We start from the raw sequence: 44,169 nt of genomic DNA on the forward strand, positions 1-44,169 counted from the left end.
TAGCTACCAAATACTTGCCAAACTACCTGGGCTGGCGACGGGCTTTTGAACAACACTGCCAACTCACGCCGGAAACCCTACTCAATGCTGCTCTGGGGAATTTTCAATATTTAACGATGACATAGCCTTCCTAAATACAGGCATAGCGCAAATTAACAAGAGCTGCCACTAAATTCCATGTCAGCGAGTAATTCTTGTGCTTGCCCCGATAAACATCCTTAACAATTCTGAAAATTTTGCATCGGCGGTTGATATGCTCAATGAAAACACGTTGTTTTGATAGTGCCTTATTATGGGCTTTGTCTTCTGCCGAAAGAGACAGGCCTTTTTTCTTTTTGACAGGCAGAGTCGAGCTCTGATGATGTTTGTGAATCCCTTGGTATCCCGAATCCGCCAACAGCAGGACATCAGGATGCAACAATAAGCGACTGTTAGCGGCGGTGAAAGAACGCGGAAAGCTGGCGGACACAGACGACGGAAGCAGGCCGAATATTCTGGACAATAAAAAAGGGGCCATAACGAGCCCCTTTGTTGTTGACCAGATGAACGTTAAAATGGCTGTCCGTTCTCACGCCAGATGTTTGTGTCGACCAAATCATCGAACGGGTCGATACCGCGTTCTTCACGCATTAGTTCCATGATCGGTAACTGGTAATGCAGCAAAATACGATCCCGTAAGTCGTCAAGCAACTCGACGACCGCCAAAGCCTGTTCAGGCGTCCAGTCGCTATTCATCAGAAAATCCAGCCCTTGTGTTAAGCCGGAAGGCTGATGGTAGGTTTTCATATTGAACTCCTGCCGGTCGCCTTGCGTTTTTTAGCGCGCTGCTCAGCGCGTTCCCGGGCTTCCTTGAGACGATAGGAGTCGCCCTTGATGTGGATAATCTCGGCGTTATGAACCAGGCGATCAATGAGGGCAACGACACAAGCGGCATTGGGGAATACTTCAGACCATTCCGCGAATGACTTGTTGGTGGTTACCAACGTGCTTTTCTGCTCGTGCCGACGGTTGATCAGCTCGAACAGCAGGTCGGCGTGGCGGTTCGAGTAGGACAGGTAGCCAACTTCATCAATGACCAGTAAGGCCGGTGCCGCATAGTAACGCAAGCGTCGACGCAGCGCCGAATCGCTGTCGAGCGCAGCAAGATCGCCCAGCAGCTGACCGGCGGTGATGAACAGCACTGTATGCCCGTGCAGGACTGCTTGATGGGCGATATTCTGGGCGATGGTGGATTTCCCCGGACCGCTGCCGCCGACCAGGATGGCGTTGGCAGCCGTGTTCAGGAACTCCAGGGTTAACAATTCGCTGATGGCGGTCCGGTCGCAGTGCGCCGGCCAGTTCCAGTCGAAGTCGGCTACGGGCTTGAAGCGGCCGATATGGGCGCTGCCCAGGCGTCGTTCCAGGCTGCGTCTTGCCCGTTCGGTTTCTTCCCAGGTGAGCAGCGGCTCGACCCAGGCGTTCTCGGCCAGTTCATGCCAGTGTGCGAGCAGACCGTAAAGGTGCAAGCCTTTCGCCCGTTGCTGTAAGTGTTCAATCGGGGTCATGGCTCACCTCCGTGATCTGGTCGTAGCTATCCAGGTTGTGTGCCTGAACCGGCGTGTCGCGGTCTTGCACATGACTGGGCAAGGTCATCTCCACCGGCGGCGGCAGCTCACGCGCCTCGCGCCTGCGCTCCAGGGCCAGACGTACCGCATTCGGATGGGGCACACCCCGTTGTAAAGCTTCCTTGATGCCGACTTGCAGTTCAGTCGCACCATAACGATCCAGCAGATCTAACAGGGCGACGGTAATCCGGCCCAGCGGTTCGCCACGGTCAGCGGCCTGTATCAGCAGCTCCCGACTTTGTGGTGCGGCTTGCGCCAGGCGGTCGGTGCCGCGATGTTGGCTGGCTTGGTGTTTGTGTTCGAGCAGGGCTTCGATATGGGCCGGAATCTCAATTTGCTGCCCTTTATCAAAGCTGCGCGGATGGGTAGCCAGGACCTCCTGACCATTGAGGATGCGCACTTCCTGTAAACTGGACGCCACGGTCAGGGTGCGCTGTACATAGTCATGGGGTACCGAGTAGTCGTTGAGATCGAATCGGGCATAGGGTGTCTTACCAATCTTCACCGCCACCTGCTCGTCGGTCGGATAGGGATTGTCCGGTAAAGCCAACAGATGCTTGGTTTCCAAAGCGAAGGCTTCGCGGACAGTCAGCGTCGTATCTTCAGGGCAGCGCCGGTCGGCGGCAGGCCCGACCATCCAGGCGTCGGCCTGGGCATTGAGGTCATCCAGATCAGTAAACGAGCGGCCGGCAAAAAAGTTGTCGCGGATGTAGCGGATAGCCCGCTCCACGCGTCCCTTTTCATTGCCACGGGCAACGGCGATGGGTCGCGGTTCGTAACGGTGATGTCCGGCAAAGCCCAGTAGCACCGGATTAAAGCGGATCGCCTGGCCCTGCCGCTCCAGGACGGCGCTTTTCAGATTATCATAGAGCAAGGTTCTCGGAACGCCATCCCAGGCGGCAAAGGCCCCGACGTGACCGCGCAGGAAGTTTTCCAGGTGGGCACCGAGAAAAAATCGGAGAAAGATCATCCGTGACCAGGACAGTACCATCACAAAACCCATCAGCGCACGTCGGGCGCGGCCGATCTGAAGATGCCCGAAATGGCCCCAATCAACTTGGGCTTGCTCACCTGGCAGGGTGCGCAGACGCAAGTAGGCTTCGGCTTTTGGCCGGGGTCGATGTAAGGCAATAAGATGACGAAAATGGTCAGGGCTGCCTGAGTAACCGCGACTTGTCACCATCGCGTACAGTCGACTGGCGGTGAGCGTGGGAAATTTCTCCAGGGTTTCCCGGATAAACGGCAAATAGGAGTCGATAGCCGAAGCACGACGAGGTGCGCCGAGCTGCGGCAGACCGGCTTGGGTTAAAACACGGGTGACGGTACCATGATGCACACCCAGTTGGGCGGCAATGGTGCCGGTACGCCACTTTTCGACATGATAATAACGCAGAATCTGCGCTTCGAGCTCAGGGAGAATGGTCATGTTGAGTTCCTCTTCGGTCAAGTTGAGCGATATTGGGAACCCGATGCCTGTGCAGGAAGTTTCTACGGACGAATGCTGAGCAGATGGCGCCGCAAAAATGACAATGCACTTCACTCTTGCGGGTGGGTAGCGGCTTGGAATCTTGCTGATCGTGGTCCGGCACCGAGTTCGCTGCCAGTAGATCATCTTGGGCGGGTGTTGTGGAACCCTGATGCGTCACTTTATTTCTGCGCTGCCGGTAACGGCGAGCGCGTGCGGCATGCTTGAAGCGTACTTTTGAGCTCTGTTGATAGCGCCGACCTGATGCCCGCAACGCTTCACAGCGGGCTGCTTTCGAGCAGTTGTCAGAACAATAAATCTGACCGCGATCGCAACGCCTGCAGATGATAACTTGATTCCTGCAGCGTTGGCAGAGGTAAAGCCGGCCCGTAGCCTTCATGGTTGGCTCCTGTCACGCCAACAAAATATCGACAGGGATTTAAGTTCGTGGAATACTCTCCCTGCACCCGTGCACAACACGAGTCGGGGCATGGCATCGGTTGGAACCTGGTAGTTTTGGGCCGGTGTCGTGCCTGTTCATATTGGCGGTGCCTTTTTACCGCATCTTGACGGTTTTTGTCATCTCGCCCAAGACAACCTCAATCAATACCTTCTCGCGCCAGTCCTTGGCGACAGACTCTACAAAAGCAAAAAACACGTTTCCTACAGTAAAGCTATATTCGAATTATTTTGGGGAAATATTCTTGGGTGGGTAAATTCGGTTTTGCAGCCATGTATAGGCGGTTTTTGAGCACCATCTACACCACTACCCATTCCACCGCTATCCGATTTAATTCGGGCTGCGGCTACCTGTGGGTAATGAGAAGTTACGAGCCACATTTCTAACCACCTGATTAACCAATGATTATAAAAGTCAAGTTGATTTAAGCGCGATTGACCTGGAGTCTTATGCGGTCAAGCTTGCCTTTGTTTTTCGCACAGAGTATATTTTATAGCAATTTAAATACCAGTCTATTTATCTCAAAAAGGTGTTCTGAGATGGCGGAACCGATACCGTTACAATTATTCAAGTTTTTCTGCTTAGCAGTCTTTTTAAGCTCAACCGTCCCACTCTCGACAGCCGCTTCGTTTACTGACAATTTTGACGAAAATAGCCTGCCTATCATCAATGAAACAGGCAAAATGGAGGATAGTTTTGATCCACATTGGTGGCTGAACTCCGGCGCCTATATCTACCAAACTGACGGGGTCGCGGCCACTATACAAGGAAAACTCGCAGAGACGGATCGCTTCCGATTACTGTATGCAATCTCTAATCCTGTTGATACCGACAACGGATATCGCCCGCAAAACCTAATTCGTTTCGTAACACGAGCTAAATTCAAGAGCTTCACTCAACAGGTGTTTTTCAATATTGAACAGATCAATACATCAAAAAGCCCGAACAGGAACCAATCTAACGGAGTCTTGTTTTTTAATCGCTATCAGGATGGTAACAACCTTTATTATGCAGGAATCCGAGTCGACGGCCATGCAGTAATTAAAAAGAAACTCCATAACCAATACTACACATTGAAATCCGTCTCGGTCTACCCGGGACATTATAATCGTGACACGCTCCCAAATCTTCTCCCCATCAAACGTTGGATTGGAATTAGAACGGTAATAGCAAATAACGCCAACGGTAATGTTGATATTACGATGTACATCAACGATAGCCAACTCGGTTCAGGCTGGACCAAGGTACTTCAGGTTGAAGACACCGGGTCCGACGCCAAATGCATTCTGAATGAGGGCTATGCCGGCATTCGTAGCGACTTTATGGATATTCGCTTCAATCACTATGAAGCAACCGAAGACAAGAACTAGCGATATGCCTAGAATCCGCTCAACGCCTTATTAAGCGATATCTTGTGTCCTGGCGGCCTACTTCACAACAGAGCAATATATACTGCTTTCGTTGATTAAGCCTACATAGGCCTGCCTGCCAAGGCCAGTTCTTGACTCATGTGTTTGTTATATCACTTAATCAGATCAGGTTTCTATCAATATGATACAGGCTGTGTTTTCGTGACTTCCTGCATTATGTGAAAGAATACACTTTTATAACCACTTGATTTAGAGGCGTACCAACAAAAGTGTCGGCAGATGGATAGAGCAGACTTCATTGAGAGGAACCGGTCTACTCGACCCTGTGCTTATGTGCCAATGCCGGTAACATGGGTGCAGAATGTCGTTCATAATGAGAATTGCTGTATATGCTGTATATAATCGGTGCATTAACATGATTGAACATGCGGAAACATTGGTAAAACAGATCAGTCACGGCGTCTATGTGATCGGCGTCGGTGTTGGCGAGCGTCAAAATGCCTTTACTGCAGCCTGGGTGATGCAGGTGTCTTTCGACCCTTTGATGCTGGCGATCAGCATCAATCCCAAGCATTATTCCTATCAATTGTTGCAGGAAAGCGGCGTTTGCACGGTTAATGTCTTGGCACAGGATCAGTATGCACTAGCGGAGCATTTTGGCCGATCAGCGAAAGACAAGATGGCAGGATTTCAATGGCAGACAGCCGAAAGCGGTGCGCCGGTTTTATCCGAAAGCCTTGCTTTCTTTGACTGTCAGATCAGTCATTATGCCGATGCCGGTGACCATAAAATCGCCATTTGCAAAGTCGTTGCTGCCGCAAAACTCAATCAGGGGCGGCCATTGTTGTATAGCCAGACCGGTGACATGGACGGCAGCGCCGAGTTATACGGATAAGCTAAACCAGCGGAAACATTTTATCGGGATTGAGTATGCCGTTCGGATCGAACTGGCGCTTAATATTTCTCATCAGCTCCAAAGAATTCGCATCCAGTTCCCGATCGACAAAATCTCTTTTTTCCAGGCCCACGCCATGCTCGCCGGACAATGTACCGTTTAGTGCCAACACCAAAGAAAAAATTTCGTCCAGACAAGCATGGGCTTTTTTGCCTTGTTCGGGCTGATCGGGATCGAGCAATAAATTCACATGAATATTGCCGTTGCCCGCGTGACCAAAGTTAATAATGGGTAGGTCGTATTTTTTTGACAGCTCACCCAGTCCGGCTATTAATACGGGCATTTCGGTAACCGGCACCACCACATCTTCATTGATTTTTTTCGGCGCCACCTTGCGCAGCGCTGGAGACAGGGCTTTTCGGGTTTGCCAGAGCGCTTTAACTTCGGCATCGGTCTGAGCCAGTCGGATGTCCAAAAGACCGTCGTTTTTGGCGGCAGCAGCCACTTTTTCAGCGGCCGTATCCAAACCTTCCCGTTGTCCATCGACTTCGATCATTAACATCGCGCCTGCATGTTCGGGCAGATCGGTTTCCGAATACTGCCGGATCATGTTGATCGCATTGCCGTCGATAAATTCCAGCGCACAGGGAATGACCGGCTGCGACATGATCGCGGAAACGGCTTTGGCCGCATCAAAAACAGAATTGTATATGGCCCTGAGCGTTTTGGTGGCTTCCGGCAACGGTGTCAGTTTTAACGTGGCTTGGGTAATAATCGCCAGCGTGCCTTCCGAGCCGAGTATCAGCCGGGTCAGGTCATAACCGACCACGCCTTTGCTGGTATGAACGCCGACGCGGATTTCTTTGCCCGCGCCGGTGACTGCACGCAAGCCCAGCGTGTTTTCCCTGGGCGTGCCGTATTTTACCGCCCTGGGGCCTGCGGAGTTATAGGCCAGATTGCCGCCAACGCTACAGAATGCCGCGCTGGTCGGGTCGGGCGGCCAGAAAAAGCCCCTCTTTTTGGCGATATCCTGTACCTGTTGGTTGGTCATGCCCGGTTCCACGATGATGTAGCGGTTATCGGGAGAAAACTCGACCAGCTTGTTCATGCGTTCCAGCGACACAATCAGTCCGCCTTTAAGCGGGACGGTGGCGCCGGTGGTTCCGGTGCCGCGTCCTCTGGCCGTCAACGCAATGTTGAATCGGTTGCAGGCGTTAACGACACCGACGACTTGTTCATGCGTGGTCGGAAAAACCACGGCTTGAGGCAGCACATGGCGACGGCTGTTGTCATAGCCGTAAGTCCAGCAGTCTTCAGGCGCAGTTAACAGGTCACCGGCGGCAAAAGTTTCAGCCAGCAAGGTTAAAAAATCGGCAGGTAAGGGGGCAATATTAGTCAATGTATTCAAAAATCGTGATAATTTGTTTTATATCGGGTTGATATCGGGTCGCTTCGATGGCCGCAGCGCCTTCGGTTCTATGCACCAGACCCATCAGGTAAACCGTGTTTTTTTCGGTAACAACTTTGACCCAGGAAGCATCGAACTCAGGTATTTGAGTGAGTGCGGTTTTTACTCTGCTGGTAATCAGCGAGTCGCTGGCGCGGAAGTTATAAGGACTGGGGTTGGCAATAATCAACTTGTTATGCACCAGTTTTACACCGGGAATGACACGAACGATGTCGATAATCCTGTCGCGAAATTCTTCTTTGGGTGTCTCGCCGGTGACCAGTACCGCGCCGTTATAGGCGGTAATATTAAAGTGACATTTTTCGCGCAAGTCGTAATAGGCATTCAGCTGGGTTCCGGCATGATCTTCAATAGCTTCATCGGCCAAAATGGCCTCGCGGCTACGGCGGTCATTTAATAATGACAAGCCGGTCATTTCCGCACCACCCGCCGCAATCGTCGAACAGCCGGAAATAAAAAAACTCTGCGCCAACAGTAATAATAAAAGCTTTTTCATGACCTACCCGCCAAATAATTGATGGTCGATTAAGTCGCATAAGCAATGGGTAACCATTGCGTGTACTTCCTGAATATGTATGCTGGAATTTGACGGTACGCGAATTTCTATGTCGGTTTCATGGAGTAGCGGGGCAATCATGCCGCCATTATTGCCGGTCAGCGCGATGACGGTGATGTCTTTATCATGTGCCGTGGTAATGGCTTTGGCGATATTGGCCGAATTGTTGCCGTCGGTGTAAGCGACCAATATGTCGCCGCTTTGCGCTAAGGCCCTGAGTTGTTTGGCGAAAATATCATCAAAATGATAGTCATTGGCTATGGCGGTGATGGTGGCGGTATCGGTGGTTAAGGCAATAGCGGGTAACGACGGTCGATCACGTTCGTATTGGTTAAGCATGGCCGAGGACAGCAACTGGGCGACGGCCGCCGAACGGCCATTGCCGCAAGTGATAATTTTCTTATCATTCAGCAAGGTGGCGACCAGCCGTTGTGAGGCAAACTCGATGAGATCAGAGAGGTTGGTCAGCGTATCCTGTTGGGTCTGAATACTGTTGCTGAAATGGTTGATTATGCGATTTTGTAAGCTCATGGCAAGGGATTATAAAGACTATCGTACCAGCCTGCGACACTTTTTAAGTTCAACAGTTTGAGGGTTTGGTGCGGTTAAAATGCATTTTGTATCCAGTCGATGTTGCCGTTGCCGGAAATAGCGATCACGTCGAATCGAATCGGGCGGTCGGTTTTTTGGGAGGTAAGGTATATATGCGTTGCCGCTATGATGCGGGATTGTTTGGCGCGGGTGATGCTTTCAGCGGCGCTGCCGTATTTATCGGTTTTGCGGAACCGGACCTCGACAATAACCAGCGACTGCTTGTCGGTCATGATTAAATCGAGTTCGCCCTGTTTACAGCGAAAATTCCGGCTGACCGGTTTAAGCCCTTTATTGATCAGGAAATTGTGGGCTTGTTCTTCGGCGCTTTCGCCGCGAATTAAATGCGCCGCTTTCGCCTTAAGCTTAGTAAACAGCATGATCAAGCTGTTTTTGCCCGGTATCCGCTGTCGGGGTGGTGTTTCCGTAATCATTAGTAAAACCGGTTATTTCGGGCTGTCCGTCGATGAACTTGACGCAGGTCAGTTCGCGCTGGATGCGCTGGTCGGTGGTCAGTGATAGATTCCCGGTAGCGCCTGGATAGGGATAGGTTTCCAGATTGTCCAGGCGGGTAGCCAAGCTGTAGGCATCAATGCCCATCGCAATCAGACGTAAATAAGCGAGGGGAAATTGCTTCCAGGTTTCTTGTAGCGCATCGATCCCAAGCTCTCCCTGATAGGCTTTATTGAATAACCAGGGAATGTCGCAGAATGTTATTTTATTAAGATCGGCATCCAGCGATGCGTTGATTTGTCCGGTGTAAACAGCAGGCATCGCATAAACGGGAAGGTCGCCAGACTGATAAAATTGGAGCTGGGGATTGATGGAGCGTGCCTCGGAGCTATAGGCGCTTAACAAGATAGCATCAGCATCCTGCCGTCTTCGCGGGCTGTATTTTATTTCAGGTATCAATGCACGAATTTTATGGTAACGCTGTTCGCTTTCATCCAGGTTAAGCAATTTTTGCACAGGTGTTGAAAAGTCTTTTTCTTTGGGGTTATAGGTCTGTGTTTCCAGAATCGTGCCGTCCTGATTTTTCCAGTCTTCGGTTAAATAATTGGCGATGCGTTTGCCTGGCGCGTTTTCAGGAACGAGCAGTAACACTTTTTGATGTCCATCCTCCCATGCCTTATCTGTGATTTGGTCGGTATCATCCAGCGGGCTGAGGCTAAACTGATAGAGTCGGTTCTTTTGCAGGCCTGGAATATGATTTAATGCCAGTACCGGTATAGTTAAGCTAACGCTATCGGCTAGGCTTTGGAGATGTTCTTTAGCCAGCGGGCCGATGATTAATTCGGCGCCTTCTGATACGGCTTGGTTGTATAGGGCTTGGGGTGTCGATTGTTCGCTGTCGTAAAAGGCAATAGTAGGTTTGGTGGTGTTGTCTGCATGGTTGTAAGCCGCCATAAACCCGGCGCGGATAGCTTTGCCTGCTTGGGAAAAAGTCCCTGATTCGGGTAATAACAGCGCAATGACTTTGGGTTGTGAGTGTGTATTTTCCGATACGTCCCGGGAGCTATTTAAAAAACGTAAGTCGGCAGGATGCGTTGGAAAGCTTGCGCGCCATTGGCTTATTTGACTATCAAAATCAGGCTGGTTTATAGTTTTTAAAATCTGGGTTAATGACATCCAACCTGCTAAAACATCTGTTTGGTTAGTCTGCAAGTCGATATCAGGCAGCAGGCGTAATGTTTCAAGAATAGCTGCCTGGTTTTTTTCGAGCTCATCGGCAGACGTTAACAGCCTATGCAGTTCGATTCTGGATTTGGCACTACCGAGCAGGTCGCCGGCCAACGAGTAGGCAAAGGCCTGCGATTGAAAATATTTGATCTGATTGTCCACGTTGAGCCGTTGCGGCTGAATCTGTGCCAGACTTTCAATGGCCTGTTCGGCTTCGCCGAAACTGAGCAGGATCTGGGCGTAAAGCAGACTCAGATGAGTACGTTGCTCGGTCGACAGCTCGTCAGGATTAATCGTATCGGCAGACTTTTTTGCCGTAGTGCCGTCGCCGACCTGGATTAGGGACTCGATGGCCTGTAAGTGTTGCTGATGTTGTTCCGAAAACGATGGGCTTGAAGGTTGCTGGTATAATTCAACCATCTGTTCCGGCCGGTCGTTTTTTATCAAGGGTCGTGTTGTCAGTGCCGGTTGTTCAGCGATGGCATTGCTTGCAGGCGTGGTTGAGCAACCGGAAAAAAACAAAGGCAGCAGGACGAATAATAATGGCGGCTTATATTTTGGTCGCATCTTTTTAGAGGATTTCAAGTGAGTGTATCGAATGTCAAGTGAATGCGGCAAATTATACGTTGTTGCTACGCCGATAGGTAATTTAGCAGATATTACCTTCAGGGCGGTTGAAATATTAAAACAGGTCGATTTGATTGCCGCAGAAGATACCCGGCATGTAAAAATGTTGCTGCAGCATTACGGCATCAGCAATAAACTGATTTCGTTGCATCAGCATAATGAAGATAAAGCCTCAATCGGGCTGCTGGAAAAGCTACGCGAGGGTTTATCTATTGCGCTGGTTTCCGATGCAGGAACGCCGCTGTTAAGCGATCCTGGTATGCCGTTGGTTAAACTGGTCAAAGAAGCGGGGGTTGATGTGGTGCCGGTGCCGGGCGCTTGTGCATTGATTGCAGCATTGTCTGCGGCGGGATTGCCGGTTACGCAGTTTGCGTTTGAAGGTTTTTCACCAAGAACTTCATCGGCCAGAAAATCCTTTTTTGGCGAACGATTATTGTGTCCGACTACCTGGGTATTTTATGAGTCCAGTCACCGGATTCTGGCCTCATTGCAGGATATGGCCGAGATATTGCCGTTGGATCGGCAGATCGTGATAGCTAGGGAACTGACCAAGTTACACGAAACTATCGTGAAAACCAGTTTGGCTGAGGCGCTTAAATTGGTTGAACAAGATGCCAACATGAGGCGAGGCGAGTTTGTGGTGATTGTCGATGGCGCTACCATCGATAAAAAGGAGCAAATTATTACGCCTGAGCAGGAAAAGATATTGAGAGTGTTGCTGGGTGAATGCTCTATTAAAACGGCAGTTGCACTGGCTGTTGAAATTACCGGAGTCAGAAAAAAGCTGTTGTATCAAGCTGCATTAGACATGGAAAAAGCGAAAGAGGCTTAGTATTCCCGTTAAGGTGAATTGGGATTTATTTCTGGTCTTATTATTGCTAATAAAAAAGCGATGGGCATATCATCATGATGTGGATGTATGATATACTTTTTCGCTGAAAGAGTCGGCTGAGCAGTCGCTGTTTTATCGCAAGATAAGATGGAGGAAAGTCCGGGCTCCAATGGGCAGGGTGCCAGGTAACGCCTGGGAGGCGTGAGCCTACGGAAAGTGCCGCAGAAAATATACCGCCTGTCACTTAGGTGATCGGTAAGGGTGAAAAGGTGCGGTAAGAGCGCACCGCGCAACTGGTAACAGGAGTGGCATGGTAAACCCCACCCGGAGCAAGATCAAATAGAGGGACAGACGCGTGGCCCGCGCGGTTCCTGGGTAGATTGCTTGAGCTGCAGGGTGACTTGCAACCTAGATGAATGACTGTTCTCGACAGAACCCGGCTTACAGGCCGACTCTTTCTTTCTTTTTTCGAGTATTTCTGCTCGGTATCCGGTAAAGCTTCTGCATTCATGCAGTCGTCGCTGTGTTCCCAAAAGCGTAAAAATTGTCGAGTTATTACATTGACGGCATTTTAGGTCTAGTTCTCATTTCTTATCAAAAAAAGCTGGAAATTTTCGGCGACTCCATACTTAAAGTATTTTCTCACTAAGACTACACACTTTGTTGATAAAAAATGGGAATTATTTTTCCATATTTTATGTGGTTATATCTTGTCCTGGTTGTTATGTAAGTCATTGTCGAAAAAGAAAGAATCTAAATGAAATCATCCTTGACTAGGGGTTATTAGAAAACTATAGTGGACATAAATGGGGAAAAGTGGAGAAAAAGGGTTTTTTAAGGCATCTGGGGTGAATCTTGTTTCGAGGCATTAGTTCAATCAATCTAGACGGCAAAGGACGTCTTGCGATTCCTACCCGTTATCGGGAGGAATTGCGGGATTGTTGCGAGTGTCAGATGGTCGTGACGGTCGCTGTCAATGAACGGTGTGTTGGGGAAAATGGCTGTCTATGGCTTTATCCGATTCCTGAGTGGGAAAAGCTTGAGCAAACGATCAGTAAATTACCCACGTTAAATAAAATGGCTGGGAAGTTAAGGCGGTTTGTTATCGGTAATGCATCTGAATGCGAGATGGATGGGCAGGGGCGTTTGTTGTTGCCGGAAAAGTTGAGAACATTTGCACATGTAGACAAGAAAGTTGTCTTGGTTGGTCAGCTTAATAAATTTGAACTCTGGAATGAAGAAGCCTGGGGATTAAAGGAAACTGAATGGCTGAATGGTGATGATAATGAAGGCTTGGAAGACTTAGGCTCATTATCCTTTTAACACGGGAGATTTGTTAGTGGAACATTTGCCCGTTATGTTTGCAGAAGCTTTGCAACAGTTGGCTATTAAAGAAGATGGTATTTATTTGGATTGTACGTTCGGTCGGGGCGGACATAGTCAGGGGATTTTAAATTTACTGGGTTCATCCGGTCGCTTACTGGCGTTTGATCGGGACTTGGATGCGATTAACTCGGATTATGCGCAAGCTATGCTTGAAGATAAGCGGTTTGAGTTAAAACATACGCATTTTTCTGAGCTGGAAAATATCATTACCAGTGAAGGTTTAGCAGGAAAAATCGACGGTATTTTGATGGACTTGGGTGTGTCATCGCCTCAATTGGACAATCCGGAAAGAGGCTTTAGCTTTTTGCGCGACGGACCATTGGATATGCGTATGGATGGCAATGCGGGTGTTACGGCTGAACAATGGCTGGCCAGCGTTGATGAAAAGGAACTGGTAAAAGTTTTATTTGAATATGGTGAAGAGCGGTTTGCACGGCGCATAGCTCATGCGATTATTGAAAAAAGAGTTGAAGCGCCAATTACAACAACCAGGGAGTTGGCAAAATTAATTGAAGATGTCATACCGATAAGAGAGAAACATAAGCACCCGGCAACCCGCAGTTTTCAAGCGATTCGTATTGAAATCAATAGCGAGTTGGATGAGTTAAAGGCTGTTTTGCAACAGTCCGCCCGGATTTTGAAGCCCGGTGGGCGCTTGGTGGTTATTTCTTTTCATTCATTGGAAGATCGCATTGTCAAGCGCTTTATCAGGACTGAGTCTGGTGCGAAATACAATCCGGGCAAGTTGCCGATTAAAGAAATCGATATAGCCAAGGGTATTTTGAAGAAAACAGCTAAAGCCTTGAAAGCAGGGCGGCAGGAAGTTATTCAAAATGCTAGGGCACGAAGCGCAATCATGCGAGTAGCCGAGAGAGTCTAAGTGGTAACAGGTCGCTATTTAGGGTTAGGCGGACTCATTTTGGTGTTGTTGGTATCTGCTCTGACAGTGATTTACAGCAAATATCAGTCGAGATTAATTTTTATTGATATCCAAAAGCAGGAAAGAGCACTCGATCAGTATGAGGTGGAATGGGGGCAACTGCAATTGGAGTTGACAACCTTGGCGGAACAGAATCGGGTAGAACAAGTGGCGCGTGAGCAATTAAAACTGGTTATGCCGTTACGGGAAAAAATTATTTATATAAAGCCGTAAATGATGCATTTTCAAGGCAAAAATAAGGCAAGAGAGTTGGAAAGCACTTTTTCAGGCCGGTCGCATCGGTTCCCTACCGATCACGACACTTCCACCATCCATGGCGGTCGAAGGAAAATAGTCGTCATTTTTATAATGGCTTGTATGGCGGTGCTGGTGGGTCGGGCTGTCGATTTACAGGTGCTGAATAAACAGTTCCTTAAAGATCAGGGCGATATCCGTCATGTCAGTGATGTGAAGGTGGACGCTTATCGAGGCATGATAAAAGATAGGAATGGTGCGCCGCTGGCAATCAGTACGCCGGTCGAGTCTATTTGGATGAATCCGCAACAGATTCAGCCGGGAAAAGAATACGAAATCAGGCAACTGGAAAAGTTGTTGAATTTGCCGAAGGGAAAAGCCGGCGACCTTATTAAGGCTGATGCACATAGGCAGTTTGCTTATATTGCTCGCCAAGTGAGTCCGGTGATTGCTGATCAGGTAAAGGCATTGAAGCTTGCTGGTATTTATTTTGAGCGGGAATTCAAGCGCTTTTATCCGGCAGGAGAGGTATCCGCGCATTTAGTTGGCTTTACCAATATTGACGATATTGGTCAGGCGGGGCTTGAATCGGGCTATGAAAAATCATTAAAAGGCATTCCTGGCAGCAAACGGGTTATCCGGGATGGACAGCGTCGAATTATTGAGGACGTAGAAAACATTAAAGAGCCGATTGCAGGCAGGAATCTGGAGTTAAGTATCGATCAGCGCATCCAATACCTAGCGTATCGGGAGTTGCAGTTGGCATTTAATCTTCACAAGGCAAAATCGGCGGCGTTAGTGGTATTGGATGCAAAGAGCGGGGAAATTCTGGCGGCGGTGAATCAGCCGTCATTTAACCCGAATACCAGAAAGAGTTTAAAGGAAAGCCGGTACAGGAATAGGTCGATAACCGATGTATTTGAGCCGGGATCAACGATCAAGCCATTTGTTGTCGCCGCCGCTTTGGACGGAGGGTATATCAAGCCGGATGACGTGTTTGAAACCCACGGAGTCTATCCGATCGGTAAGCATGTGGTTAGGGATGTACATGATTATGGGACACTGGATTTGACAGGAGTGCTGAAGAAATCCAGCAATGTTGCGGTAAGTCAGATTGCATTGAGCATGCCGCCGGAATATTTTTGGGGGGCATACCATAGGCTGGGTTTTGGTGTTGCGACCGGTTCAGGTTTTCCTGGGGAAGCCAGTGGAAGCTTGCTCGATTACCAACACAGGAGCGACTTTGAGACAGCGACTTTGTCATTTGGTTACGGCGTGAGTGTATCGGCATTGCAATTGGCAAGAGCCTATACGGCATTAGCGGATGACGGCATCTTGCATTCGGTTAGTTTGTTAAGACGGGATGAGGATATTGACGCGCAACGGGTGTTTTCAGTCAGGACGGCCAAGAGAGTCCGGGCCATGATGGAAACAGTGCTGATGAAAGACGGCACTGCTTACGAGGCCAGAGTCGATGGCTATAGCGCCGCAGGTAAAACTGGTACGGTAAAAAAATCCGGTGCGGGTGGGTATGTCGAGAAAAATTATTTTTCTGTTTTTGCAGGCATGGCACCGGCAAGGAATCCGCGATTGATTGTCGTCGTCATGGTTGACGAGCCTTCTGCGGGAAAATATTACGGTGGAATAGTTTCGGCTCCGGTATTTTCCAAGGTGATGGCGGGAGCCTTGAGAGTGTTGGAAGTTGCTCCGGACCAACAGGATAACATGCCCATCTTGCTGACACGGCAAGGGTCTTAACTTGTCGACTACAGGGGAGCTGAGACACGGTGTATTTCAGCTGAAGGATTTATTACACGGGCTCGCCTCGTTTCCGGATCAGGACGATATATCGATTACTGGATTGGTTTTGGATAGTCGGGCTGTGGCTGGTGGCGATGCATTTATTGCTTTAGCCGGTGCTAAACAGCATGGCTTGGCGCATGTTGGACAAGCTATCAATAATGGAGCCAGTGTGGTCATTTTTGATCCGGCCGGGGATGGTCGGCAGCTGGCAGATACATTGCGGTGCGGTGCCCCTAACCTAGTGTCGATGATCGCAGTGGAAAATCTGGGCTTGAAGTTGGGCGAATTGGCTGCGCATTTTTATGGCGATCCATCCCGGTTTATGACGGTTATCGGCATTACCGGCACTAATGGGAAAACGTCTTGCAGTCAGTTTTTGGGCCAGATGCTGGAGGACTGCGGAATTATAGGGACACTCGGTTGGGGCGAGTGGGGCAAGCTCAATAAGACCTTGAATACCACGCCCGATGCCCTGGCAATTCAGAAAATACTGGCCGACTTATTAAAGGACAAAAAACGCACGGTGGCGATGGAAGTTTCCTCGCATGGCCTGGAGCAAGGCCGGGTCAATGGTGTGGCGTTTAAAGGCGCGGTATTTACCAATATCAGCCGCGACCACCTGGATTATCACGGCACGATGGACGCTTATGTGCAGGCCAAGCTGGCGTTATTGAAGATGCCGGGATTGGCTTTCGCCGTGGTGAATCTGGATGATGAATACAGTGAGCAAATTATTGCTGCCTGCCCTAAATCAGTCCAGATGTGGCAGTTTAGTGTCAAAGGGAAAACAGCGCATTCAGGCGAGTGTGTAAGGTCTGAAAATATCTTGCATAAAGCGGACGGAATCGAGTTTGATGTGTGCTGGACAACTGAGATTCAGCGAGTAAAAGTCCCGCTGTTCGGCGATTTTAATGTAGAGAATGTCCTGGCTGTTTTGACCGTAATGCTGGCTATGGGGATTTCATTGCATGCGGCCATAAAAAAACTGGCCGATATAAAGCCGGTTGATGGACGTATGGAGCTTTTGGGGACAGAGAGTGATCCATTAATTTTTGTGGATTATGCGCATACGCCGGATGCATTGGACAAAGTCTTATCCAGTTTGCGTAAGCATTGCAAGCAGGATCTATGGGTGGTTTTCGGTTGTGGCGGCAATAGAGATACGGGTAAGCGCCCTCAAATGGGAAAAATTGCCGAATATTGGGCCGATCATGTGGTGATTACCGATGACAACCCGCGTTACGAAAACGGGTTGGATATAGTTAACGATATTTTGGCCGGCTGCCGATCGGTAAAGGTTGAAGTTATACAAAACAGAGAGCAGGCGATACAAAAAGTGGTAGCAAGTGCGGCTAAAAATGATTGCATTGTGATTGCGGGTAAAGGCCATGAGCAATATCAGGAAATCAACGGCGTACAACAGCCATTTAGCGATAGGCAGGCGGTAATGGAAGCATTGGACAGGCGCAAGGCTCAAGAATGAATATGACGCTAAGTGAAATTGCAGACTGTGTGCAGGGAAAATTGATCGGTGAAGATGTTGTTGTTTCATCGGTCAGTATAGACACCAGAGCGATAAAGCCGGGACAGCTTTATGTTGCGATTAAAGGCCATAACTTTGACGGCAATGAATTTGTAGATAAGGCAGAACAAGCCGGAGCTTCGGCAGCCATTGTTCATGAGGGCGTTAAATCAACCATACCGCGGATCGTGGTTGACGATACGCATCTGGCCTTGGCAGAACTGGCAGGCGCTTGGCGGAAAAAAACGACCTTGGCGGTCGGTCGCATTGGTTCCCTACCAATTGCGACACTTCTGACCTCCATGGATGGAGGAAATGCCGACGACTGCCGGGAGCAGTCGCGGTCACCATCCCTGGCGGTCGTCGGTATTACCGGCAGTAACGGCAAAACCACAGTCAAGGAAATGGTGGCGGCAATATTGAGTGTCAATGGCAGCACGCTGCTGACTCAAGGTAATTTGAATAATGACATCGGTGTGCCCTTAACGTTGTTACGCTTGAATGAACAACACCGATATGCAGTCATCGAGATGGGCGCAAACCATCCGGGCGAAATTGAATATACCAGCAAATATGTGCAGGCTGATGTTGCGATCATTACCAATGTGGGAGCCGCGCATATCGAAGGTTTTGGCAGTATCGACGGTGTCGCCAAAGCGAAAGGGGAAATAATCCAGACGCTTAAACAGGACGGCGTGGCAGTTCTTAATCACGATGATGCCTACTTTGACTACTGGGAATCGGTAGCAGGGACAAGAAAGATCATATCGTTTGGGCTAGATAGATCGGCGACGGTAACGGCGCATTCTGTTAAAACAGAAATTATTGATCATGAGTTTGCTACTGCCTTTGAATTAGTGACTACAGCAGGCGAGTTGACGGTAAAACTGAAGTTGGCAGGCCGGCACAACGTCGTCAACGCATTGGCAGCGACTGCGGCATGCCTGGCGCTCGACATCGATCTGCGACAGATTAAACAAGGACTGGAAAGCGTAAAGCCGGTCACGGGGCGATTGCAGCCGTTGGTAAGTCGTTTAGGCAATATCGTGATAGACGACACTTATAACGCCAATTCAGCCTCACTAAAAGCGGGACTGGATGTGTTGGCGAACTGTGCCGGTGAACATTGGTTGGTTTTAGGGGCTTTTGGTGAACTGGGGCCTGACAGTCCAAAAATACATGAAGAAATGGGGGCGCTAATTAAATTAAGTGGTGTCGTGCGTCTCCTCGCTATAGGTTCTGATGCCCGAAATACGGTAAAGGTTTTCGGCAAAGGGGCTGATTTTTTTGATAGCCAAAATGATTTGATTGACGTACTAAAGCATGAACTCAAAGGTGACGAAGCAATTTTGATCAAAGGATCAAGGACTCAGCGCATGGAGAATGTAGCAGCCGCACTGGTTGAAAACTTCCGCTCCGGCTCACGCTCGAACCCCAGGGATGTGGTGAATGCAGGCATAGCAGGAGCCTTATCTGCCCCACCTACATCCATGTAGGCAGAATTTCAGGATATAGAATGTTACTTTACTTTGCAGATTATTTAATGACCTTTGATGGCGGTTTCAGGGTATTTCATTACTTGACCTTCCGCGCCATTCTGGGGGCCTTAACCTCACTGGTCATTTCTTTTATTATCGGGCCGGTCATGATCAGGAAATTAAGCCGTAACAAGATCGGGCAAAGTATCCGTGAGCTAGGTCCTCAATCGCATTACGAGAAGGCGGGTACGCCGACCATGGGCGGAACCTTGATACTGGTTTCAATTGCATTCAGCACGCTGTTGTGGGCTGATCTGGGCAACCGCTATATATGGGTTATTTTATTGGTAACCCTGGGTTACGGCATCATCGGTTTTGTCGATGATTATAGAAAAGTCATCAAGGGCAACAGTGACGGTTTGTCGGCTAAGGCTAAATATTCCTGGCAATCGGTCATAGGTTTGATGGCGGCTATTTTTTTATACAAAAGTGCAATACTGCCGGCAGAAACACAGTTGATAGTCCCGTTCTTTAAAGACATCATGCTGAATATGGGTTGGATGTACATAGTGCTGACTTATTTTGTGATAGTTGGAACCAGCAATGCAGTCAATTTGACCGATGGGCTGGATGGATTGGCGATTATGCCGACCGTGATGGTAGCAACCGGTTTGGGGATTTTTGCCTATTTATCTGGAAATGTGACTTTTTCACAATATCTGGCGATACCCTATTTGCCCAATGCCGGGGAACTGATCGTATTTTGTGCTGCTTTGATCGGTGCCGGCTTGGGCTTTTTGTGGTTTAACGCTTATCCCGCGATGGTGTTCATGGGCGATGTCGGGGCGCTGGCGCTGGGCGCGGCTTTAGGCGTATTGGCGGTGCTGGTCAGGCAGGAAATCGTATTGATGATTATGGGCGGTGTATTTGTCATGGAAACGGTATCGGTGATGATCCAGGTAGCTTCTTTCAAAATGACCGGAAAGCGCGTTTTTCGTATGGCGCCGATACATCATCACTTTGAATTGAAAGGCTGGCCGGAACCTCGCGTTATCGTGCGCTTCTGGATTATTACCGTCATTTTGGTGTTAATTGGCTTGGCTACTTTGAAATTGAGATAAGAAATGGATAGCGCAGCGATTACAGCATTGTTAAAAAAGAATTTTGCGCTGGATCCGCAAACGGCCAAAGTATTGGTCGTGGGTCTAGGCAATACGGGAATTTCGGTTGCGCATTATCTGCAAAGCTTAAATTTCAAATTCGCCATTATCGATAGTCGCGTCAAGCCGCCGATGATGGAGGAATTTTTTCAGCAAATGCCCGATACGCCGGTGTTTACCGGAGGTTTTGATGAAGCCGCGTTTAAAGTAGCGACGCATCTGGTGGTCAGTCCCGGCGTGTCGCTGAATGAACAGGCGATTATTAAAGCCATTGCCAATGGCTCGAAAATAGTCAGCGATATTGACCTGTTTGCCTGTTCCGTCGATGCGCCCATCGTTGCCATCAGTGGTTCCAATGGCAAAAGTACGGTGACCACGATGTTGGGTGAAATGGCAAAAGCTGCGGGGATAGAAGTGGGCGTAGGCGGAAACCTGGGTACGCCGGCCTTGGATTTACTGAAGTTAAATGCGCAACTGTACGTACTGGAACTGTCGAGTTTTCAACTGGAACGAACTTCAGCCTTGAATGCGGTTGCCGCGACGGTACTCAATATCAGCGCCGATCATCTGGACAGGCATGTCGATTTAGCCGAATACGCACGAGAAAAACAACGGATATTTAGGGGCGATGGCGTGATGATCATTAATGCGGATGATCCTGTTGTTTATGCCATGCGGAATAAAGACAGAAAGACATTTACCTTCTCGATTAACAATAAAGCCGATTTCCACCTGGCATTTAAGGAGAACACAGAGTATTTAATGCACAATGAATCCTGTTTGATGCCGTTGGCTGAGTTGCCGCTTGAAGGCCGGCATAACGCGGCAAATGCTTTGGCGGCATTAGCCTTGGGTGTGGCTGTGGGCTTGGATGAACAGCTTATGTGCAATGCCTTGCGCAACTTCAAAGGGCTAAGCCACAGGATGCAGCGTGTCGCAGAAATACGTGGTGTTACCTGGGTTAATGATTCGAAGGCGACCAATATCGGCGCCTGCATTGCAGCTTTGCAGGGTTATGCGCGCAAGGTGATTTTGATTGCCGGTGGTGACGCAAAAGGTGCCGATATGAATGAATTGACGCCCGTAATTAAAGAAAAAGCAAAAAGCGTAGTGTTGATAGGTAAGGATGCAGCCCTGATAAAACAGGCCCTGAATGGTTGTGTGCCTGTTTATTCGGCAGACAATATGGCGCAAGCGGTACAGATTGCAGCGGATCTTGCGGATGCCGGTGACAGTGTTTTGCTGTCCCCTGCTTGCGCCAGTCTTGACCAATATAAAAATTATCAGGATAGGGGGGATAAATTCACCAAAGCGGTGTTGACGTTGGTTGACCGTGCGGTATCGCCTAAAGCGCCTACTATGGGTTTGCCATTCGTGGCGACGATATGAGCTATCAACAATGTCGGGAGCATCAATGAAAACTCGGGTCGGTCGATTTCATTTTGATCCGGTGTTGCTTTCGGTGAGCATCAGTTTATTACTGATCGGCTATGTGATGGTTGCATCCGCATCATTGCATCTGGGTATAAAAATGACCGGGAGTGGTTTGTATTATCCCGTCAGGCAGTTAATGCACATAGGTTTGGGGTTGATTTTTGGCGGCTTAGTGGCAGCAGTGCCAATGAAAGTCTGGGAACAGAATGGCCCCGGATTGTTTATCGCGGGATTGCTCTTACTGGTTATTGTGCTGATACCCGGTCTCGGCGTAAAGGTTAACGGCAGTGTGCGTTGGTTGTCGGTAGGTGGCGTAAGGATACAAGTATCCGAAGTAGTCAAGTTTTTTTCCGTCATCTATATGGCCGGTTATGTCACTCGATATCAGGAGTCGGTACAGAACGCGGCTTTTGGCTTGCTCAAACCGCTGGGACTGTTTTCGGTGGCCAGTCTGTTGCTGTTATTGGAACCGGATTTCGGTTCAGCTGTCATTATTATAATGATAGCTATGGGTGTCATGTTTTTAGCCGGGGCCAGACTTTCGCAATTTATAGTGCTGTTGGCGGGCATTGGCGTGCTGGCAATATTGCTGGTTTATTTTTCACCCTACCGTTTGATTCGGGTTACCAGTTTTATGGATCCTTGGGCTGACCCGTTGAACAGCGGATTTCAATTAGTCCAGGCGCTTATTTCGTTCGGGCGCGGAGAATGGTTGGGCGTAGGCTTGGGCAGCGGGATACAAAAATTATTTTATTTACCGGAAGCCCACACCGATTTTTTATTCTCAGTGATAGCAGAAGAATTGGGTTTAGTGGGCGTGGTCATTGTGATTGGTTTATTTTCGTTATTGGTCTGGCGCACTTTTGCAATAGGCGTAGCAGCCGAACAGGCAGGTCAACGGTTTTCCGCGTTTATTGCCTATGGATTGGGTATTTGGTTCGGCTTTCAGTCATTCGTCAATATGGGCGTTAATATGGGAATTTTGCCTACCAAAGGCCTGACCTTGCCGTTGATGAGTTATGGCGGAGGCAGCATGATGATCATGTGCTGTGCGCTTGGGCTGTTATTTCGGATACAAAGTGAAACTGCCGGGATAAATGCCGGTACAGCGTCTATGCGGCGTAGCGGAACGAGAAAACGATATGGGTAAAAGCTTCCGCTCCTGCTCACGCCCCTCGCCTATGTCCTATAGGCGACGCATCGTTATTATGGCTGGAGGAACCGGCGGGCATGTGTTTCCTGCGTTGGCAGTCGCTCAAGAGTTGATCGAAAAAGGTTGGCAGGTCAGTTGGCTAGGCACGCAGAAGGGCTTGGAAGGCCGAGTGATTCCTGAGCAGGGTATAGATATAGACTGGTTGTCGGTTGCCGGAGTGCGGGGTAAAGGCTGGCTGTCGAAAATAACGGCAGCATTGTTGCTGATAAAGGCTTGTAGTCAGGCATTGAAAATATTGCAAAAGCGCAAACCGGATGTGGTGTTGGGTATGGGCGGGTTTGTAGCAGGACCGGGCGGACTGATGGCAAAACTATTAGGTATACCTCTGATCATTCATGAGCAAAATCGGGTGCCCGGTACCACCAACAGATTGTTGGCACGCATGGCCAATCAGGTATTGGAAGCGTTTCCGGACAGTTTTGCTGAAAATGTTAATGCCAAATTTACCGGCAATCCGCTAAGAAAACAGTTTGTAATCCCCCTAGCTCCCCCTTTTTCAAAGGGGGAGGCTAATCCCCTCTTTGAAAAAGGCGACTGCATGGATGCAGGAGGTAGAGCAACGCCGGGAGCAGTTGCCGAGGGGCTAGGGGGGATTAATATATTAGTCGTTGGCGGTAGCCAGGGAGCCCAAGTATTGAACGAAATAGTGCCTGAAGCTTTGGCCGAGTTAAAGAATATCAAAGTCAGGCACCAAACCGGCGCGGTCATGCAGCAGCAGGTCGAGAGCCGGTATCAAGCCTTAGGCGTGAACGCGGAAGTCAATGCCTTTATAGAAGATATGGTGTCGGCCTATCAATGGGCGGATCTGGTGATTTGCAGATCCGGCGCAATGACCGTCAGTGAAGTGGCGGCAGCCGGAGTTCCTGCGATATTTATACCGTTGCCGACCGCGATTGACGATCATCAAACGGCCAATGCCCGGTATTTAACCGATGCCGGTGCAGGGCAGTTATTGAGGCAAAAAGATTTGAATGCAACAACGCTGGTAGAACAGATAACTAAGGTAATTAAGCAATTGGATGTGATGAGTAAAACTGCAAAAGAATACGCACGTCTGGATGCGACAAAAATCGTTGCCGGTATTTGCATGACCGAGGCGGGACTATGAATCGCCCAAGTAGTCAGATACCGACCCAGGCATTAGGCAATATCGACCGAATACATTTTGTCGGCATAGGCGGCACCGGTATGAGCGGCATTGCCGAGGTGTTGTCGAATCTCGGTTATCACGTCTCAGGTTCGGATATTAAAGAAAGCTCGGTGACGAAACGACTGGCTGACTTGGGCGTGACCGTCAACATCGGGCATAAACGGGAGAATATTGCACAGGTCGATGTGGTGGTCGCGTCCAGCGCAATAGATCGAAGTAATGAAGAAATTGATGAGGCTTATTTAAATAGGATACCGGTCATTCCGCGCGCGGAAATGCTGGCCGAGTTGATGCGTTTCAGATTTGGTATTGCCGTTGCCGGAACCCATGGAAAAACCACTACCACCAGTCTGACTGCAAGTATTCTGGCCGAAGGCGGGCTGGATCCAACTTTTGTCATTGGCGGGCGATTAAACAGCGCAGGCAGCAATGCTAAATTAGGTTTGGGTCATTATTTGGTCGCCGAAGCCGATGAAAGCGATGCTTCGTTTCTGTATTTGCAGCCGATGATGGCCATAGTCACCAATATTGATCAGGATCATATGGCGACCTATGAAGGCAGTTATCAGCGATTAAAAGATACTTTTATAAAGTTTTTACATCATCTTCCCTTTTATGGATTAGCGGTGATGTGTCTGGATGATGAAGGCGTAAGAGCGATTCTGCCGGAAATATCCAAACCGGTAATGACTTACGGCGTCCATGAAGATGCCGATGTACGTGCAATAAATATCAAACAGCAGGGCATGCATACGGCTTTTGAAGTCATGCGAAGAGGCGACTATCCGCCGTTGCATATTACTTTGAATATGCCAGGCTGGCATAACATGCTCAATGCACTGGCGGCGATTAGTGTCGCAACCAAACTGGCGGTAGATGATGAAGCAATCATCAGAAGCCTGGGTGCGTTTAAAGGCATAGGTAGGCGTTTCCAGATTAACGGCGACTTGCCGCTGGGTGAAGGCAAACTGACACTGGTAGATGATTATGGACATCATCCGCGTGAGATTGCGGCAACGCTTGAAGCCTTGCATCAGGCATGGCCGGATCGGCGTTCGGTTGTTGTTTTCCAGCCGCACCGATATACCCGCACCAGGGACTTATTCGAAGATTTCGTGCAAGTGTTGTCAACGGTTGACGTGCTGATTCTGATGGATGTTTATTCGGCAGGTGAGACAGCTATTCCCGGCGCGGACGGCAGAGCCTTAAGCCGGGCAATTCGGGTACGCGGACAAGTCGATCCGGTATTTGTCAAAAACCGGGAAGAATTGCCGAAAATATTGGCAGGCATCGTCTTAGCCGGGGATGTGGTATTGACCATGGGTGCAGGCAATGTCGGGCAGATTGCTGCACAGTTGCCGCAGTTGTTGGCAGAGGCGTTGCAGGCTAAGGTTTCTGATAAATGACCACTGAGAATCTAGGCCGCGTGCTTAAGCATGAAAAACTGGCGAAGTATACCAGTTGGCGCGTTGGCGGCCCTGCGGATCAGCTGTACATCCCGCATAACCTGCAGGATCTGATTGAATTTATCAAGGCCCTGCCGGAATCCGAACCGGTGTTCTGGATGGGGCTGGGTAGTAATTTATTGGTCAGGGATGGCGGCATACGTGGCACGGTGATTAATACCAAGGGACGATTAAAAGAGATGAGCTTGACCGACGATGGCCTGGTTTATGTCGAAGCGGGAGTTCCCTGCGCACATGTGGCGCGTTTTTGTGGGGAACGGGGCTTAATTGGCGCGGAGTTTCTGGCTGGCATACCCGGAACCATGGGCGGAGCCTTGAAGATGAACGCCGGAGCCTTTGGCGGGGAAACCTGGGACATTGTTAAGCGTGTGGAAATGCTGGCTATGTCGGGTAAGGTGACGGAAAGAAATCCGCAGGATTTTACGGTGAGTTACCGGTCGGTAAAGAGCTTAAATAACGAGTGGTTTCTGTCCTGTCTGTTAACGTTACAGCAAGGCGATACGGCCTCGAGTCAGCAGAAAATTAAGGGCTTATTGGAAAAACGAGCGGCAACGCAACCGACCAACCAGCCCAGTTGCGGTTCGGTATTTAAAAACCCGGAAGGCGATTATGCGGCAAGGTTGATAGAGCAAACCGGTTTAAAAGGTTATGCAATTGGCGGTGCATGTGTGTCGGAAAAGCATGCGAATTTTATTGTCAATACCGGCAATGCTACGGCAGCCGATATCGAAGCCCTGATTTATTATGTACAGGATAAAGTTAAACAACAGCAGGGGGTAGTCTTGCAGACCGAGGTTTGTATGGTAGGTGTAGCAATATGAAAGCATTGGCGATTAATAAACCGAAACAATTCGGTCGAGTCGCGGTAATGATGGGCGGTTCGGCGGCGGAAAGGGAGGTCTCGTTAAAAAGCGGGGCAGCCGTTTATGAAGCTTTAAAATGTCAAGGCGTAGATGCGCTTGCCCTTGATGTCACCGGTAGTCCGATTGAAGCGTTGGCAGGACTCAAGATTGACCGGGTATTTAACATTATCCACGGACGCGGCGGCGAAGACGGTGTGCTGCAAGGGGTTCTGGAAGTGCTGGGGATTCCCTATACCGGTAGTGGCGTGATGGCATCGGCATTGACTATGGATAAGCTCAGAACCAAGCTGTGCTGGCAGGGTTATGGTTTGGTCACGCCTCTGTGGTGTTTGTTGGAAGACGAAGCCGATCTGGATGGCTGCATTGAAAAGCTGGGTTTTCCGGTTATCGTCAAACCGGCGCAGGAAGGTTCCAGCATCGGCATGAGCAAGGCCGGTAATCGGGATGAATTGCAAAAAGCCTTGATCGTGGCGGAAAAATATCGTTGCGATGTTTATGCAGAAGCCTGGGTTACCGGCAAAGAGTATACCGTTGCGGTGCTGGATGGCGAGGCCTTGCCGGTTATTCGCCTGGAAACGCCTAATGCATTTTACGATTACGAAGCAAAATATCAGGCGACGACCACGCAATACCACTGTCCTTGCAGACTGAGTCAGGATCAGGAACAGGCGTTGAAGGAATTGGCGGTAACGGCCTGCAAGGTAGTCGGTGTTAAAGGCTGGGGAAGAGTGGATGTATTTATCGATGACTTGGGGCAGTATCAGTTGATAGAGGTTAATACCGTTCCCGGCATGACCGACCATAGCCTGGTGCCGATGGCGGCTAAACAGGCGGGTATCGATTTTAATGAATTGGTTTGGCGTATTCTGGAAACCAGTTGCGGGTAATGATGAATGACTGTTGCAAAAATCATGATTACCGTTTTACTGATTACGGGCCTAGTCTGGATGGCAGGTTTAGGGATTAAGAGCATACCGATTAAATATGTAAGAAGCGAAGGGGTTTTTCAATACCTCGGGAAGGACGAGATACAGGCGGCTTTACAACCCTTGGTGATGACCGGCTTTTTTGATGCCGATATGCAAGCCATACATCAGGCCGTTTCGGAATTAGTTTGGGTTGATAGCGTTACGGTTAAACGAGTCTGGCCTGATGCGATAGACATCAAGATACGTGAAAAGAAACCCTATGTACGATGGGGCCAACAAAGCCTGATTAGCATACGAGGCGAGATCATTACACCGAAGCATATAGATCAATTTAAGAATATGCCCATCTTGCAAGGGCCTGAGTTGCAACAGCTGAAGACGCTGGAAATTATGAAAGGCGTCAACACGGCATTAGCGGATCAGTCCATGAAAATGGCGGAGTTTACGATTAATGATCGCTGGGCATGGAAGATAAAATTAACAACAGGCCTGGAAATACTGTTGGGACGAAATGAACAATTAAAGAAATTACAGCGGTTTTTGAAAACGCTGGAAGTATTAGGACAAGAACAGGTTGAGCGAATGGCAATAGTTGATTTGAGGTATCCCAACGGATATGCGGTTTCATGGAAACCTGGAGCCGAAGAAGTTGACTGGTCGCATCGGTTCCCTACCGATCGCGACACTTCTGACCCCCGTGGATGACGGAAATGCCGCAAGACTGCCGGGAGCAGTCGCGGTCGCCATCCTTGGCGGTCGGAAGAAAATTGCCAATCCGCAACATGAAATAGATGGCTAATCTTAATAAAAGTGACACAGAGTAAACAAAATGGCGAAAAAAACAGAGCGTAATTTGATAGTCGGACTGGACATCGGTACTTCGAAGGTCGCGGCTATCGTTGGTGAACTTACCAGTGACGGCAATATAGAAATCATAGGCATTGGGTCAACGCCATCGCGCGGTCTGAAAAAAGGTGTGGTGGTCAATCTGGAATCGACCGTGCAATCCATTCAGCGCGCTATTGAAGAGGCTGAATTAATGGCCGGATGCCAGATCAAGTCGGTTTATGCAGGTATTGCCGGCAGTCATATCCGTAGCCTTAATTCTCACGGCATCGTGGCCATTAAAGACAAGGAAGTGACTCAGTATGATATAGACAGGGTGATTGATTCCGCTCGCGCTGTGGCAATTCCTGCGGATCAGAAAATCTTGCATATTTTGCCTCAGGAGTTTGTGATCGATCTTCAGGAAGGCATCAAGGAGCCTATCGGAATGTCGGGTATTCGTCTGGAAGCCAAGGTTCACATGGTTACCGGCAGTGTCAGCGCTTCGCAAAATATCGTCAAATGCATTCGGCGTTGCGGCCTGGAAGTCGATGATATCGTGCTGGAACAACTGGCATCCTGCAATTCGGTACTCACTGAAGATGAAAAAGAATTGGGCGTTTGCCTGATTGATATTGGCGGCGGTACCACGGATATTGCGATTTTTGTCGAGGGCGCCATCAAGCATACGGCGGTGATTCCGATAGCGGGCGATCAGGTGACCAATGATATAGCTGTCGCACTACGGACGCCGACGCTCAATGCTGAGGATATTAAGCGAAAATATGCCTGCGCCTTAACGCAGTTGGCGAATGTAGATGAGATTATTGAGGTACCCAGTATCGGCGATAGAGCGCCGCGCAAGATTTCAACGCAAAATCTGGCGGAGATTATTGAGCCCCGCTATGAAGAATTAATGCTGCTGGTTCAATCAGAATTAAGGCGCAGCGGCTATGAAGAATTAATTGCCGCCGGGGTAGTATTAACAGGCGGCAGTTCAAAAGTCATGGGATTAATCGATTTAGCAGAAGAAATTTTTCATATGCCGGTTCGTATGGGTGGGCCGCAAAATGTGACGGGTTTAACTGAGGTGGTAAAAAATCCGATTCACTCTACCGGGGTCGGATTGTTAATGTATGGTAAAGAACACCAGGGTGTCGGCGTCAGAATTGATTCTAATGGCCCCAGCGTGTTCTCAAGAATGAAGAGTTGGTTTCAAGGTAATTTTTAATAGTTTATTAACAGAATAAGGGGCAACGGTCATGGCAATGAAATATGAATTAATGGATATGAGTAACGAACATGCAGTCATCAAAGTTATTGGTGTCGGTGGCGGTGGCGGCAATGCGGTCAATCACATGGTGGGTAGTCTTGTGGAGGGGGTTGAGTTTATCTGTGCAAATACCGATGCGCAGGCATTAAGAAAGTTAAACATTGATACGATTATTCAATTAGGTGTCGAATTAACCAAAGGTCTGGGCGCAGGTACCAATCCTGAAGTTGGAAGAATGGCGGCAGACGAAAACAAGGATCGCATCAAGGAGGTTTTAGAGGGCGCTGACATGGTGTTCCTGACAGCAGGTATGGGCGGCGGTACCGGTACCGGAGCGCTTCCTGTTATTGCAGAAATTGCCAAAAGTATGGGTATTCTGACGGTTGCCGTGGTGACCAAACCGTTTGCATTTGAAGGTAAAAAGAAGCTGGCAACTGCGGAGCAAGGCATAGCAGAGCTTGAAAAATTCGTCGATTCATTGATCATCATTCCCAATCAAAAATTACTTCCGGTACTGGGTAACGATGTGTCGTTGGTCAATGCATTTAAAGCGGCTAACGATGTGTTGCTGGATGCGGTGCGGGGCATTACCGAACTTATTGTTCATCCAGGCATGATTAACGTTGATTTTGCCGATGTCAGAACCGTGATGTCCGGTATGGGGGCTGCGATTATGGGTACCGCTACAGCAGAGGGGGAGTACCGGGCTCGGGAGGCGGCTGAGAAAGCTATTGCCTGTCCATTACTGGAAGACATTAATTTACAAGGTGCCCGTGGCATTTTGGTTAATATTTCTGCGGCCGATATGGGCATTGCCGAATTCGATGAAGTGGGTAATATTGTTCATGAATTTGCTTCGGAAGATGCCGTTATCAAAATCGGCATGTCTATTAATCCTGACTTAGGCGATGAGATTAAAGTGACGGTAGTGGCTACAGGAATGGGTTTGCCGTCCAGGGCGGTCAAGCTTGCTCCAAAAGCGTCAGTAGGGTACGTTAATCAGAATGCGGCAGGCGAAGTCAGTTATGAAGGCCTGGATACACCCACAGTCATGCGTCAAAATAAATCAGAAAGCAGAGAGACACGTTTTGGGGCTCAGCCTAAAAAAGATATGGATTTAGACTATCTGGATATTCCGGCCTTTCTAAGACGTCAAGCAGATTAGTGCGTGCGAGTAACAATGGATTCAGTTTTCGGGTCTGATTGTGATAGAATTTGCGCCTTTTGCCCTCTTTACTTAGTGTTATTGATTTTATGATTAAACAGCGAACTTTAAAAAACACAATCAGGGCAACAGGTGTAGGGCTACACACGGGCGATAAAGTTTATTTGACTTTACGCCCGGCTGAAGTGAATACCGGGATCCGGTTTCGCAGAGTCGATTTGGATATCCCGGTGACCATTGAGGCAACGCCGGAAAATGTTGGTGAAACTATACTCTCAACAACCCTGGTTGCGGGTGATGTAAAAATTTCGACTATAGAACATTTGCTTTCGGCTTTTGCCGGATTAGGCATAGACAATGCCATTATCGATGTCAGTGCCGCAGAAGTTCCGATTATGGATGGCAGTGCCGGGCCTTTTGTATTTTTGCTCCAGTCTGCGGGGGTTGAAGAACAGGACAGTCCGAAACAGTATATCCGTATAAAGCGTAGCATAAGAGTTGAGGATGGCGATAAATGGGCGGCTTTTGAGCCGTTTGAAGGCTTCAAGGTTACGTTTACGATTGATTTTGAGCATCCTGCCTTTGAAGAGCATGTAAAAACCGCCACCATGGATTTTTCATCGACTACTTTTGTCAAGGAAGTGAGTCGAGCCAGAACTTTCGGCTTCATGAAAGATATTGAGATGTTGCGACAAAACAACCTGGCTTTGGGTGGCAGCCTCGATAATGCCATTGTGGTCGATGATGACAAGGTTATCAACGAAGATGGTCTACGCTATGCGGATGAATTTGTTAAGCATAAAATTCTTGATGCGATAGGCGATTTATATTTGTTGGGGCACAGCTTGATAGGCGAATTTACCGGTTATAAATCGGGGCACGGATTGAACAATAAATTACTTCGCGCTTTATTAAATGATAAGGATGCCTGGGAAATGGTTACCTTTGACGATGAAGAAACCGCCCCGATTTCTTTTATGCGTTCAGCGGAGACCCTTAGGCCAGAGGCATAAGACAGTCGACAGTGGTCAGCCTTTGCCTGGATACTAGGCTGGGGTTTGCTGTTTTGAAAGTTTTTCCAGCGTTGTACTTAATCTCAGCAACGCGAGCTTCAAGTGTTCATCCGAAATCGTGAGACTGTGGTTATGGATGAACGCTATTTTTTCCGCCGATGGAATGATCGGTGTCCGTCCGGGTAGATATGTTGTAGGCAGCGTCTCTACCCGGACTTTAATCTGCATAATCGAGACCGATTCCCGGGTTAGCGGGGCGATGGCGGCGAGAATTGCGCTGTTATAAAAGCGCAGTTGCGATGCCCAGGCCGCCGTATCGGTATAAACCAGCAGTTTCTTGCCGTTAATAACGCAGTGCAGCGCATGTTTGGCACACGCCGCCGGTAGAATGTCATGAATACGCCGTAGAACCTGTTTTTGCTGCTCAATCTGGCTATAAAAATGAGCCATAGTACGGTTTGGGAACGACAAGGCCGCTTTAAATGAAGTTGGTTTTTTTGCCATGAGTGCTTGATGAGAAGTCCTGTTACCTAATTATTGGGGTGTTGATTTCAGGGAATGTCATTTGTTTTTACCATGAAGAGCATGAAGTGCTTGAAGAATTTGCTGCATTTACTTCCTGCGTTTTATATAGATATGATTTTATAAAACAAAAATTTTTAGTCCTTGCTTTAATCAATACCTTTGCCAATTTAGTTTTTTTTAAAAAACATAATTTTTGTATTTATAAAAATCAATCAGTTATACTTTTAAGGTTAGTGAAAAAAGACCTGCTTTTCATTTTGGCGAAGGTATTGTTAATAGCTTTACAGTAAAGTAAAGTAAATTGGAAATCCTTATTCGACAAATTCTCTTTCCTTCATTATCTTCATGTCCTTCATGGTAATAAAAACAAGTTATAAGCTGGATAAGGGATCAACAATAGACATTGTTACGCATCAGCACCCATTATTGGTTTATCTACGATAGTGAGATATAGTTAGCTCTTGTAAGGAAATAAGTCACTTTAATTTAATAATTCGCCAGTATCATATTCACAAACATCCAGAAAGATAAAGCCGGGGAGATAAAGTGAGACAATACATTCAGGGTATCGTAGAAAATAATCATCAGGCAACACATTTGTTGCAAATTCTAAGACAGATTCAATCCCGTTTTCATTATATCCCGGAAGAGGCGATAGAACAGCTGTCCGGCTTGCTGAACATTCCCCGAACGCAAATTATCAGCGTCATTGAATTCTACAGTTTTTTCCATCTGACCCGAAGAGGGCGATATGAGCTGTTGATCAGCGATTCGATAACCGATCATATGCTGGGCAAGAAAACTCTGCTCGACTATCTGGAAAATAAATTGGCTGTTGCAGTCGGCGAGGTCAGGGCAGATGGCGTGGTCAGTCTGGATAATACTTCCTGTACCGGCATGTGCGATCAGGGACCTGCCGGCTTGGTTAACGGCTATGCATTGACTCATCTGGATCATTCTGTGTGCGATAAAATTACAGAGCTGATTAATGAACAAAAACCCCTGAGCGAATGGCCGAGCGAATTATTTCAGGTGGAGGATAATATCCATAACCCCGGTTTATTGCTGAAGCAGACGCTTGAGCAAGGCGCGGCACTCAGAGCGGTTTTAAAGCGAGGCATCAAGGAAACGCTGACCGAAATCGATAAATCAGGTTTGCGGGGTCGGGGCGGGGCCGGATTTAAAACGGCGATCAAGTGGCAGTTTTGTTCCGAAGAGCAGCAGGCTGAGCGTTATGTGATTTGCAATGCCGACGAAGGCGAACCCGGCACATTCAAGGACAGGGTGTTGCTAAATTCCTATGCAGATCAGGTTTTTGAAGGCATGACGGTGTGCGCCGCGATTATCGGAGCCAAACAGGGTTTTTTGTATTTGCGCGGCGAGTACTTGCATCTATACGATAAACTGCAAGGCATTCTGGATCAGCGTCGCCGAAACGGTTTGCTGGGCAGCAATATTCTGGGCGCAGGATGGAATTTCGATATTGAAATCTGTCTGGGTGCAGGCGCTTATATTTGTGGCGAAGAATCCGCGCTGATCGAGTCGCTGGAAGGCAAGGCGGGTATTCCGCGCAATCGTCCACCTTACCCGGTCACCCAGGGTTATCTGGGCAAGCCTACCGTAGTCAATAATGTAGAAACGTTTCTGGCGGCGGCCAGCATTGCGGTCAATGGCGGCGACTGGTTTGCCAGTATCGGCACCGAAAAATCGAAAGGCACCAAGATACTCAGTATCAGCGGCGATTGCGCGCGTCCCGGCATCTATGAATACCCTTTTGGCGTGACGATTCAGACTATTTTGCATGACTGTGGCGCGGACGATGTGTTGGGTGTTCAGGTCGGGGGGCCGTCAGGCACCTTTATTTCTGATCAGGAGTTCGAGCGCAAGCTGGCTTTTGAAGATTTGGCCACCGGAGGCTCATTCATTATCTTCAACACCAGTCGTAATATTCTCGACATGGTGCATAACTTCACGCACTTTTTTGCCCATGAAAGTTGCGGATTTTGTACGCCTTGTCGGGTCGGAACCTCATTATTGCAAAAACAGATCGACAAGATTGTTAAGGGCCACGGTTCGGCGGGCGATGTTGTTGTGCTGGAGGAATTGTGTCAACTGGTCAAAAACTATAGCCATTGCGGCCTCGGACAAACCGCGGCGAATCCGATCTTAACCACGCTGGAGCGTTACCCGGATTTGTATCAAAGTCGATTAAAAGAAATCAGTTATGAACCGGGATTCGATTTGGATGGCGCACTGGAAACAGCGCGGCGCATGGCCAATCGGGATGATACCGGTGCGCATTTGACTCAAATAGAGGTGAACGAACATGAGTAAAAACATTACCATCGACGGCAAAACCATCCCTTTTGAAGAGGGGCAGACCATTATGGATGCGGCGATGGCAGCCGACGTCTATATTCCGCACTTATGCCATCAGCCGGAATTTACCCCGCACGGCAGCTGTAAACTGTGTACAGTCAACGTCAACGGGCGCAACTGTACTGCCTGCACCTTTCCGGCTATGGACGGCCAGGAGGTACTCAGTGAGACTCAAGAGCTGATTGACGACCGGAAGAAAATCACCCAGATGCTGTTTGTGGAAGGCAACCATTTTTGCATGTCCTGTGAAAAAACCGGCAATTGCCAGTTACAAGCCGTGGCCTATCATTTGAATATGCTCGACAACCATTTTCCATTGTTTTACCCGGATCGAAAAGTAGATGCCTCACATGCCGAGGTGATGATCGACCATAATCGTTGTATTTTTTGCGCCTTGTGCGTTCGCGCCAGCCAGCAAACAGACGGTAAAAACGTATTTGCGCTCAGCGGGCGCGGCATCCACAAGCATTTGATCGTCAATGCTGAAAGCGGGTTACTGAAAGATACTGACGTGGATGTGAACGATCAGGCTGTCCACATTTGTCCTACCGGCGCGATTCTGGTTAAACGTACCGGTTATCAGGTGCCGATTGGTGAGCGTATTTACGATCATCAACAAATCGACCAAGTCGCTTTAGCTTCGGAGCATCCTAAACATGGCAAATAAAATTAGAGTCGCAACTACATCGCTGGCAGGCTGTTTCGGCTGTCACATGTCTTTTCTGGATATCGACGAGCGCATGCTGCAATTAGTTGAAGTAGTCGAGTTTGACCGCTCGCCGCTTACCGACATAGAACACTGTACTAACTGCGATATAGGCCTGATAGAAGGTGGCGTGTGCAATTCCGAAAACGTCCACGTATTACGGGAGTTTCGTAATAACTGCAAAATCCTGGTTGCGGTCGGCGCTTGCGCCATTAACGGCGGATTGCCGGCGATGCGCAATCATATCCCGCTTGAGGAATGCCTGAATGAGGCTTATATGGACGGAATTGGCGTGGAAAATCCGCAGATTCCCAGCGACATGGAATTGCCCTTGCTGTTGGATCAGGTGCGGCCGATTCATGAAGTCGTCAAAATCGATTATTTTTTACCCGGCTGCCCGCCGTCAGCGGACGTGTTCTGGAAATTCCTGACCGATTTGATCGAAGGGCGTGAACCTTCATTGCCTTACGAGTTGGTTCATTACGATTGAGCGACCTACAAATACGAGGAAAATCATGTACGAACATTTAGAAACAGCTGAAAACCGGGACAGTTTAAAACGCGTTGTCGTCGATCCGGTGTCGCGCGTTGAAGGCCACGGCAAAGTCACGTTATTGCTGGATGCGGATAACAAAGTCCAGCAGGCCAGATTGCATATCGTTGAGTTTCGCGGCTTTGAGCGCTTCATTCAAGGTCGGCCCTATTGGGAATTGCCGGTTCTGGTGCAGCGCTTATGCGGCATCTGTCCGGTCAGCCATCATTTAGCCGCCGCCAAAGCCATAGACCAACTGGTCGGCATCGACCCTGAAAACTTGCCCGTCTCGGCGGACAAATTAAGGCGCTTGCTGCATTTCGGGCAAGTCATGCAATCCCATGCCTTGCATTTCTTTCATTTATCCAGCCCGGATTTATTGTTCGGTTTTGAAAGCGACATCAGCAAGCGTTCGATTGTCGCGGTATTGAGCGAATATCCCGAAATCGGCGTACAGGGCGTAAAACTGCGCAAATACGGCCAGGAAGTCATTCGCATGGTGTCGGGCAAGCGCATACACGGCACCGGCGCGATTGCCGGGGGCATGAACAAATCGCTGAGCAAAGCGGAACGCGACTACCTGCTCGAAGACATCGACCAGATGATAACCTGGGCGGAAGGTTCGGTTGCGCTGATCAAGAAAGTGCATTGCTCCAACCTGCCTTATTACGATGATTTTGCCACGATACGCAGCAATTATCTGGGCTTGACCAAGCCGGATGGTGCGCTGGAGCTTTATCACGGCGGTATCCGCGCCAAGAATGAGCACGGCGAAACCATTATGGATCACGTCGATTATTGCCAATATAACAATTATATCCATGAAGAAGTCCGCTCCTGGACCTACATGAAATTTCCTTATCTGTTGTCGCTGGGACAGGAACAAGGCTGGTACCGGGTCGGGTCTTTAGCGCGGGTCAATAACTGCGACTATATCGACACGCCATTGGCCGAAGCCGCCAGAGTCGAGTTTAAGGCGCACAGCGGCGAAGCGATGGTACACAGCACCCTGGCATATCACTGGACGCGCCTGATTGAACTGCTGCATTGCACAGAAAGCATTAAACAGTTGCTGAATGACCCGGACATCATGGGCTCTGATTTGGTCGCACAAGGTGAAAAACGCTATGAAGGCGTGGGCGTGATTGAAGCGCCGCGCGGTACCCTGTTCCATCACTATCAGGTCGATGAAAACGACATTGTCACCAAAGCCAACCTAATCGTTTCGACCACCAGCAACAACATGGCGATGAACGAGTCGGTGCGGCAAGTGGCCGCAGAATATTTGTCCGGCCGCGAACTGACCGAACCGTTATTGAATAATCTGGAAGTGGCGATACGCGCTTACGATCCCTGTTTGTCCTGCGCCACCCATGCGGTAGGCAAAATGCCGCTGCAACTGGAGTTGGTCGATGTTGACGGCAAGCTGATCGATAAGCTGGTCAAACACAGTGACGGTCAGATTGAGCGGGAACATGGGTAAACCGGTGTTGCTGTTCGGCTATGGCAATCTCAGTCGCGGCGATGATGCGCTGGGGCCGTTATTGTTGGAATATATCGAAACTCATTGCGACTTGGACGCGATTGAAATATTGTCCGACTTCCAATTACAAATCGAACATGCGCTGGATCTGGAAAACAGGAACTTGGTATTATTTGTCGATGCCTCCGTAGCCAGCGTCGATGCGTTTGATTTTACCGTGCTGGAGCCAGCCCGGGATAAAAGCTACACGACGCACGCGATGAGTCCTGCGGCGGTCTTGGACGTGTATCAATCGATAAAAAAGCAAACGCCGCCGCCGTGTTTTCTGCTGAGCATCAAAGCCGATAAATTTGAATTAGGCGAAGGCTTAAGTGCTAACGCTGAACATAATTTGGCAAAAGCGTGTTCATTTGCAGGGCAATTATTGGGCAATCCCGATGTTGATTTTTGGCTTAAACAGGCAAGCCATGCATGACAAAGCTGCCGGGAGCAGATTTGCACTAGCCCGAAGGGTGCATGGCTGGGTTATCATGCATGACAAATCTGCCGGGAGCAGATTTGCACTTGCCCGAAGGGTGCCTAGATGGGTTATCATGCATGACAAATCTGCCGGGAGCAGATTTGCACTTGCCCGAAGGGTGCAGGGCAGGGACAGCCATGCATGAACTCTCCCTCCTGGAAAACGTCAGGGAAATTCTGGAAAATCATGCCGTGAGCCAAAAGTTCAGCAAGGTCACCAAAGTGACCCTGGAAATCGGCAAACTTTCCAGTATTGAGCCGGATGCATTGCGCTTCGGTTTCGATGTGGTCATGAAAGACTCGCTGGCGGAAAATGCCGAATTGATCATTTCCGATATAGCCGGACTGGGAATTTGCCGGCAATGCGGACTTGAAGTTGAACTGGAAACTTCGCATGATCCATGCTCCCATTGTGGAAGTCCTAAGGTTAAAGTCATTCAGGGCGCGGACATGAAAATTAAAGACTTGATTGTTATCTAAGCAAACAAGCAAATGAATAAAGGTGCTGATGCGTAACAATGTCTCATTGATGTTTATAACTTGTTTTTATGACCATGAAGAGCATGAAGATAATGAAGGAAAGAGAATTGGGCGATTTGTCGAATAAGGATTTCTAATCACCTTTACTGTAAAGTTATTAAAGTAAGTACCAAAAAGTTTTGTTTTATAAAATCATCTCTATAGAAAACGCAGGCAGTCAATACAGCAACTTCTTCATGCTCTTCATGGTAAAAACAAATGGCATTCCCTGAAATCAACACCCAAGAATAAAATACTTTCACTCCTAAAGGCCACTATTTATGTGCGGAATATGCGGTTGCAGCCAACCAGGCAAAATTATCAAACTCCAGCCTGTAAACGGGCAAGTTCATCAGCATGACCATGACCACGGTGATCACCATCATGATCACGAAACAGAGCGTCTGGTTAAAGTCGAGCAGGACTTGCTCAGTAAAAACAATGCCTATGCGGAGCAAAACAGGACTTACTTTCAGCAGCATCATATTTTTACGCTGAATCTGGTTTCCAGTCCCGGCGCGGGTAAAACCACCTTGCTGGTCGAAACGATTAAAGTCTTAAAAGACCGTTTTCCTATCGCCGTCATCGAAGGCGATCAGCAGACCGAGCATGACGCGGATCGAATCAGAGCCACCGGCGTACTTGCGCTGCAAATCAACACCGGTCGAGCCTGCCATCTCGATGCCCACGGCATTGGTCATGCGCTCCAGGCGCTGGGCATAAAAGACCACAGTTTTTTGGCCATAGAAAATGTCGGCAATCTGGTTTGCCCGTCTTCATTCGATTTGGGCGAAGCGCATAAAGTCGTGGTGCTGTCAGTGACCGAAGGCGACGATAAACCGCTCAAATATCCGGACATGTTTCATGCGGCAGATTTAATGATCATCAATAAAACCGACTTGCTGCCGTATGTCGATTTTGATGTGCAGCGTTGTATTAACTTCGCCAGGCAGGTCAATCCGGGTATACAAATCATCCAGTTGTCATCGACCAAGGGCGATAATTTTTCCGCCTGGACAGACTGGCTTGCCGGGAACGTTAAGATCGAAGCGTAGAGCGCGCAGTGCTTTGCTGTCCACTTTTTGTTTTTCTTGATTCACGTTCGACGCACCTCTTATATTTCAGGTTATTCTAGAGTGTGTCCGGTTTAGCATAGCCACGAATTCCGCGGGAGCGACGCCTACGTCGCTCCCGCAACCCGACTTTCATGTTTCTAAGTGGCTCAAAATGCCATATAAACCTGCGCAACAATAGCGACTCCCCGGATGTTTAGTATTCTCCGCCTTTCGTAAAAACCCTCAGCCAAGCCAGGAATAATTCTGCTTTATTCAGTCCCGTCAAACAGTCTGTCGCCATTACACTGAAATAATTTGCAGTTTAAGCAACTGATTTTACAGGGCGAGTGCTGGCGACAGAAGCTCAATATCTTATAATTAGATATTATAATCTAATTATATCGTTTCATTAAAACCCTGATCTCCTCTAATATTGCACCTGAGCAACTTGTGTTGCTTATTTGGTAATCTTTTTATTCGCTATTAAATCTTAAGCTTATCGGTTTATTGAAGATAATGCCTGATTTAAGCGGCGCTTCAACATCAACGGTAAGTTTTGCAGGAGTGTTTTTATGGCATCTGATACGAGAAACCGCAGCAAAGAACAACAGATAACTGAAATCTCAGATCAGATTGCCAGTATTTTGCAAGAAATTAATTTTGGTTCAATCGAAATTATCATTCATGACAACAAGGTGGTACAGATCGAACGTAAGGAGAAGTTACGCTTTGATATATAAATAATAACTATAAATTTCTACCGTAAAAAAACGGCGAAAACAACACTACAACGTGAACCGACCGGATCACCGGAAGTTACTAATCAAAAAAAGATTTTTAAATGAAGGTAAAACTATGAAGCGTAATTTCGTCAATATTGCGACGGTAACCGGTGCCTTGGGTCTGCTGCTGGCGTTGCCCAGTTTAGTAAATGCCGAGGATTATTACGTCAAAACCAAAGGTTATCGTGTCGAGCCGGACACCGATCCACCGGCTTATGTGCGTAATTTGAGCAAAACCCAATTCGAGCAGTTTCGCGATGTGGAATGGCTGGATGTCGGTCTGGATTTTCGCACCCGTTATGAGTACCGGGAAAACGATTTGCGGCGCAGAAATAATCCTACAACCAATGCTATGCTAAATACCTATCGCAACGACCCTGACAATCTATGGCTATTGAGAACTCGCGGCTATATCGGGGTAAAAGACATTCTCGACCCGCTACGCTTTGCGGTCGAATTTGAAGACGCCCGCAGTTACAACGGCCTGTATGAAAGAACCGACGCTGACATCAACGAATTCGAACTGATTCAGGGTTACGCTGAGCTGTATTTCGACAATGCGCTCGGCCATAACCGGCCGTTAAGCATCCGCGCCGGCCGTCAGGCTTTGGAATTGCTGGATCGGCGTCTGGTGGGCAGCAATCAATTCCGCAACACCACCAACAATTTCGAGGGTTTTCGTGTCCAATTCGGCAAAAAGCAAAACGACTGGCATTTGGATACCTTTGCGTTTCATCCAGTTGAACGGTCAAAATATGATTTTGACCGGGCTGACGAAGATACCTGGTTTTACGGCGGCGTGCTGAATCTGCGGCAGTGGTCGGAGTTTATCACCATCCAGCCCTACTTCCTGGGCCGCAAGCAAAATGGCGACCCAACCAATACCGTTGCGGCTAATCGTAAGCCCGATATGGATATTTATGCGCCGGGTTTACGGGTTTATGGACTTTTCGGCGATAGCGGCTTTGATTTTGACGCGGATATCAACAAACAGTTTGGCCGCTCCGGTTCGCTTTCGGGTACAACGCAGACCTTGCGCCAGCATGATGCTCTGGCGTACTCGCTGGAATCCGGTTATACCTTTGATCATGACTGGAAGCCTCGGGCCAGCCTGTATTACGGCTACGGCACCGGCGACAAAAATTCCAGTGACAACATGAACCAGAAATTTGATGCCTTTTACGGTTTCAACCAGCCGTGGTCGCGCAACGATTATTTCTCCTGGGATAACGTTCATACCCCTAAAGCCCGACTGGAATTTACACCCTATAAAAATGTGCGTATCGACGCCGGTTATAACGCCTTCTGGCTGGAAAGCGAAACCGATGCCTGGAACCGCGCCAACCTGAGAGACAGGAGCGGTAAAAGCGGCAACTTCCTGGGGCATGAACTCGACATTCGTATGCGCCATAAACTCAATCCGTATGTCGATTGGAGCTTGGAGCTTGAGTTATGCCCGCTTCGAACCGGGTAACTTTACCCGGTCATTCGATAAGGGCAGCACGGCCAACGGCCCTTTTACATCAGAGGCTAGTAATTTCTTCTACTTCGAAGTGTCGCTGAATGCGTTTGGCGACGGTACGATCAAGTAAATGAGTGCGATAACTGCGGGAGCGATGTCGCTGCCGTAGTTATTATCTAATTTTTAGATAAGTAGTTCTAAATATATCGTTTTCATAAGTTAGCTAAGGTGCTTACCATGACCCCGGTTCCGGCACTATTGCGATAAAAACCTAAATCATTTTAATTTAAGGAAAAACCATGAAATTTACCATTCCCTTAAAACTCGTGTTTTTCAGCCTGGCCTTATTGTCAAGCGGTGCGACCCTGGCAGACAGAACGCTGCTGAATGTGTCCTACGACCCGACCCGGGAGCTCTATCAGGACTTCAACAAAGAGTTCATCAAATACTGGAAAGATAAAACCGGCGAAGACGTTAAGGTCCAGCAATCCCACGGCGGCGCAGGCAAACAGACCCGTGCGGTGATCGACGGGCTGGAAGCCGATGTGCTGACCTTGGCGCTGTCTTACGACATCGATCAAATCGCCAAAAAAGCACGTATATTGCCCGAAAATTGGCAAAGCCGATTGCCCAATAACAGCCTGCCTTACACCTCCACCATCGTGTTTTTAGTGCGCAAAGATAATCCCAAAGCGATTAAAAACTGGGATGATTTGGCCAAAGAAGGCGTTTCGGTCATTACGCCCAATCCAAAAACTTCAGGCGGAGCGCGTTACAACTATCTCGCCGCCTGGGCGTTTGGCGAACAGAATTACGGCAGCAAGGAAGCCGCCAAGGATTTTGTTAAAAAAGTCTACAAGAATGTGCCGGTGCTGGATTCCGGTGCGCGCGGCTCCACCACAACCTTTATCCAGCGCGGTATCGGCGATGTGCTGATCACCTGGGAAAACGAAGCGTTTTTGGCGCTTAAAGAGCAGGGCTCCGGCGAGTTTGAAATCATAGTGCCGCCGGTCAGCATCAAGGCCGAAACTCCGGTAACGCTGGTGGACAAGGTTGCCAAAAAGACCGGCAACCTGGATTTGGCTGAAGCCTATCTGCAGTACCTGTATTCACCGGTCGGGCAAAAATTGGCGGCGAAGCATTTTTATCGTCCTTACCAACCGGAACATGCCGATCCTGAAGACTTGAAACGCTTTCCGAAACTGGAGCTGTTTACCGTCAACGAAAAATTCGGCGGCTGGGCGCAGGCTCAAAAAGAGCATTTCGATGACGGCAGTTATTTCGATCAAATTTACGCGCCATAAGAAATGCGGCCTTGGGTTAACGGTTTTTCCGTTAACCCAAGGCCATTAACCGGAGTGCAGGCTCTGCCTGCTGCGCAAGCAAAGCTGGCACTCCAATTTACCGCACCATTTGTTGGATGGGTTGCGAAACGATACAGACCAACACATAAAAGATTATTGATATGCCACAAAGTAACATCATGCCGGGATTTCGCCCGGCCATCAGTTTTACCCTGGTTTATCTGGCCTTGATCGTGCTGATTCCGCTGAGCGCGATGCTGCTGAAAACGTTTGAGCTCAGCCTCGACGAGTACTGGGCGATACTGACCAACCCGCGTGTGCAGGCCTCGTTCCGCATCAGCTTTGGCGCGGCGCTGATTGCCGCCTTTGTTGCCGGGGTGTTCGGCTTTATCATCGCCTGGTCGCTGGTGCGCTATACCTTTCCCGGCAAACGCCTGTTCGACGCGTTGATCGATCTGCCGTTCGCCTTGCCGACCGCCGTGGCCGGTATCGTGCTGGCCGCAATCTACGAACCTCGCGGCTGGATCGGCAAGCTGGTGATGGATAGTCTTGATGTGCAAATTGCTTACAAGCCGCTGGGCATTGTCTTTGCTTTGATCTTTATCGGTTTGCCGTTTGTGGTACGCACCATTGAACCGGTGTTGCAGGAATTCGACACCGCGATGGAAGAAGCCGCCGCCAGTCTTGGCGCCACGCGCTTGCAAGCGTTTGTTAAAGTGATTCTGCCCAATATTCTGCCGGCGACCATTACCGGCGTTGCGCTGGCTTTTGCGCGCGGCGTCGGCGAGTATGGCTCGGTCATTTTCATTGCCGGCAATATGCCTTATATCTCGGAAATCGTGCCGCTGTTGATTATCACCAAACTGGAGCAATACGATTACGCCGGGGCAACCGCGATTGGTTTGACCATGCTGATCCTGTCGTTTCTATTATTATTATTGATTAACGGGCTGCAATGGTGGGTACGCCGTCGATCAGGACAACTGTGAGAGATTCGTGATGAATGCTGTTTCCGCTACCTCTTTTCTGGCTTCAAAAAAACTGACGCTGTCGGATCCCGACTGGGTTCGATACGCTTTGATCGGACTCACCCTGAGCATTATCGGATTGTTTCTGATTTTGCCGCTGCTGACCGTACTCATTGAAGCCTTTGCCAAAGGCTGGACGGCCTACAGTGCCAGCCTGACGCATCCCGATGCGCTGGCAGCGATGCGCTTGACCCTGTTGGTTGCCGTGGTCACCGTGCCGCTGACCACCGTGTTTGGCGTGTCCGCCGCCTTGGCGATAGCCCGTTTTGACTTTCGCGGCAAAAGCCTGCTGATTACCCTGATTGATCTGCCGTTTTCAGTGTCCCCGGTCATTGCCGGTTTGGTCTATAGTTTCTCAGGTAAATAATTTCCAAGCCACTACAGTAAAATTCACGCAGGGATTGCGAAATCTTCACGCATTTTCTTCATGACACACAAAACTTTACTGGCATCTTGCATATACGTCTTGAAAG

Annotated in this window: 44 protein-coding genes, 1 other RNA gene and 1 pseudogene; 35 read left to right on the forward strand and 11 right to left on the reverse strand. The window is 48.8% G+C overall.

Annotation, left to right across the window (positions count from 1 at the left end; translation table 11 throughout):
• Positions 1 to 125: pseudogene (locus RW114_RS12515) on the forward strand (IS1595 family transposase); the annotation flags it as partial.
• A gap of 5 nt (positions 126 to 130) precedes the next feature.
• On the opposite strand, the gene RW114_RS12520 reads toward RW114_RS12515, so the two are convergent.
• The 5 genes from RW114_RS12520 to RW114_RS12540 are packed head-to-tail and all read right to left on the reverse strand — an operon-like array spanning position 131 to position 3,469.
• Complete coding sequence (locus RW114_RS12520) at positions 131 to 517, reverse strand: transposase family protein (RefSeq protein ID WP_340123094.1); 387 nt, start codon at positions 515 to 517, stop codon at positions 131 to 133.
• 32 nt (positions 518 to 549) lie between these two features.
• Positions 550 to 786, reverse strand: a complete 237-nt coding sequence (locus RW114_RS12525) for a hypothetical protein (protein WP_340123095.1) — start codon at positions 784 to 786, stop codon at positions 550 to 552.
• Entirely contained in the window at positions 783 to 1,544 is a 762-nt protein-coding gene (istB, locus tag RW114_RS12530; protein ID WP_340123096.1) for an IS21-like element helper ATPase IstB, read from the reverse strand. The genes RW114_RS12525 and istB overlap by 4 nt, the downstream gene beginning before the upstream one ends.
• A complete protein-coding gene (gene istA / locus RW114_RS12535; protein WP_340123097.1) occupies positions 1,531 to 3,030 on the reverse strand; it encodes an IS21 family transposase in 1,500 nt (499 codons plus the stop codon). Before istA ends, istB begins: the two co-directional genes overlap by 14 nt.
• Positions 3,014 to 3,469, reverse strand: coding sequence for a hypothetical protein (locus RW114_RS12540; RefSeq protein ID WP_340123098.1), 456 nt, complete (start codon positions 3,467 to 3,469; stop codon positions 3,014 to 3,016). Before RW114_RS12540 ends, istA begins: the two co-directional genes overlap by 17 nt.
• 599 nt (positions 3,470 to 4,068) lie before the next feature.
• Between RW114_RS12540 and RW114_RS12545 the strand changes: the two genes are divergently transcribed.
• On the forward strand, positions 4,069 to 4,899 hold the full coding sequence (locus RW114_RS12545) for a hypothetical protein (RefSeq protein WP_340123099.1): 831 nt from the start codon (positions 4,069 to 4,071) through the stop codon (positions 4,897 to 4,899).
• 415 nt (positions 4,900 to 5,314) lie between these two features.
• The gene (locus RW114_RS12550; protein ID WP_340123100.1) at positions 5,315 to 5,794 is read left to right on the forward strand and encodes a flavin reductase family protein; all 480 of its coding nucleotides are present in this window, start codon (positions 5,315 to 5,317) and stop codon (positions 5,792 to 5,794) included.
• A 1-nt stretch (position 5,795) separates the two neighbouring features.
• Here RW114_RS12550 and RW114_RS12555 read toward each other — a convergent pair whose 3' ends face one another.
• The 5 genes from RW114_RS12555 to RW114_RS12575 all read right to left on the reverse strand — a co-directional run bounded on the left by RW114_RS12555 (position 5,796) and on the right by RW114_RS12575 (position 10,656).
• On the reverse strand, positions 5,796 to 7,193 hold the full coding sequence (locus RW114_RS12555) for an FAD-binding oxidoreductase (protein WP_340123101.1): 1,398 nt from the start codon (positions 7,191 to 7,193) through the stop codon (positions 5,796 to 5,798).
• Positions 7,186 to 7,758, reverse strand: a complete 573-nt coding sequence (locus tag RW114_RS12560) for a BON domain-containing protein (protein WP_340123102.1) — start codon at positions 7,756 to 7,758, stop codon at positions 7,186 to 7,188. The genes RW114_RS12555 and RW114_RS12560 overlap by 8 nt, the downstream gene beginning before the upstream one ends.
• A 3-nt stretch (positions 7,759 to 7,761) precedes the next feature.
• Entirely contained in the window at positions 7,762 to 8,349 is a 588-nt protein-coding gene (locus RW114_RS12565) for an SIS domain-containing protein (protein ID WP_340123103.1), read from the reverse strand.
• 74 nt (positions 8,350 to 8,423) lie between these two features.
• Positions 8,424 to 8,789, reverse strand: coding sequence for a YraN family protein (locus RW114_RS12570; RefSeq protein ID WP_340123135.1), 366 nt, complete (start codon positions 8,787 to 8,789; stop codon positions 8,424 to 8,426).
• Positions 8,776 to 10,656, reverse strand: coding sequence for a penicillin-binding protein activator (locus RW114_RS12575; protein WP_340123104.1), 1,881 nt, complete (start codon positions 10,654 to 10,656; stop codon positions 8,776 to 8,778). Before RW114_RS12575 ends, RW114_RS12570 begins: the two co-directional genes overlap by 14 nt.
• 31 nt (positions 10,657 to 10,687) lie before the next feature.
• Between RW114_RS12575 and rsmI the strand changes: the two genes are divergently transcribed.
• The 19 genes from rsmI to lpxC all read left to right on the forward strand — a co-directional run bounded on the left by rsmI (position 10,688) and on the right by lpxC (position 31,402).
• Positions 10,688 to 11,548, forward strand: coding sequence for a 16S rRNA (cytidine(1402)-2'-O)-methyltransferase (gene rsmI, locus RW114_RS12580; RefSeq protein ID WP_340123105.1), 861 nt, complete (start codon positions 10,688 to 10,690; stop codon positions 11,546 to 11,548).
• Between the two features lie 108 nt (positions 11,549 to 11,656).
• Positions 11,657 to 12,008: RNase P RNA component class A (gene rnpB / locus RW114_RS12585), an RNA gene on the forward strand.
• A 395-nt stretch (positions 12,009 to 12,403) separates the two neighbouring features.
• On the forward strand, positions 12,404 to 12,871 hold the full coding sequence (mraZ, locus tag RW114_RS12590) for a division/cell wall cluster transcriptional repressor MraZ (protein ID WP_340123106.1): 468 nt from the start codon (positions 12,404 to 12,406) through the stop codon (positions 12,869 to 12,871).
• Positions 12,872 to 12,887: 16 nt separating this feature from the next.
• Positions 12,888 to 13,814, forward strand: coding sequence for a 16S rRNA (cytosine(1402)-N(4))-methyltransferase RsmH (gene rsmH, locus RW114_RS12595; protein ID WP_340123107.1), 927 nt, complete (start codon positions 12,888 to 12,890; stop codon positions 13,812 to 13,814).
• A complete protein-coding gene (gene ftsL / locus RW114_RS12600; RefSeq protein ID WP_340123108.1) occupies positions 13,815 to 14,087 on the forward strand; it encodes a cell division protein FtsL in 273 nt (90 codons plus the stop codon).
• Positions 14,088 to 15,866, forward strand: a complete 1,779-nt coding sequence (locus RW114_RS12605) for a peptidoglycan D,D-transpeptidase FtsI family protein (protein ID WP_340123109.1) — start codon at positions 14,088 to 14,090, stop codon at positions 15,864 to 15,866. It begins immediately after the preceding gene.
• A gap of 1 nt (position 15,867) precedes the next feature.
• A complete protein-coding gene (locus tag RW114_RS12610; protein WP_340123110.1) occupies positions 15,868 to 17,394 on the forward strand; it encodes a UDP-N-acetylmuramoyl-L-alanyl-D-glutamate--2,6-diaminopimelate ligase in 1,527 nt (508 codons plus the stop codon).
• Complete coding sequence (locus RW114_RS12615; RefSeq protein ID WP_340123111.1) at positions 17,391 to 18,929, forward strand: UDP-N-acetylmuramoyl-tripeptide--D-alanyl-D-alanine ligase; 1,539 nt, start codon at positions 17,391 to 17,393, stop codon at positions 18,927 to 18,929. The genes RW114_RS12610 and RW114_RS12615 overlap by 4 nt, the downstream gene beginning before the upstream one ends.
• Positions 18,930 to 18,949: 20 nt before the next feature.
• On the forward strand, positions 18,950 to 20,032 hold the full coding sequence (gene mraY / locus RW114_RS12620; RefSeq protein ID WP_340123112.1) for a phospho-N-acetylmuramoyl-pentapeptide-transferase: 1,083 nt from the start codon (positions 18,950 to 18,952) through the stop codon (positions 20,030 to 20,032).
• A 3-nt stretch (positions 20,033 to 20,035) separates the two neighbouring features.
• Entirely contained in the window at positions 20,036 to 21,460 is a 1,425-nt protein-coding gene (gene murD / locus RW114_RS12625) for a UDP-N-acetylmuramoyl-L-alanine--D-glutamate ligase (RefSeq protein ID WP_340123113.1), read from the forward strand.
• Between the two features lie 25 nt (positions 21,461 to 21,485).
• Complete coding sequence (gene ftsW / locus RW114_RS12630) at positions 21,486 to 22,655, forward strand: putative lipid II flippase FtsW (protein WP_340123114.1); 1,170 nt, start codon at positions 21,486 to 21,488, stop codon at positions 22,653 to 22,655.
• Between the two features lie 31 nt (positions 22,656 to 22,686).
• Positions 22,687 to 23,826: an undecaprenyldiphospho-muramoylpentapeptide beta-N-acetylglucosaminyltransferase gene (murG, locus tag RW114_RS12635; RefSeq protein ID WP_340123136.1), complete on the forward strand. Its 1,140-nt coding sequence runs from the start codon at positions 22,687 to 22,689 to the stop codon at positions 23,824 to 23,826.
• Complete coding sequence (murC, locus tag RW114_RS12640) at positions 23,823 to 25,274, forward strand: UDP-N-acetylmuramate--L-alanine ligase (protein ID WP_340123115.1); 1,452 nt, start codon at positions 23,823 to 23,825, stop codon at positions 25,272 to 25,274. Before murG ends, murC begins: the two co-directional genes overlap by 4 nt.
• Entirely contained in the window at positions 25,271 to 26,155 is an 885-nt protein-coding gene (gene murB, locus RW114_RS12645; RefSeq protein ID WP_340123116.1) for a UDP-N-acetylmuramate dehydrogenase, read from the forward strand. Before murC ends, murB begins: the two co-directional genes overlap by 4 nt.
• On the forward strand, positions 26,152 to 27,084 hold the full coding sequence (locus RW114_RS12650; protein ID WP_340123117.1) for a D-alanine--D-alanine ligase: 933 nt from the start codon (positions 26,152 to 26,154) through the stop codon (positions 27,082 to 27,084). Before murB ends, RW114_RS12650 begins: the two co-directional genes overlap by 4 nt.
• A gap of 6 nt (positions 27,085 to 27,090) precedes the next feature.
• Positions 27,091 to 27,831 (forward strand): cell division protein FtsQ/DivIB, encoded by a 741-nt coding sequence (locus tag RW114_RS12655; protein ID WP_340123118.1) that lies wholly within the window; start codon positions 27,091 to 27,093, stop codon positions 27,829 to 27,831.
• Between the two features lie 124 nt (positions 27,832 to 27,955).
• Positions 27,956 to 29,182 carry a cell division protein FtsA gene (ftsA, locus tag RW114_RS12660; protein ID WP_340123119.1) on the forward strand — a complete coding sequence of 409 codons (1,227 nt, stop codon included), beginning with the start codon at positions 27,956 to 27,958 and terminating at the stop codon, positions 29,180 to 29,182.
• Positions 29,183 to 29,219: 37 nt separating this feature from the next.
• A complete protein-coding gene (ftsZ, locus tag RW114_RS12665) occupies positions 29,220 to 30,389 on the forward strand; it encodes a cell division protein FtsZ (protein WP_340123137.1) in 1,170 nt (389 codons plus the stop codon).
• Positions 30,390 to 30,478: 89 nt separating this feature from the next.
• Entirely contained in the window at positions 30,479 to 31,402 is a 924-nt protein-coding gene (lpxC, locus tag RW114_RS12670) for a UDP-3-O-acyl-N-acetylglucosamine deacetylase (protein ID WP_340123120.1), read from the forward strand.
• A gap of 33 nt (positions 31,403 to 31,435) precedes the next feature.
• On the opposite strand, the gene RW114_RS12675 is transcribed toward lpxC, so the two are convergent.
• Positions 31,436 to 31,906, reverse strand: a complete 471-nt coding sequence (locus RW114_RS12675; protein ID WP_340123121.1) for a DciA family protein — start codon at positions 31,904 to 31,906, stop codon at positions 31,436 to 31,438.
• An 86-nt stretch (positions 31,907 to 31,992) separates the two neighbouring features.
• Between RW114_RS12675 and RW114_RS12680 the strand changes: the two genes are divergently transcribed.
• From RW114_RS12680 to RW114_RS12740, 13 genes are all read left to right on the forward strand, one after another.
• A complete protein-coding gene (locus RW114_RS12680; protein ID WP_340123122.1) occupies positions 31,993 to 32,217 on the forward strand; it encodes a hypothetical protein in 225 nt (74 codons plus the stop codon).
• Positions 32,218 to 32,473: 256 nt separating this feature from the next.
• Entirely contained in the window at positions 32,474 to 34,261 is a 1,788-nt protein-coding gene (locus tag RW114_RS12685) for an NAD(P)H-dependent oxidoreductase subunit E (RefSeq protein ID WP_340123123.1), read from the forward strand.
• Positions 34,254 to 34,973 (forward strand): 2Fe-2S iron-sulfur cluster-binding protein, encoded by a 720-nt coding sequence (locus tag RW114_RS12690; protein WP_340123124.1) that lies wholly within the window; start codon positions 34,254 to 34,256, stop codon positions 34,971 to 34,973. The genes RW114_RS12685 and RW114_RS12690 overlap by 8 nt, the downstream gene beginning before the upstream one ends.
• A complete protein-coding gene (locus RW114_RS12695; protein WP_340123125.1) occupies positions 34,963 to 35,502 on the forward strand; it encodes an NADH-quinone oxidoreductase subunit B family protein in 540 nt (179 codons plus the stop codon). Before RW114_RS12690 ends, RW114_RS12695 begins: the two co-directional genes overlap by 11 nt.
• 25 nt (positions 35,503 to 35,527) lie before the next feature.
• Entirely contained in the window at positions 35,528 to 37,027 is a 1,500-nt protein-coding gene (locus tag RW114_RS12700) for a Ni/Fe hydrogenase subunit alpha (protein WP_340123126.1), read from the forward strand.
• Positions 37,020 to 37,502, forward strand: a complete 483-nt coding sequence (locus RW114_RS12705; protein ID WP_340123127.1) for a hydrogenase maturation protease — start codon at positions 37,020 to 37,022, stop codon at positions 37,500 to 37,502. The genes RW114_RS12700 and RW114_RS12705 overlap by 8 nt, the downstream gene beginning before the upstream one ends.
• Before the next feature lie 122 nt (positions 37,503 to 37,624).
• Positions 37,625 to 38,026, forward strand: coding sequence for a hydrogenase maturation nickel metallochaperone HypA (hypA, locus tag RW114_RS12710; RefSeq protein WP_340123128.1), 402 nt, complete (start codon positions 37,625 to 37,627; stop codon positions 38,024 to 38,026).
• 320 nt (positions 38,027 to 38,346) lie between these two features.
• Positions 38,347 to 39,120, forward strand: a complete 774-nt coding sequence (hypB, locus tag RW114_RS12715) for a hydrogenase nickel incorporation protein HypB (protein ID WP_340123129.1) — start codon at positions 38,347 to 38,349, stop codon at positions 39,118 to 39,120.
• Between the two features lie 572 nt (positions 39,121 to 39,692).
• Positions 39,693 to 39,860 carry a YezD family protein gene (locus RW114_RS12720; RefSeq protein WP_340123130.1) on the forward strand — a complete coding sequence of 56 codons (168 nt, stop codon included), beginning with the start codon at positions 39,693 to 39,695 and terminating at the stop codon, positions 39,858 to 39,860.
• Positions 39,861 to 39,975: 115 nt separating this feature from the next.
• On the forward strand, positions 39,976 to 41,376 hold the full coding sequence (locus RW114_RS12725; protein WP_340123131.1) for an alginate export family protein: 1,401 nt from the start codon (positions 39,976 to 39,978) through the stop codon (positions 41,374 to 41,376).
• A gap of 287 nt (positions 41,377 to 41,663) precedes the next feature.
• Positions 41,664 to 42,668: a sulfate ABC transporter substrate-binding protein gene (locus RW114_RS12730; protein ID WP_340123132.1), complete on the forward strand. Its 1,005-nt coding sequence runs from the start codon at positions 41,664 to 41,666 to the stop codon at positions 42,666 to 42,668.
• Between the two features lie 161 nt (positions 42,669 to 42,829).
• Positions 42,830 to 43,657 carry a sulfate ABC transporter permease subunit CysT gene (cysT, locus tag RW114_RS12735; protein WP_340123133.1) on the forward strand — a complete coding sequence of 276 codons (828 nt, stop codon included), beginning with the start codon at positions 42,830 to 42,832 and terminating at the stop codon, positions 43,655 to 43,657.
• 10 nt (positions 43,658 to 43,667) lie between these two features.
• Positions 43,668 to 44,063, forward strand: a complete 396-nt coding sequence (locus RW114_RS12740) for an ABC transporter permease family protein (protein WP_340123134.1) — start codon at positions 43,668 to 43,670, stop codon at positions 44,061 to 44,063.
• Positions 44,064 to 44,169 lie beyond the last annotated feature (106 nt).

The organism is Methylobacter svalbardensis (assembly GCF_037671525.1).
Classification (GTDB): Bacteria; Pseudomonadota; Gammaproteobacteria; order Methylococcales; family Methylomonadaceae; genus Methylobacter_A; species Methylobacter_A svalbardensis.

Coding starts and splice junctions, on each gene's coding strand:
- RW114_RS12520 (WP_340123094.1), bottom strand. CDS start 517: ATGGCCCCTTTTTTATTGTCCAGAATATTCGGCCTGCTTCCGTCGTCT.
- RW114_RS12525 (WP_340123095.1), bottom strand. CDS start 786: ATGAAAACCTACCATCAGCCTTCCGGCTTAACACAAGGGCTGGATTTT.
- istB (WP_340123096.1), bottom strand. CDS start 1,544: ATGACCCCGATTGAACACTTACAGCAACGGGCGAAAGGCTTGCACCTT.
- istA (WP_340123097.1), bottom strand. CDS start 3,030: ATGACCATTCTCCCTGAGCTCGAAGCGCAGATTCTGCGTTATTATCAT.
- RW114_RS12540 (WP_340123098.1), bottom strand. CDS start 3,469: ATGAAGGCTACGGGCCGGCTTTACCTCTGCCAACGCTGCAGGAATCAA.
- RW114_RS12545 (WP_340123099.1), top strand. CDS start 4,069: ATGGCGGAACCGATACCGTTACAATTATTCAAGTTTTTCTGCTTAGCA.
- RW114_RS12550 (WP_340123100.1), top strand. CDS start 5,315: ATGATTGAACATGCGGAAACATTGGTAAAACAGATCAGTCACGGCGTC.
- RW114_RS12560 (WP_340123102.1), bottom strand. CDS start 7,758: ATGAAAAAGCTTTTATTATTACTGTTGGCGCAGAGTTTTTTTATTTCC.
- RW114_RS12565 (WP_340123103.1), bottom strand. CDS start 8,349: ATGAGCTTACAAAATCGCATAATCAACCATTTCAGCAACAGTATTCAG.
- RW114_RS12570 (WP_340123135.1), bottom strand. CDS start 8,789: ATGCTGTTTACTAAGCTTAAGGCGAAAGCGGCGCATTTAATTCGCGGC.
- RW114_RS12575 (WP_340123104.1), bottom strand. CDS start 10,656: ATGCGACCAAAATATAAGCCGCCATTATTATTCGTCCTGCTGCCTTTG.
- rsmI (WP_340123105.1), top strand. CDS start 10,688: ATGTCAAGTGAATGCGGCAAATTATACGTTGTTGCTACGCCGATAGGT.
- RW114_RS12605 (WP_340123109.1), top strand. CDS start 14,088: ATGATGCATTTTCAAGGCAAAAATAAGGCAAGAGAGTTGGAAAGCACT.
- RW114_RS12615 (WP_340123111.1), top strand. CDS start 17,391: ATGAATATGACGCTAAGTGAAATTGCAGACTGTGTGCAGGGAAAATTG.
- mraY (WP_340123112.1), top strand. CDS start 18,950: ATGTTACTTTACTTTGCAGATTATTTAATGACCTTTGATGGCGGTTTC.
- murD (WP_340123113.1), top strand. CDS start 20,036: ATGGATAGCGCAGCGATTACAGCATTGTTAAAAAAGAATTTTGCGCTG.
- ftsW (WP_340123114.1), top strand. CDS start 21,486: ATGAAAACTCGGGTCGGTCGATTTCATTTTGATCCGGTGTTGCTTTCG.
- murG (WP_340123136.1), top strand. CDS start 22,687: ATGTCCTATAGGCGACGCATCGTTATTATGGCTGGAGGAACCGGCGGG.
- murC (WP_340123115.1), top strand. CDS start 23,823: ATGAATCGCCCAAGTAGTCAGATACCGACCCAGGCATTAGGCAATATC.
- murB (WP_340123116.1), top strand. CDS start 25,271: ATGACCACTGAGAATCTAGGCCGCGTGCTTAAGCATGAAAAACTGGCG.
- RW114_RS12650 (WP_340123117.1), top strand. CDS start 26,152: ATGAAAGCATTGGCGATTAATAAACCGAAACAATTCGGTCGAGTCGCG.
- RW114_RS12655 (WP_340123118.1), top strand. CDS start 27,091: ATGACTGTTGCAAAAATCATGATTACCGTTTTACTGATTACGGGCCTA.
- ftsA (WP_340123119.1), top strand. CDS start 27,956: ATGGCGAAAAAAACAGAGCGTAATTTGATAGTCGGACTGGACATCGGT.
- ftsZ (WP_340123137.1), top strand. CDS start 29,220: ATGAAATATGAATTAATGGATATGAGTAACGAACATGCAGTCATCAAA.
- lpxC (WP_340123120.1), top strand. CDS start 30,479: ATGATTAAACAGCGAACTTTAAAAAACACAATCAGGGCAACAGGTGTA.
- RW114_RS12675 (WP_340123121.1), bottom strand. CDS start 31,906: ATGGCAAAAAAACCAACTTCATTTAAAGCGGCCTTGTCGTTCCCAAAC.
- RW114_RS12690 (WP_340123124.1), top strand. CDS start 34,254: ATGAGTAAAAACATTACCATCGACGGCAAAACCATCCCTTTTGAAGAG.
- RW114_RS12695 (WP_340123125.1), top strand. CDS start 34,963: ATGGCAAATAAAATTAGAGTCGCAACTACATCGCTGGCAGGCTGTTTC.
- RW114_RS12700 (WP_340123126.1), top strand. CDS start 35,528: ATGTACGAACATTTAGAAACAGCTGAAAACCGGGACAGTTTAAAACGC.
- RW114_RS12705 (WP_340123127.1), top strand. CDS start 37,020: ATGGGTAAACCGGTGTTGCTGTTCGGCTATGGCAATCTCAGTCGCGGC.
- hypA (WP_340123128.1), top strand. CDS start 37,625: ATGACAAATCTGCCGGGAGCAGATTTGCACTTGCCCGAAGGGTGCAGG.
- hypB (WP_340123129.1), top strand. CDS start 38,347: ATGTGCGGAATATGCGGTTGCAGCCAACCAGGCAAAATTATCAAACTC.
- RW114_RS12720 (WP_340123130.1), top strand. CDS start 39,693: ATGGCATCTGATACGAGAAACCGCAGCAAAGAACAACAGATAACTGAA.
- RW114_RS12725 (WP_340123131.1), top strand. CDS start 39,976: ATGAAGCGTAATTTCGTCAATATTGCGACGGTAACCGGTGCCTTGGGT.
- RW114_RS12730 (WP_340123132.1), top strand. CDS start 41,664: ATGAAATTTACCATTCCCTTAAAACTCGTGTTTTTCAGCCTGGCCTTA.
- cysT (WP_340123133.1), top strand. CDS start 42,830: ATGCCACAAAGTAACATCATGCCGGGATTTCGCCCGGCCATCAGTTTT.
- RW114_RS12740 (WP_340123134.1), top strand. CDS start 43,668: ATGAATGCTGTTTCCGCTACCTCTTTTCTGGCTTCAAAAAAACTGACG.